Genomic DNA, 57,671 nt, shown 5'->3' with positions numbered 1-57,671 from the left:
CGGCAATAGAAACGGGTATTTCATGCAATCTTAGCTCAACACCGGCCTGCAAGCAGAACTCATCCAATACCGCAGCGTACACAAAACGGTTGACTCTAATTTGTTGATGCCAATGCTTCTCGGGTATGGTCGAGAAATCCGGCAATATGGCACCGCCCAAGCGAACAGTCTCCATAATTACCTCCCATCCAATTCCATCAATGATCTGTTGTCCCCATGCATGGAATAAGCCTGGGAAATTGACAGCTCCCACGGTTATCGTTCCTCCAAGAATACCGTTCTTCTCCACCAATGCAGTTTTTGCGCCTGCCCGTGCTGCTTGAATGGCAGCTATGCATCCTGCGGAACCACCGCCTACTACAATTACATCGTAAGCACCCATATATTACACCTCTTCCTACTCATTTTATGTTCGTGCTGAAGAAGGCAGAGCGTATAAGCGTCTCTGCCCCTTTTTTATTCTTTATTTTGCGCTTTTCCAACGATCATAAGCAGTTTGATTAATTTTGACAAGCTCATCAATGCCCATCTTATTCATTGTACTCACATATTCGTCCCATTTCTCTACTGGCTCTTGGCCGACGATAATTTTCGCCTCCATCTGCTCCACAAATGTGCGAACGTCTACACTGATTGCATTAACTCGCTGTGCCTCCTCACTCTTGAAATAAGTAAGTGGGAATGCTTTCTGGGCATAAGGAAGATAGGGCTTAACCTGGTCATTCAATACAAAACCTAACCAATCCGGCTTCAGAAATTTGCGTTCCAACGCTTCATTCGCGTAACCATACCCCAGATTTGAAACCTTATTGTTCTTGAAATCGTTCTCCAGCATCCCTTGAGGTACTATATATTCGATATATTTGGGGTCAGTATTTGACCACTTGTAGCTCTGCCCCTCTATTCCATACTGTGCCAGCTTGTAACCGTCCTCGCTATACAAATAATCCAACCAGCGTATTGTAGCTTCAGGATGCTTGTTGACATTGGTAATTGCAAAGTTACCCCGGCGAATTACATCTTTTTCAGGAACGATCGGCTTTGACAGCCCTTCACTTATCAATGGCGGCATCTGCGGATTGTCCAGAATATTTGCCGGTGCGATCTGCTTGTCCTTCCCTCCGAAAATAGGCAGACTGTTTCCCATCACTCCATACTTTCCGCTCTCACCTTTTGCTATCATTTGCGGATAACTTTGCGAGAAAATTTCATTATCGAGTAATTTCTCCCGATATAGCTTCTGCATAAAGGCCAGATAGTTTTTGTATCCCGGTTGTGTAGGTACGAATCGGGCTTTATCGCCGGATACCTCAACCATGTCAGATAAATGTCCAAAATAGGATAGCAGAATGGGACGCAAATAAGTAAGCTTATTGGATCCTGTTAAAGGTATTTCATCAGCCTGGCCGTTTCCGTTAGGGTCCTTTTCTTTGAAGTCCTTCAGCAGTTGATACAATTCCCCTGTAGTGGTCGGAAGCTTTGTAATATTGAGGTTTTTCAGCCATTCACCATTAATGAACAAGCGATAGAAACGATCTCTCGGATGATCTGCGACTTGCGGCAGTGCATAAATATGCCCGTCCGGTGTTGTAATTGACCTTTTGATTTCAGGATTGTTCTTTAATATCTCTCTAATAGTGGGCGCATATTTCTCGATTAATTCATCCAAAGGTATCAACAGGCCCTGAGTTCCATAATTCATTTCATCATTGGCATCCAATCCTCCCAAGAAAAATACATCAGGAAGCTCATTGCTGGCAAATGCCAGATTTTTACGTTCCTTATAAGAGGAGCTGGGAATCGTCGTAAATTCGAATTTCACATTCGTTTTTTCTTCCATACCTTTGAAAAAGTAAAGGTCCTTCCACGAACGCTGCATATCATCAGGCCCCATCATTTTGAGTGTAATAGGGGTAGGTACAACCGGAAGCCCTGTGGAATTAAAGTTAGCTGCAGCCCCCTTGTCAGACGGCTTGGGCTGCTTCTCCTCCGAGTTTGTACAACCTGCAAGGGACAAACCTGCAAGGATAACACTCATCGTACCGATTATGGTTTTATTGAACATTCTAAATACCTCCCATTTGTATTAACAAAATCTCCAACCGTCATTGCTTCAATGAGCCGATCATCACACCCTGCACGAAATGTTTTTGGACAAAAGGAAACACAATCAATAAAGGGAGTGCCGCAATAATCATGACTGCATATTTGATCAATTCGGATATTCGGGTCTGCTCCGACATATCCATTTCCAGATCGCTGCCAGTTGTCAGCATTTGAGCCGATATTTCCTGCTGAACCAATATTTCCCGCAGAAATAGCTGCAAGGGGTACAGTTCCCGATTGGACAAATAAATAAGTGCATTAAAATATTGGTTCCAATGGCCGACTCCATAGAATAAAGCCATTACCGCGATTAGCGCCTTGGATAAGGGGAGAATGATTTGCATGAACAAGCGAAAATCAGAACAACCATCCATTGCGGCTGCTTCCTCCATTTCCTGAGGAACATTCCCCTGGAAAAAAGTTCGCGACACTATGATATTAATCGCACTTGCTGCACTTGGCAGTATAAGCGCCCCATATGTATTCACAAGCCCTAAGGACTTTACCAGCAAATAAGTCGGGATCAAGCCTCCGCTAAAAAACATCGTGAATACAACAAACAATGTAAATGCCTGGCGTCCTGCCAGATTTCTTCGGGACAAGGCGTAGGCGCAGGGAAGTGTCACCGCTAAATTGAGTGCAACTCCGCCAACCGTATACACAATCGAATTCATATAGCCAGTCCAAATATCCGCATTACGGAACACGCGATTGTACCCCTCCAAGGTAAAGCCTTTGGGGAAAAGCCACATTTGTCCCGAGTTCACATAGGTAGGGTCACTTACCGAAGCGCTAACTATATACAGAAGTGGATACAAGATGAGAGCGACAAGTAGAAGGAGGAACGTGGTATTCGCTGCCTGAAATAACCGGTCGCCGCTAGATTGCCTTAACATAATTCCATGCCCTCCCTGTTCATTAATACAGACATCTTAATTTGAAAATGGCCCTTGTGGCTTCGTACTACCATAAGCTGTTTCCGCTCCTTCTAGCTAGTTGGTTGAATAGGAGCAAGACGCTAAAATTAATCACATTATTGAACAAACCGATCGCCGCAGTATAACTGTACTGGGCTTGCAGCAGGCCATTACGGTAGACATGGGTTTGAATAACATCTGAGGCATTCATATTTAGTGGATTTTGCAACAAATAAATTTTCTCAAAGCCTACGTTCATAAAGCTGCCCAAATTTAAAATGAACAAGATAATAATCGTTGGCATAATTCCGGGTATATTGATGGCAAAAATGCGTTGAACCCGAGTAGCACCATCGATCTGGGCGGCTTCATGCAGTTCGGGGTTAATGCCTGAAAGTGCAGCTAAGTAAATAATGGCTCCCCAGCCGAGATTCTGCCATTCCCCCGAAAGCACAAAAACACTTTTGAACCACCCCGGCTCCGTCAAAAATGCAATAGATTCACCACCAAAAGCACGAACAAACACATTGACGATTCCCGTTGTTGGACTTAAGAATGATAAAATCATACCAGATATCACAACAACCGAAATAAAATGCGGTGTATAGGTTACGAGCTGCACAAAGCGTTTAAAGGCAGCATGCTTCAGCTCATGGATCGATAAAGCGACAATAATGGAAACAGGAAACAGCACTAACTGATATAAATTGATCAATACCGTATTGCCAACAAGCTGCCAAAAATAGTAGGAGCGAAAAAAACGATCGAAATGGTCGAAGCCAATCCACGGACTTCCCCATATCCCTTTACTGGCTATATAGTTCTTGAAAGCAATTTGCACTCCATATATAGGAATGTAATGGAAAACCAAAAAATAAATAAAAGCAGGTAATAGAAAAAGATATAATTGCCAGTTTTTACTTATTTTTCTTCGAATGAAATTTGGACTGATTACGTTTCCGTTCAATCCGGTAACGAATTTGTTGCTTGTCATTAAGACTTCTCCCTTTCATATGGACTCTCGTTCTAAGCCCAACTATAGGAGGTCATCCGCTTCGGTGTAAATAAGCAGATTAAATCGGAATCGGCGAATTTCCTACAACAAAAATCGCCTACTCCGCAATTTTGGATTACGGGTTCCAATGCGAAGCAGGCGTTACAGCCTAATCATTAATAGAGGGTGTGTCCATCTTACTATAAGCTTTGCGATACTCGCCGGGGGTAATGCCCTCCATTTTTTTGAACTTCTTAATGAAGTTAGACATATCCTGGTAGCCGGTTTCCAGAATAATTTCTTTAATAGGCTTATCAGAGCTCACGATCGCCTGCTTGACTGCTTCCACACGAAGGCGCAAAACATATTCGGTAAAAGTGGTTCCGGTCTGCTCTCTCACAAATCGGCTTATATAAGAAGCAGAAAGCCCGAATTTCTGGGAAAGCATGTCCAGGCTTAACTGGCTGGATCTATAATTCAGAGTGATTTCTCCGACAATCCTCTCGCATAAATCGGCTTGCTTATGATCCTTCTGGACTTCTACATAGTCGCATATACGAATCACAACTGCTTTGATTCGCTTGCGCAAATCATCCAGCGTCTGAAACTCCATCATGAGTCGTGTTTCCGGCCAGTCAAAACCAATTTGCATCGTTCGCATCTGTTTAAGCACCGTATTAACCATGTCGAAGCAGACGCAGCGCAGCAGTAGAATGGATTGCTCCGTTGAAGCAATACTATCCAGCAGTCCTTCAAGGGTTTCCAGACAAACGGTGCGGTCCCCTAGCTTCAAACTCTGGTTAAATTTGACCTGCTCTCCCAGAGAGTAACTATTCGTCTGATCTTGAATCTGCGAAATATCTTCAAAAAACAAAATACGTCCATTGTGTGATTGCAAGCGATACTCCAGCATAGCCAAACCTTCGATCAATGAACGATTTAGCAGGGACAGTTCCCTGCAAGCCGTACCTACCCCGATGAGGGGGCTTAATTCAAATTGCTCTGAAAGCCATTGTTGTACAAGTTCAGCGGTTTGTTCACGGAATGCCCTTGTTTGTTGGGAGACATCCTCTACCGATACAACCAGGGCGACAACCTGTTCCTCCATAAGCTCAAGACCGAACCCCCTGCCCCCATCAAAGTGGACTCGATGCAGCATTTGTAAGACAGCTTCGCGGTTTTTCATATCGTCAAGCACGGAGTCCGAAATACCTTCCTTCAAGGAAATGGCGATTATAAAGTAATATTCCCCTTGAAGCTCCCGAAGGTGCCTATCATATAAGGGATCGCCATCAGCATTTAGCTCTAATCCACTGCCTTTCAGCAACCTAAAAAGAGCTTGCTCCTGTACTAAGGGTCTTTGGTGCTCTAGGTCGAATTCCAATCTTTTGGCATAATCGAATATGTCATCGACTGTACTGCGAATCCAATCCAATTCATTTGGTTTGCGTTCTACCGCATATTGGCTCTCCTCGTTGTTCCGCCTAAGACTCAAATGCTCAGCTAATGAACGAATGGGACCAAATTGCTTGAAAGAGAGAAACACGGCTATAGCAAGGCCAACAAGAAGGACCGTTAGCAGCAGAATCCTGACTACCATCTTGTATTGAATGACACGCTGCCAGAACTGGTCCGTTGGCATCACGATCACATAGCTCCAGCCGGTAATTTCCGACTTTTCACTCATGATCGAATAACGGGAGGAACCGATCTCATTAATGGTCGATACCTTGGAAGATGCTAACAAATTCCGGATTTCTATCATATCCAATGAATCCAGTGTTCGTTCAGCAGCCAATACATCGCCCTTTTCGTTTAAGAGATACACATCTCCCTGAAAGTTGCCCAGCATATCCTTCATCGTATTGGTCAGCACGGATTCGTCAATCAGGAATAATACGGTTGCATACGGGTTGCTGCTGTTGGGCAGAACCGGAAATAAGTAAGTTAATAACCGCTTCTCCCTATCTCCTTGCAATGCAACAGGAACCGCAGGTTTAAGCGTAATTTGCTTAACTGAGTTCAGCTCCTGCTGGAAGATGCGACTGTTCTGATCCGAAAAGCGATACGTCTTTTTAGTTAAGACATCCAAGGAAACGACGCCTTCAGTCGAATAAATATGGTCATCTCCGCGAAAAAACAAAAAAAGCTCTTCGAGAATTGCGCTGTTAGCCTTATACTTGGCGATCTCCTTAACCGTTTCGGAGGCATAATAGTCATTGACCTTGGCCATATAAGGAGAGAGCCGGTAATCGTTAGCCATTCTAGCCGCTAACTGGTTCATGCCGAGGATTTGTTGATCCAATAAAGCACGGACTTGATTCAGCTTATAATGATTAGACATCTCAACTTCATTCTGGACAGTCTTGACCGCATTTGTATATATAAAAAAACCAAGTATCACAAAAGGTGTCGCAAAAACCAGTAGGTAGGATAGCAAATACTTATGCCAAAGCGTTATACGGATACGTGATAAACGTTTCAAATCTGACACCTCTCATTTATGCATGTAAGCATCCACAGTATAAACGAAACAACCTACTTTGCAAATAAGCCATATTTGCAAAGTAGGTTGTTTATGATATAAGGGTTTACTATATAGGGAGAATAGGATACGGTTATAATCAACAATAAACCTATAGAATGTATTGTTACAAAATAATGGATTGGGTAATAATAGTATATTATTGTCTCTGAGGAGGAGTCTTATGGAGAGACATTTAGATTTACTGCTTTCTCAATATGGCTATATCGGCATATTTTTAGCGTTAGCGCTTGGGGTTGTCGGAATACCTATACCTGATGAATTATTACTGACCTTCATTGGAAACAAAGTATCACAAGGAACACTAATTTTAATATTTGCATTAGGCAGCGCCTTCTTAGGGTCTATAACAGGAATTACACTTAGCTATATAATTGGACAAAAACTAGGCCTTCCCTTGTTAATCAAATATGGACGCAGAGTACATATTACTGCTGATCGCATTGAACGAACCCAGCAAAAAATCAATAAGTACGGAAGTATATTATTAATATTTGGATATTTCGTGCCCGGTCTTCGTCATATTATAGCTATAACAGCAGGCACTTCGAACATGAATTTTCGGAAATTTGCACTTTTCTCCTATCTGGGTGCACTCATATGGTGTGCATTTTTTATTTTCATTGGACGAGGGTTCAGTGATAAATGGCACATCGTTAGAAATTATATTTTTGCGTATCGTACCTATCTTCCATCCGTTATTTTCATTATTATCGTTGTTATTTTAATATATTTTCTTTATATAAAAAAACCACGACAAAAGCCTGAGTAATTTATGTAGAAATCATGTAGAGCTTACCGATTTGCACAATGAAAAAAACCGCAATTTAGCGGCTTTAGAAGGTGAATATACTTTGCGGGCCTGCTATGCGCAAGCCCGTTTTTTGCTCCAGCTCGAATCTGGCTTGATCGTCTGCATATAGATCGTGATAATGCATCAGTACTAGCTTCTTCCGTATGTTCTCCGGCAATGAAAGCAGCTCCGCTAACGAAGTATGGGACTTCAACGTATCATTTTGCAAATGGCATTCATGAAAAATAGTTTGGATCCGATCCGGCAGCGAGGTGAGAAAACCACGGTCTAACGAGGTATCACCAGTAAAATAAAAATACGGGTCCGCTACAATTCCATGCGAAGACATTCCAGGAACATGATGAGTTTGTACGAGTTCAAATGTGGTATGGCCGATTGTGAAAGCCTTCCCTGCCATTCTTACATCAAAATAATCCTCCAAGGTCTTTGGCCCTGTCATCGAAGGTTCCATACCCGCTCGCAGAGTCTGCCATAATTCCTCGTAAAGCTCCTCTGCAAATATTAAAACAGGTTTGCGCTTTGCATATACTCTAAAGTAATTTCCTAATAGCTGTAGCCCATTGATATGATCCTCATGCAAATGAGTAATAAAGACATGCTCAATGTCCGTCAGCGCTTTGCCTAGCTTGAAAAGCTGCTGACAATTCGATTCTGGAAAATCGATGACAAGATTCGTATTATCAAATTCCAAGAGCACACTGTTATGGCCTTGCTTAAAGCTAAACATGTCTCCTGCTCCCAAAAACGTCAATTTCAAGAAAAATCCTCTCCTTTATTGTAATCAAGCGAGTGTTATCACACCGATAATTCCCTCAATTCATTCCTGTTATTATAGCATGAAATGGAAATTCATTGACTCGAAACACTTAAAATCCCATCTACGCTCGTGAATATTCATACTAATTATTCCGATATAGCAAGTGTGAATTATTAATCAAGGCATAGGAATCAATCCAACATGCTCAGCCCTCTTGTTATGTAAAACCGCACTAGTATAGGAAAAGACAAGCATAGAATAAGTGATTGACAACTTACTAGACTGATGATAAAGTACACTCAAGAAATATCGATAATTCATACCTGTTAACTTGGTATTATGTCGAATTATATAAAGGAAATTGCTGACCGTACAAACGGAGGTATCCTCGTTATGCTGCTTATTTCTATCCGGGCAGCTGCTGAAGGTACCTTTTTATTTTTCGGATACGACCTTGTAAATCTCTGGAAAGGATGTGTATCCTACGAGCACTCCACTATTAGACATTCAGCATTTGAACAAAGTTTTTACAACCTCAGGTCATTCCGTACATGCTTTGCAGAACATCAACCTCGGCATTAAAGAGGGAGAATTTATTACGGTAATCGGGCCGAGCGGCTGCGGCAAGAGTACATTGTTGCGCATTATTGCCGGACTCGACACCGATTATACAGGCAAGCTTAGCCTTGCGGGACAGCCTGTCCTCGGACCTGGCATTGATAAAGGCTTCATCTTTCAGGAGCCACGATTGTTTCCCTGGCTGACGGTGGAAAAAAACATCGCTTCCGACCTCTCGCTGCATGATCCAAATATTCGTCGTAAGGTCGATGAATTAATTGATCTGGTCAAGCTGAAGGGCTTTGAGAACGCGTATCCCCGTGAATTATCCGGCGGTATGGCACAGCGCGTATCGATTGCAAGGGCGCTGCTTCGTAATCCGAAGGTTCTCCTGCTTGATGAACCGTTTGGGGCACTCGACGCTTTTACCCGCTCGCATATGCAGGAGGCGCTTTTGGATATTTGGAATAAAAACCGCACTACGATGATATTCGTCACCCATGATATCGATGAAGCGGTCGTCCTGGCTAACCGGATCGTTATTCTGAAGCCCAGACCAGGAGAGGTTCGCAGCGTCGTCCATGTCGATCTGCCGTTCCCGCGCAAGAAATCAAGTACATCATTTCAGGAAATACGTTTTAAGGTGCTGAATGAATTCGAGAGAATCGAAGAGCTGTCCTGGGGTCAATCCGGAGCAGGCATCTAAATGCAGTGATTTCGAATGTGATTAGAGAACAGCCCATACTGAGAGGAGAACTACATAACCATGTCTTTACACAAGCCTAACAAAAGAGGGCGATCCGTCCTACGATTAACCCTATTCGTTACTCTCGCAGCCACGATGCTTGTCGTCCAGGCGTGCGGACAATCAGCTAACAAGGAGTCGTCCAGCTCTTCGGCAGCACCTGCAGCAACCGCTCCAGCCGCTTCGGCTGCTGCATCCGCTCCAACCGCTGCCGTCAAGGTTCCTGAGGTATTAAACTACAGCTTCGTAGGCACAACCGGCAAGCAAACCGGCGCCGAGGGCTGGGGCTTCTACACTGGCATCATTCCCAAGGTGCTAGCCGAATATGGAATCAAAACCGTCAATGCCGTAGGCGGCGGAACCGGCCCGGATATTAATGAAGCCGTCCTGGCCGGCCGAGTCGATGTCGGTTCTATGGGTGATACTCCCGCTCTGCTCAGCCGTGCAACCGGAAGCAAAACGAAGCTGATTGGCTTTGCTTCTACTAATACGGAGAGCTACCTGCTGGGCAAGAAAAATGGTCCCAAAACCATTAAAGACCTGGAAGGCAAAACCATTGCCGTTGTAAAAGGCTCTCTCATGCACCGTTATGCCGTCGGCTTGCTTAAGGAAAACAACGTAAATGCCAAAATCATCAATATGTCCTGGGCGGACTCCTATGCCGCATTGGCACGAGGGGATATCGATGCCTTTGCCAGCGCTACTTATGACTATACAACCTACAAATTGACTCAGGAGGGCTTTCCGGTGCTTGATCGTGCCAAGGACCACCCCCTGCTGCTGGCGACCTCCATCACGATTGCTTCAGAGGCTTACCTGAGCAAATATCCGGATTTCCCTAAAGCGTGGGCAGCAGCCCGAGACGCTGCTTTGAAGGACCTTAGAGCCAACCCGGATAAGTATTATGCTTATGTCTCGGAAACAACAAAGGCTCCCCTTGATGTCGTTCCGATTTTGTATTCCATTGATCTGATTTCCGATACGGCAATTTCTACAGATGGTGTGAAGCGTGTCGAAGAAGCCAAAAAGTTTCTTGTAGACGAAAAGCTCGCAGCAAAAGATTTCAACCTTAACGAATGGATACTTAAATAATAAAAAAACGGAGGTAATTAACCATGACACAATCCAAAGAAAGAAAACTACACTTAGGCGCTTTTCTGACAGGTGCCGGCTCCAACGTCGCATCCTGGAGACATAAGGATACACCATCTGACGGACCTGTTAACCTCAAGCTGAATATCGAATTGGCTCAAATTGCCGAGCAAGCCAAGTTTGACTTTGCCTTTATCGCAGACTCTGCCTACATTACGAAGAACTCAACCCCTTATTTTCTAAGCCGGTTCGAACCGCTTACCCTACTATCCGCCTTGGCGGCAGTGACCACGAAGCTGGGTCTGGTCGGTACATTTACCACTTCCTTTAGCGAGCCCTTTACCACAGCCCGTCAGCTGGCGTCACTGGATAAGCTGAGCGGAGGCCGTGCCGGCTGGAATGCGGTCACCTCCGCTTTGGAGGACGTTGCCAAAAACTACGGACAGGAGAAGCTGCATGAGCACGCTGTTCGCTATAAAATTGCCGCCGAGTATATTGAGCTGCTAAAGGGCCTTTGGGACTCATATGAGGATGATGCCTTTGTTCGCGATAAGGAAAAAGGTATTTATGTGGATTTGGACAAGCTGCACACGCTTGATCATAAAGGCGAGTTCTTTTCTGTAAAGGGACCTCTGAACATGGAGCCATCCGCTCAGGGACGGCCGATCGTATTCCAGGCTGGAGCATCGGATGAGGGACGGGAATTGGCAGCCAAAGAAGCTGATGCGATATTCTCCAACTCCAGCGACCCGGACATTGCCAGAGAATTCTACAAGGACGTGAAGCAGCGGGCGGCCGCTTACGGAAGAAAGCCCGAAGAAATTCTGATCTTCCCTGCAATTACACCGATCATCGGCGCAACCGAAGAAGAGGCACAACGGAAATACGAGCAAACGAGCGCTTATGTGGATATTGATCTTGCCATCAAATATTTAAGCCGTTTTTTCAGCTTTTATGACTTTACCCAATACCCATTAGACGAGCCACTTCCCGATTTGGGTGATATCGGCAAAGATAGCTTCAAGTCAACGGCGGAATATTTCAAACGTATCGCCAAAGAAGAAAATTTGACTCTTCGTCAGTTGGCACTGCGCGCTGCAAGCCCCAAGGGCGATTTTATCGGAACAGCTGAGCAGATTGCCGATAAGATCCAAAAGCTGTTTGAAGCTGAAGCCGTTGATGGATTTATTATATACGGCTACGTACAGCCGGAAGGATTGCGCGATTTTGCAGAGCAGGTTGTCCCTATTCTTCAACAGCGCGGATTGTTCCGTACCGAATACGAGGGGGACACGCTTCGTGAGCATTTGGAATTGCCTTATCCCGTTAACCGTTATACGAAAGCGCGGGTGAACCAGCATGAGCAGCAAAACGATCAAACTGTCCTCCACCCAGCCAATGGCTGAGATCCAAGCCAAGCGGACCGAGCCTGTATACAAGCAAAAGCTGTACAAGCTGCTCACCGGGCTCGCTCTTCCGGTGACATTAATAATCGTGTGGCAAATTCTTGGTGATCACGACTATATTTCCACCTTATTGTTTCCAACGCCGACAACCATATTGGATTCTTTAATTACCCTCTACCAGAGCGGCGAATTGATGGATAATTTAAAAGTCAGCCTGGTCCGCATCCTATCCGGCTTTGCGCTTGGCGCCGGCTTGGGGTTTGTAATCGGGATGGCAGTTGGACTCATCCGCTATGTTGAAAAAACACTCGACCCTACGATCCAGATGATTCGTATGGTTCCGCATTTGGCGCTTACCACCCTGTTCGTGCTCTGGTTTGGAATCGGGGAGACCGCCAAGGTGCTGCTGATTGCCAAAGGCGCGTTTTTCCCGCTCTATATTAACACCTACCTTGGTATTCGCGGTGTGGATAACAAATATTTTGAAGTCGCCAAGGTGCTGGGCTTCAGCCGTTTCAAGCAAATCATACGCCTGATTATTCCGGCATCGCTGCCCAATGTATTTCTCGGAATACGGCTGTCGGTAGCCGTTTCCTGGCTCGGCTTGGTCGTAGCCGAAATTATGGGGTCGACCTCAGGAATCGGATACCTGATGATGGATGCGCGTGCGATGAGCATGACCTCAACTGTTTTTGTAGGCATTCTCTTGTTCGCCATACTGGGCAAAATTTCCGATATCATCGTAGTCAGCCTTGAAAAGCATTGGCTGAGATGGCGCGACAGCTTTCAAGGACTATGAGGAGGAGGTTAACATGAGCACACCGACTGAGCAGCTATCTGCTTCACCTTCACGATCCGCAGGACATGCTGCCCATCCTTCACTCTGGAGAAGCAGATTGAATGATACGAGTATCTCCTTCGCTGTGCCGTTGCTTATTGTAATTGTATGGCAGGTGCTCGGCGCTACAGGCGTAGTCGACACGTTCTTTCTTCCTACGCCCTGGGAAATTATCAAAGGCTTCAAGGAGCTTTTCGTCACGGGAGAGCTGCTGCTCCACATTGGCGTCAGCGTGGGCAGAGCGGCCAGCGGCTTTTTGCTTGGAGGTTCCATTGCCTTCCTGTTCGCTGTATGGACTGGATTTTCCCGCAGATCGGAGAACCTGATCGATCCTTCTATACAGTGGTTCAGAATGATTCCGAATCTGGCCATTGCGCCATTGATCATTCTTTGGTTTGGATTTAGCGAAACCTCGAAGATTGTTATTATCGCTGTCGGCTCTTTTTTTCCGATTTACATCAACACCTTTATAGGTATCCGCAGTGTGGATAACAAGCTATTTGAAGTAGCTAAAGTACTACAATTCAATCGGTATAAACAAATCGTCCGGCTTATTCTTCCTTCCTCGCTGCCGAATGTACTGCTTGGTGTCCGACTCTCGCTGGCGATTTCGTGGCTCAGTCTTGTTGTCGCCGAATTAATCGGAGCGAGTGCAGGAGTAGGTCACATGATTCTGTTCTCGTCACAAAGCGCTCGTACCGATCTCGTGTTCGTTGGTGTTATTATTTTTGCAATTATCGGCAAGCTGATCGATTCCCTAGTCAAGTATCTGGATCGTAAATGGATCAGGTGGCGTGACAGCTACCGTGGATGAAGACCAGGAACATTTTACAACATTAGGAGGAGTTAGAAGTGGCCACTTATCCAAAAGGGACGAGACCTGTCCCCCCTGTATTCGATAATCTGGAGGATGAAAGACAGCACCGCAAGGAGCGTCTTGTTGCAGCCTTCCGCGTGTTTGCCAAATTCGGTTACGATGAAGGTGTGATGGGACATATCTCCGTGCGTGATCCAATCAAAACCGATCATTACTGGACCAACCCGCTTGCTTTAAGCTTTAAGCTGATCCGGGTAAGCGATCTCGTGCTGCAGAATCATGAGGGCGAGATTGTTCACGGACATGGCTATGTGCATGGCGGTGCCCTACAGCTGCATTTGCCCATCCAGAAGCTTAGACCCGATATTCAGGCAATCGCCCACACACATTCCATCTATGGAAAAACATGGTCATCGCTGAATCGAACGATTGATCCGATCACCTCCGAATCCGCGGTTTTCCATAAGGCGCATGATGTTTTTGACAGCTACAAGCATGGCGAGGGTGAAGCATTAGCCCATGCGATCGGAACCAATAAGGCTCTGATCCTTAAAAATCACGGTATCGTCACCTTCGGTAAAACCGTAGATGAGGCAGCTTACTGGTTTATATCTATGGAGCGCGCGTGCCAGGCGCAGCTGTTGGCTGAGGCTGTGGGTAAACCTGAGCATATTTATCAGGAACGCGCAGACAAAATATCACAGCTCTTCACGTCGGACATGGGTTGGCTCAATTTCCAGCCTTATTATGAAACCATTATCAAGGAGCAGCCCGACCTGCTGTTGTGATGAATAAGCGACAATTCTGGATAATCGCTGCAGTATCACTCGGGGTTCTGATGAATCCAATTAATACCACCATGATTTCAGTAGCATTTGCCAGAATTCAGGAGCAATTTGCAGTTGGCTTTACCGCCATATCCTGGTTGATAGCTTCCTATTACGTAATCAGCGCCATTGCTCAGCCTGTGATGGGCAGGTTAAGCGACGCATGGGGCAGCAGAAAGGTATTTATCGGAGGGCTGTTCATTGTAACACTCTCCTCCCTGCTTGCACCGTTGTCTCCCGGAATCGGCTGGTTGATGGTATTTCGCGGCTTGCAGGCTGTCGGAACGTCAGCCCTTCATCCAGCAGGCATGAGCATGCTGCGGCATTATGTGACAGAAAAGCAGGCAAAAGCACTCGGGACCGTCAGTGTATTCTCTGCAGCATCCGCTGCCCTCGGTCCGTCCTTGGGCGGCTTTCTCATTCATTATAGTGATTGGCAGGCTATTTTTCTTGTTAACTTTCCAATCATTCTGGTTACCTTTGTTCTGGTCTTATTTGCTATCCCTCATGACATCAGTCGTGCGGCGGACCCATCATTACTTGAAACCGGCATTCATAATCGTGTTCCTTCTTACAGTGCCATGCAGTTTTTGAAAACGAATGTAAATGTCAGTCTCGTGTATGTACAATACATTTTGGTCAACATCGTGCTTTATTCCGTATTGTTCAGCTTCCCGACTTATTTGCAAAACGTTCGTCAATTGAATGCCGAGCAGGTTGGGCTTGTCATGCTGGCCTTATCCGCTCCCAATCTGTTTATTATTCCTTTTGTTGCAAGATGGGTGGATTCCAGCCATGTGAGCAAACCGATGCTTCTCGGTGCATGTACTTTGATAGGAAGTGTGTTAGCTATTGGACTGCTGCATAAGGTATCACCTATCCTGATCGTTTGCTTGGTACTGGCTATTCTCGGCATATCGAATGGCATACAGAATTTGACGCTCCAGACCGTTTTGTTTCAAATCGTACCCAAGGAGCATACTGGAATCTCCACGGGGCTGTTTCAAACATCGCGTTTTATCGGCACGATTTTATCCACCTGCCTGCTCGCTTTCATATTTGGAAGCCAGGTTTCTACAGAGGGACTTCACTGGATTGCCGTATCCTGTACCTTGATGTGTATCGGAATTATCCTGCTGTCCCTTCAATTAAGACGTAACCGAACCTGAACTTATGCATTTACAAAAGGAGAGTACCAACAAATGGTATCTAAACGAGTCAACAGCATTACCGACCTGATTGGAGAAACCCCTGTTGTCCGGCTTAACCGATTATCCAATGACCAGGATGCAGAGGTGTTCGTTAAACTGGAATACTTTAATCCCGGTGGTAGTGTTAAGGACCGGGCGGCTTTCAATCTGATTACAAGAGCCGAAAAAGACGGACGGTTAAAGCCTGGTTCGACCATTATTGAGCCGACGAGTGGCAATACGGGAATCGGACTGGCTATGGCTGCCGCCGCCAAAGGCTATCAATTGATTATTACCATGCCGGCCAATATGACGAAAGAGCGGATTAATATTCTAAAAGCCTACGGAGCCGAGGTAGTTCTAACGCCTGCGTCCACAAGAATGCCCGGAGCCATCCGCAAGGCGCTGGAGCTGCAGCGGCATATTCCCGGAAGCTTCGTCCCCCAGCAATTCGAGAATCCGGCGAACCCAGATGCCCACCGCACCACTACTGCCCTGGAAATACTGGAGCAGATGGAAGGCAATCTGGATGCTTTTGTCGCGACCTCTGGAACCGGTGGGACAATTACGGGGACGGGCGAAGTGCTGCGTCAGGCGCTGCCGGACATCCGTATCGTAGTGATTGAGCCAAAAGGCTCCCCTGTACTTTCCGGCGGAGAAGCAGGTGCCCATAAGCTCATTGGTGCGGGACCCGGCTTTATTCCTGGTGTGCTCAATCAGAAGGTTTATGATGAAATCGTGCAGGTTTCAGACGAGAACGCGGTTCGAACGATGAAAGAGCTGGCTGCCTTTGAAGGCATTCTGGTAGGTCCCTCCTCTGGTGCTGCGGTCTGGGCTGCGCTGCAGGAAGCACATCGACTCGGCAAAGGCAAGCGGGTGCTGTGTATAGCACCGGATAACGGCGAGCGGTACCTGAGCTCTGATCTGTTTGAAGAAAAGAAGGAGGACTGACCTTTGAACTATGATTCGATGTATCATCCCTACCCTTCCTTCCGTGCACCCACCTATGCCCGCAAAGGTATGGTCGCTACCTCCCAACCACTGGCCGCACAGGCAGGTCTCGATATTCTGAAACAGGGCGGTAATGCTATTGATGCAGCAATTGCGACCGCAGCTGCACTGACAGTTGTCGAGCCCTGCTCGAATGGGATCGGCGGCGATGCCTTCGCTCTTGTATGGACTGGGGGCAAACTGCATGGACTCAATTCGAGCGGTCCTGCGCCACAGTCCATCTCCATTGATGGCGTTCGGGCTGCCGGTCACAACGTGATGCCCTCCTACGGGGCGATTCCGGTAACAGTTCCAGGCGCTCCAGCCGCATGGGCGGAGCTGTCGCGCAAATTCGGCAAGCTTTCCCTTGCCGAAGTACTCCAGCCTGCGATTCGCTATGCCAAGGAGGGTTATCCAGTTTCTCCAATAGTAGCTCATAATTGGGCCAAATCGTTTGCTCAATATGAGCAGGTATTGAAAGGTGATATTTTCAAACCGTGGTTTGACACCTTCGCTCCGGGTGGTCGGCCGCCTGCAGCTGGAGAGATTTGGCGCTCATCCACTCATGCCCACACGCTGGAGCTGATTGGCGCCAGTGAAGCCAGAGCTTTTTATGAGGGTGAATTGGCCGAACGCATGGATGCGTTCATCTCCGCTGCCGGAGGTTATCTAACAGCAGACGATTTGAGCACCTATCGCCCGGAATGGGTTAACCCGATCAGTACGTCCTATAGAGGCCATGAGGTTTGGGAAATTCCTCCCAATGGCCAAGGACTTGTTGCTCTACTTGCTCTACGTATGATGAGCGGTTTCGAGGACCTGCAGCCCAACACTGTGGACACCTACCACAAACAGATTGAAGCGATGAAGCTAGCTTTTGCCGATGGACACCACTACATAACCGATCCCGCAAGGATGAAGCTGGATACGAATAGCTTGCTCTCCACCGAGTATACGAATCTGCGAAGAGGACTTATCGGGGAGCGTGCAAGGCTTCCGGAGGTAGGCAAACCTGTCGGTGGTGGAACTGTTTATTTGGCCACAGCCGATGGTGAAGGCAATATGGTTTCCTTTATACAGAGCAATTATATGCAATTCGGGTCCGGGTTGGTTGTGCCGGGTACGGGGATTGCCCTGCAAAACAGAGGAAGGGATTTCTCACTTGATGAAAACCATGCCAATCGGCTGGAGCCGGGCAAGCGAACCTATCATACGATCATACCGGGATTTCTGACACGCGATGGCGAGGCGGTAGGCCCCTTTGGCGTGATGGGCGGCATTATGCAGCCCCAAGGTCATTTGCAAACGATAATGAATACGCTGGATTTCGGTTTGCATCCTCAAGCAGCGCTTGATGCTCCTAGATGGCAGTGGGTAAAAGACAACACGGTGTGGGTTGAATCGGGTTTCTCCACAGCGGTGGCGCAAGCCTTGTCCAGACGCGGACATGACATCCAAATTGCGCTGGACCCCTCCACATTCGGGCGCGGGCAGATCATCTGGAGAGATCCGCATACTGGTGTTTTGTGCGGAGGAACCGATTCACGCGCAGATGGTATTGCGGCAGCCTGGTAAGGCGGTTAGTGTTTCACTTGATTAATAAACTTAAAAGCTGCGGATATAGCTCAACAGTGAGCTGCACCCGCTTTTTTGCTATTGAATAACATTAGAGCTCAACGATCTTGGTAGCAATATTTTTGCAAAATTCACTGTCATGCTCCACAAAAAGAATCGTGGATGAGTAACTCAGCAGCAGCTCTTCAATTTGCATCCGAGATATAATATCAATAAAATTGAGCGGCTCATCCCAAATATGCAAATGAACTTTCTCGCAAAGACTTTTGGCGATCAACACTTTTTTCTTTTGGCCGCCACTAAAAGAAGCTATATCCTTTTCAAATTGAACTCTGGCAAAATCAAGCTTCCTTAAAATAGATTTAAAAAGACTTTCATCAATCCCGTTATCTCTGGCGTAGTCCGTTAAGTTGCCCTGTAAATGCGAGGTGTCCTGTGAAACATAGGAGATTTTCAGCTGACTTCCCTTTCTGAAAGTGCCCGTATAGTTCAAGTTCTCACCGCAAATCAGTTTGATAATACTGGATTTTCCGGAGCCGTTTTTCCCTGTAAGCGCAATTCGCTCACCTTGCCCAATAGTAAAGCTGATATCGCTGCAAACCATCTTCTCACCATAATAAATGGACACATTTTCAAGCTCAACAAGTTGGTTTTTATGATAAGCAAGCTGTGAGATCTTTAAGCTTTCCGCATTTTCAATATTTTTAAGGAGCTTAGATCTTTCATCAATAGCAGATTGCTGTCTTTGCTCAATCGCTTTCGAGCGTTTCATCATTTTGGCAGCCTTGTGCCCAACATACCCTTTATCCACCTTCGAACCGGAATTTCTTGTACCGTTTTTAGTTTTTTCCACTTCGTGGGACCAGTGGCTCGTTCGCTCAGCAGCATCGGATAAGCGTTTAATGTCTTTTCTTAGCTTTTCGTTCTCTGCAAGCTCAAAGTTATCCTGTCTCTTTTTATTTTCCCACCATTCAGAGAAATTACCTTTTTGAATATCTACGTTAGTTTTATTAATTGAAAGGATGTGATCTACACAGTTATCCAGAAATGAGCGATCGTGAGACACCAGGATAAAACCGCTTTTGCTATTGAGATAATCACTGACCAGTTGTCTTGCGTTCATGTCAAGATGATTGGTCGGCTCATCAATTAACAGAAAACTGTTTTCCTTAAGAAATAACGCTGCCAACAGCACTTTCGTCTGCTCTCCATTGGATAAGGTATCAAAGGACCGATATAACACATCTTCATCAACCTTTAGCAATGAAAGCTCACGCAATAATTCCCAATGAGGAAAGTCTGGAGCAATGTCGCCGATTACATCAATGGTATTTACTTCCTTATTTTCGACATGAAAAGGGAAATATTCAAAGCTGACATGAGCAGAAATATTTCCGCTGTATTCATATTTACCAAGCAGCAAGTTGAGAAATGTGGTCTTACCTCTGCCGTTTCTTCCCGTAAATCCTAATTTCCAATCGGTATCTAGTTGAAAGCTTACATTTTCAAATATGTTATCGTAGCTGCCATCATAGGCAAACGTGAGGTTTGTAACACTGATTAATGACATAGAATGATCCTCCAATATGATATAAATCCAATCCACTATCTATTATTGGCAAGAAAAATCGCTCTAAACCACAACCCGTGCTTGACGAATACATCTATACATCATAAACATGGGCACATCCTGTGTGGTTGTACGTCCAGCCAGGCAGCACAAAGGAAGTAATAGATTCACAATTGGTGCATCTATTTTACCATATTACTTTTGGTGAAGTACTTGTATAACTAAACTATCCTGTTCATGAATTTCCCGAGCAGCCTGCCTCATCCAATCCATCTGGTCATCATAGCTCTAATCATATTTGGATATGATTTCCGCGAACAGCCGTTTCATATCACTTATTAGCTCCGAAGGATGCTTGACTGTGGCCTCATTGCCCAGCCCGATAAAAAATCTGGTATAAAAAGCGAGATCCTTCTGAGGAATTGGACCTTCCAGCCACCCTGTTCCATCCTCCCGGATATGCAAATGGGAACCCAGCCATAACACAGCCTCGCACATTTGAACACCTTTTGGGCTCAGTTCCGCATAAAGCTGCGTCGACTCCTTATCCGCATGGATATGCAACTCCTTGTTTGCAAGATGGATATGCCTGAGATCCATAGGCTCTATGCCGTCAGTATCGTATACCGCCGAATGAATTCGATCACAACGAAATATGCGAAAATCTTGACGCAGAAAGCAATAAGCTGGACAAAACCACAAGCCGCTATTGGCATAAATCCCTATTGGTTGTATGTGTCGGTCCGCCGCATCTCCCTGGGACTCATATTCGATGTGTAACACCTGTTGATGAACAGCTGCTTCGAGTAGGATCGATAAATATGGGGATTCCTGCTGTCTAGTTGGCGTTACGAAGTCCATCCTATTTTTTATTTGATCAATGCGATCGCGAACGTCACCGGACATATGTAAATAAAATTTGTCCAATGCGGAAGCAGATTCCGCTTCAAAGGGCAAAGAAGAATAATGACGAAGTGCATTCACCGCAAAAAACATCGCAACAGCCTCTTCTTCGGAAAAGGCGATGGGCGGCAAAATTCTTTCCTTCAACACCTGATAACCACCGTGAGGACCTACCTCCGAATAAAGTGGAACCCCCAGCTCGCTTAATTCCTGCAGGTCTCTTAACATCGTTCTCGTAGATACGCCAAATTCTATGGCAAGCTCTTTAACCGTAAATTTCCTTTTTCGGTTGACCGTCATCATCAGTTCCAACAAACGTTTCGATTTGGACATAACACGCTCCATTTATTTCAAATTTTATGACAACTGTTGTCACTATTATCCTCTACAATAGGGTTAAGATCAAATTTAAAGGAAAATGGTGAAGCAAATGCGTAAAATTATCGTGTTATTTTTTCTTGTTATGTTCGTTATCGGAACAGATACATTCTTGATCTCTCCGCTAATTCCGACACTGCAAAGTATGTTCGGTGTCCCTACGGAAAAGGCGGGATGGATGATTGGAGCCTACACCTTGGGTTCGGCGGTGTTTGCGCTAATCGCAGGACCTTTATCCGATGGATGGGATCGAAAAAAGGTCCTGCTGTCCGGCCTTACTTGCTTCGCAATTTCAACATGCTTATGCGGCTTCGCTGTTGATTTTTGGACCATGTGCTTGTTCCGCTTTTTGGCGGGAGTCAGCGCGGCATTCACAGCTCCGCAAGTATGGGCAGCTATTCCGACCCTGTTTCCTCCGGCCAAAATCAGCAAAGTGCTAGGTGTCGCCTACGCAGGGCTCGCTGTCTCTCAAGCGCTCGGTGTACCGATCGGTAGCCTGCTGGCAGTTGGCAATTGGTCTCTCCCCTTTTGGTCCATAGGCATATTTTCGTTCATGCTTGTGGCTGCTGCCTATTTCGTAGTGCCCAGCATGAAGCCTCAACAACAGCAAGGAGTTAAGCCGTCTATTTTCACAAGATACGTCCCCCTGCTGACAAGCGGCAAAGCGAGAGGCACCTTCCTCGCCTACTTTTGTGTCCATCTTGGGAGCAGCGCCGCCTTTGCTTTTCTCGGGAAATGGATGACGGACCGCTTTGACCTTTCGATTAATGAAGTAGGCTATGTTATTATCTTTTTAGGGCTTGGCAATTTAATCGGCAGCTTATGCAGTCCTTATATCATAAAAGCGTTAAATCAGTTTCAAACTATGGCGGCGGGTATGCTGATTGTTATTGTGGCTTATATCGTGCTACCCCATGTGTCGTCGGTTTATACTGTAAAAGGGGTTTACTTTTTCATTTTCGCTATCCTCGGCATCTTGTTCCCGCTTATGGTAGGACTGCTGAACAGTTTAAATCCGACTATCCGCGGTACCATTTCTAGTCTGGCTACATCAACGATGAATGCGGCGACAACGCTCGGAGCTTGGATGGCCGGAATGCTTTATGTGGTGTTTAACGGTTATACGGCTGTAGGTATCTTTACGGGGATCTGCCTGGCGTGCTCACTATTCGTATTTATCTCAAGCGGGGTTTTATCGACTGCAGCGGCAAAAAGCGAACCAAAAAATGAGACTGCTGCTTAATGCCAATTTTATTGGTGCACTTCCTTCAACAAGTCTTAGCCGCCTTAAACTCGTGTTTCACCCTCTGTACAGCCCAGAACTCAACCTTGCTGCAGGTTTTTGAAATGACGGAAAACGTCTTTTATCATACAACAGCAATGTTGAGCATTCATGGGCGTGAGTATTATTGCTTTTTCTTTTAGTGACGACTACTTCCTTGAACGCTTTTATTTTTCTCCGAGCTGGAATGTGTAATATTGAGGTCAATATGTATATCATGAATGGCATCGTCGGTTAGTAATCTATCTTCCGCCGGGGACATAGCCTTCCATTTGCCATAATGATACCGGAACAAGTCATACTCAAGATTCAAGACATCCGTTTTTTTATCGATCCCTGTTCGGAACAAACTTCGGATTTCAACTTCGATCGCTTTCTCCGTCTCGCTGGTTAATTGTCCGAAATTCAGCAGGTCATCTTTGGTCCGGTTGACTATATATCCTGTCGCTTTCATATTGACGTCATATTGCGGCCGATCTCCGCGACTCATATATTTCAGGCTCGCTTTCGGATTGTCGACGACGACTTGAACCGATGGATCTTTATGATCCGGTACGGGGATGCCTACGCGTATTATACCTGGCTGAACCCAACGAAGTCCGGATAATTCTTTCAAGGGGATATAGCTTCTATACGTATCGCTTTTGAGAAATATCGCCCCGTCAATCGTCAGTTTGGGATCAGGCTTATTTTTTACGGACCACTGAATTTTGTTAACGGCCAACGTCGGGATGCACGAAGTAAATCCCGGCTCATTGATCTGTCTGATCAATTGTTGAAGCCTTATCGAAGTCACGTAGGAATTCTGGGAGTGTGTCCCTTTCGGTTCGTGAAGAATGGTGCTGAGCGGAGACCGTTGGTAAAATCCGGGCACTGAAAAAATATCCTTTACCGATTCTCTCGTGGCATACACCCATGGAGTCAGACGATATTCATGATACCGGCTAAAACAGTCATAAATTTCTTTAATTCCTTCTTTTAATGCGCTTTCGCTAATCAAAAGAACTGTCACGTGCCCCCAAATGATTCTTTCCTGAGCCGTTTCATAGGGTTGAAATAGCGCCTCTTCGAAGGTATATCCGACCCCTTCGCCTATCCATATTCTCGCTGGCCCTTTTTTATCGTCGGAAGTTTTCGCAACGTTCTGGAAATCGATGAATTGGATATAGGCGTAATACTTTCCATCCTTGTAATCGACGCCTATGGCGTTCGCGTAATTCAATTTTTCAATATTTTTCATATCAGTGGCGCACCCCGAACCGAATAACAATTCAACGATCAAGACAAGTGTACATATCGATTTGCGCATCAGTCTTCTCACTTTTTTTGTTTTTTTAACATTGGAGCCGAGAAACGGGATCTTTTGAACGGATCGACCAAAAAAGCAGCCAACCACTCTTTAAAACGTAAGGAGGCTATGGGCTCAAGAAACGCCAATCCGAAGCTTTCGAGCCTGCACAGGTAAATCAGAATGACAAACATAGCCATCATGAATCCGTATACGCCGAGGAAAGCGGATACCAAAGTGATGAATATTCTGAGGATACTGACTGTGCCGGACAAGGATTGATTGACCAATGAAAATGTAGCCACTGCCGAAATGGCGATAACGACGAGCAACGTGGGAGAAGCAAGGCCTGCCCGGATGAGGGATTCTCCGATGATCAGGCCACCGACAATGCCGACCGTCTGCCCGACTGCCTTAGGAAGCCTGACGCCGGCTTCCCGAAGCAATTCGAACAAAAAAAGCAGCAACAGGGATTCAAGGATCATAGGAAACGGAACTCCATCGCGTGAAAGGACGACCGTCGATAACAAAGCCAATGGAATCTGATCCAGATTCACGGTCGCAATCGCCATCCAGAATCCCGGCAAATAAATGCTCAGCATCAAGCCGATGAGTCGAAGAGCCCGCTGGAACATAACGTAATAATAAGGAAAATGAACGTCTTCAGGCGTTTTCAGCAGCTCCAGAAAATTGCTCGGTCCGATAAGCACCATAGGAGATCCGTCTACAAGAATGGCGAATCTTCCACGCAACAAAGTTTCAATAACAAAATCGGGCCGACCGATATAATCAATCAAAGGAAACAGCGAGAAAGTCCGATTCGACAGCCACTGTTCGAGCTGCCCGCTGCTCAGCACGCTTTCCGTTTGAATAGTTTCCAATCGTTGGCGCGCCTCGGCAATCATATCCGGATTTGCTTTGTGGCTCAGATAGATCAGGGATACGCGAGTTTTGCTCAAGCTCCCGATGACGAACATTTCGCTAAATAACATTCCCGTTTGCAGACGCTTCCGAATCAGAGCCATATTCGTAAACAATTCTTCCGTGAAAGCATCCTTCGGCCCTTTAATCGAAATTTCCGTACTGGATTCTTGCAATGCACGTTTTGGAACATCGGAAATATCGACCACCCAAAAGTCGGTATTTCCAACGTAATAAAGGATCAATTGGCCGCTGAACAGCCCTGCAACCATTTCTTCGATCGTCTTTTTTATAACGAACAGAGGTAATGTTTCCGTTTGGTCCGAAGCTGTGTCCAGATGGAAAGCTGCATGGCTTGCATACAGGCACACGCTGGCGAAATACTCGTTTAGCTGATTTTTATCAATCATACCTTCGCAGTAGAGAACCGTCAGTTTATCCGACAACTCCTGTTGCGGCACCGGAGGGAAATAGATGTCGGAATATTGAGAGAAGACTTGTATCATTGCATCCTTCTGCAAGGTTCCATTGCGCAGATTATCGTCCAACTCCGCAAAGAGCGTAACTTCCTCGGGTGTTTGATTCATTCAATATCCTCCTTTCCTTTTCGGTATAAAGGAAAATACATATAGAGCCGCCAACATCGTGATTCCAAAAATGAACGATAACGTATAGAAGTAGCGGTGGACCACTTCCTGCATCGTGATGTCGCTGATTTGCATTAGAGAAGGTATAGAAACAAGAGCCGTAAAAAAACCGAGTACGGTTTGGCGAAACTTCGGGAATCGTCCTATAACCAGTTCGGACAGCAAATGCAAAAGAAGGGCTGATCTTGTAACACTGCCGGCCATCAATTGAAATACAGCCAAAAAATCGACGTGGGAGATGTAGTCGCCAATCATAACCAACCGCCATTGTTCGAAGGCGGGAAACCGCATATTACCAGCTTCTGAAGGACCGAAAGCGGACAAGGACCCTAAGGTAGGCCCGGCAATAAGACCTATCAGCAAGGTTAGCAGCACAAACATCGCTCCGTAACTTATAGGTTTGCTTATTTTATGCTGCAGCAGGAGCAGTACCAGCAGCTCTACACTTCCTCCGAACACAATCACCCCTCCGTGCAGATTCGGCCCTATTCCTTCCACAAAGAAGGGATGAATGATGCCATAATCTTTGCTTTTCATGGTAAGTATGGAAATGCTGATTCCCAGCAACCACACGATCGGCAATAACACGGTAGACATATAGACAATCGTTTTGAGTCCAGATCTTGCCGCGCTGTAAGAAACAAGCACAAAACTGAGAACGACTACGGCGTTCGGCGTTCTGGGAAGCAAGTAAATATTTATGTTTCTTGTCGTATCGAAAATGATCAACATCCCTAAGATCAGGAGGTATAAGACCAATACGCCGCAAACGAGCGAACATCCGAATTTTCCGATCCTCTCCTTAAGCCAGTCGTTAAATGTTGTAGCATGCATGGACTTTAATACCAGGTACAAAATCAAACTCCAACCTAACAAAACCACATACCCAAGCAGGATGCTGAACCAGGAGTCACGTCCTGCCGCTTGGATAAGATGAGGAATAATAAACACATGATTCGAGATACCAAGCGACAACAGCAGCATGAATAGGATCTGCCGTCTTGAAAAGGTTGCCTCCATCGCTTACCCCCGGAAACAGGATCACTGTATGCATTGGTATAATATCCAAAAATGGAATTCATATGCATGAAATACTCGTACGATAATTCGACACATGTGTGAATGGCACGATTTTCTATTGTCGACCTCAGCCTGAAGAAATAAAAAAAAGTCAGGATACGTGAGAAAACACGTTCATCTTGACTTTTTTTGTGAATGAATGGATGAATCTCCCTACAAAGGTTTTAATGGGCATCATATGTGCTTTCCATAAAATACCTGATATTCCCTTATCATTGTTAGCCACCGCATCGATCACACCCGCAACTATATTCGGATTTTTTTAATTATAAATAATGTCTGCGACGATTTCCTCATTCAATTGCAAATGAATTTGCTCGCTGATTACTTCAACGTTGTGCTGTGTTAGCATATAACGTGCAATGGCTTCCTTGATAGTGGACGCAATGATAATATAGCTGCGACCTTCGGAATGAACTTCTGCCGAAAAGCCATAGTCCTCATCCCACATCATCTCAACCTCAATCTGTGTCGGCTGAAGCTGTTTCCGTTCGGCCAAATGCATGCAAATGGCATTGATGATTTCTTGCTCAGATAGTCTCATGTTTAAAGGGCCTCGTCCATCCATAAGGATTAATTTTAAATATTTTATAACTTATTTTTATAGTACGACAATACGGCTTCATGGTTTCATTTTATTACTTCTTTTCATACCACGGATTCAAATGCACCAATACTTCCCCAACAGCTTGAACTTCATTTTTGATTGCATTCTTGATCAGAAGGCTGACATCATGACCCTCTTGAATCGTTAATTCATTGGGTACACTAACCCTAATATCCACAATCATGTAGTGACCGTGATCTCTTGCTCGAATGCGATCCACCCTCTTGACCTGAGGAATCGATCGAACAATGTTTTCCAATTGGCCCAATTGCTCCGCGGTTACGTTGGCTTCCATTAAAATGCCAATGGATTCCTTTCCCATTTTAAAAGCTAATCTCATAACAAAATAGGATACAAGGATTCCCGCAACCGGATCTCCATAATGGCCAAATGACATGTTATAATAGCCGCCAATCAAAGCTACGCCAATACCTGCCACAGCGGCAAGAGAAGCATACACATCCGCAAGGTGGTCGTTTGCCGTGGCAATCAAACTTTTGCTATTCATCTCTCTTCCAAGCCGAATGCAGTAGGTATAGAGCCCTTGTTTCCATAGTAATGAAATGAACGCTGCAATTAATGTAATAATACTCGCTTCTGCTATAGGCATGAGTATCGCTTCGATTGATTTATAGACCATAAAAATAGCAGCAAAAGCCAGAATAATGGCAACAAACGCAGAAGAAATGACCTCCGCTTTACCGTGCCCATAGGGATGATCATCATCAGCTGGTTTCTTCGAAACCATCGACGACGTAAGGGCAGCAATGGTTGCTACAACGTCACCCGCATTGTGGATTCCGTCTGCTATGAGCACCTGACTGTTGAATACATATCCGACAACAATCTTTAATGCAGTTAGTATCAAATTACTAATGAGACTGATCCATAAGGCTAGTATTGCAGATGACTTATGCGTTGACATTTCTTCGTAACCCCTTCCCATCTATTTTAGCATGGTATGACCTGCCAAGTGTTCCAACGGTTATCGTTCCCCTCTTTGACATATTCTGATACATCAAGAAGTGCTGCCGACAAACGATAATGAAGGGAATATAAGGAGCGTGTGAAAGGTGAAAAAATAGTGTAAACGATTAGGGAAGTTGGTTATTGAGGCCTTGGCCAAACGGTAGAAAAAAGTCCACAGCAACCCTGTTGTTAGTGGACTTTTTGCGTTATGAGGATGTTAAGCGTTTGTTATTGAGTTGTTAATACAAACGTGGTAGAATAATTTAAACAATGTTTAAAACATTGTTTAAAACTAATTTTATTCATTTAATATTATCACCTACAATAAAGTTGGGAGGTCAAAAATGACAGCATCTGAAAAGCAAAATATGACAAGAGAGAAAATTTTAAATACGACCCTGGAGCTCATAAAAAAGGAAGGGTTTGAGGCCATTACGATTCGAAAAATCGCCAACCATTCTGAAACCAATATCGCTTTGGTCAACTACTATTTCGGGTCCAAAGACAAGCTGATTAGCGAAGCCATTCACTCCTTATTAAGTGGTTTTCAAGTAAGTTTTGCAATATTAGACAACACAACCATGTCTCACAAAGCACGGCTCAAACAGTTTTTAACCGATTACGTCGGAGTAATTAGCCAAAATCGGGAGCTGGTATGCAAAATTATTACCCTAGGAAGCACCCCTTTCGCATCTCAGAATGAATACGGTCAGTTTCTCCGCTTGACGGGTTTTGAGAAGATCTCCAGCACGTTATCGGAAATAACACTGGAAACAAATCCCGACATACTGAAGATGATGATGATGCAAATATTCGGGGCGATATTTCTTCCGGAGCTAATGAAACCCTTGATCTTGTCGGGGACTGGGATGCACATCTCCACCATAGATCAGCAAATTGATCTGCTGTTCGAACGCTATTTTGTCCAAGAATAGTAATAATAAGGAGCGATTACTATGAATATGGTGAGAAAACATTGGCAGGACTTCGGTCTTCTCTTAGGTGTGGGCGTATCCTTATATGTACTGTTGAATTGGGGAATGATATGGGAATTGCGTGGTATTGTAGGGTTCAGCTTTGTTTCCATTTTGATACATCAATTCGAGGAATACCGTTGGCCTGGGACCTTCGGCGGCTTATTTAATATCGCTATATTTAAGAGTGCCCGCCCGGATCATTATCCGCTCAATCCGCATTCAGCTATGATTATTAATCTGCTCATTGCTTACATTTTTTATTTACTGCCTGTCCTTTTTCCCACTGTTATTTGGCTTGGTCTTGCTCCGGTCTTCATGGGTTTCTTTCAAATTGTGTGGCATGGCGTATTTGCTAACCTGAAAATCAGATCCTTCTACAATCCGGGGTTATTCACAGCGATTTTTCTCCATTTACCGGTCGGGATTTGGTATATCACATACATCACTACTCACCATCTTGTATCCTTGTCGGACTGGATCACGGGAACTGTATATTTCGTCATCGCAGTCTATTTATTTATTATTCAAGGGAATATCTGGTTGAAAAACGTACAATCACCCTACAGTTTTACCAAGAAGCAGCTTGGAAATTACAAAGATTTACACTGAAAAAAGGTATTTAGATAAATAAAAACCCGTAAGAAGGTCAATCCATTAAGATGCCTCTTACGGGTTATACAATTTGTGGAAATAATAAATAATGCTCTAATCATTATTTATAATCTGCAGCCTCCTCCATCAACCATTAGAGTTTGACCCGTTATATAATCGGAATCCTGGCTTGCAAAAAACACAACCGCCCGACCGATATCTTCTTCAACATCCCCTACTCTACGAAGTGGGATTTTCGATAAGGTTTCTGCAAATGCATCGGGCATATGTTCAGCCCACTGCTTAACGCCCGGTGAATTAGCAAATGGACAAATAACGTTTACTTTGACTCCATATGGACCAAATTCATTGGCCACAACGCGTGATAGACCTCGGACCGCCTCTTTGGCAGCTGCATAGGCAGCCTGATTCGCTTCTCCAGTAATTCCCGCCCCGGATGCAAAGTTAATGATATGCCCCTTTGCTTCTTTTAAATAAGGTAACGCATATTGCATAAGATAAAACGTTGGAAAAAAACCTGTTTTGAAAGGCAATTCCAAGTCCTCCTGAGTCGTTTCCTGAAAAGGTTTAACTCTTGAGCTCTGAGCATTGTTTACGAGTATATCAATCTGTCCAAAAGTATCTACGGTTTTACTAATAATGTGGGAATGCGTACTGAAATCTGCTAAATCGGCATGGATAAAAATGGAATCAGGTTGTATCAATTGCAGTTCTTCAATTGCTTGTTTGCCGGCTTCATCATTATAATCAACGATTACCACTCTTGCACCTTCTTTTACAAAGGCCTTTGCAATTCCATTCCCGACACCTGAAGCTCCTCCCGTAATGATGGCTACCTTATTTTCTAATTTTGTCATGATACTAATCACCTCAGACCAAGTATAACGGATGGTGATTTACTGAATAAAGCACCAAATAATTGTTAATTAACAATTCAAATAGTATAATACGTGTGCGAAAGAAGAATTTAATTATAGAAGGAGATCCCATTATGGAGCTTCAGCAGCTTAAATACTTTGCGGAAGTAGCCAATCAGCTGCATTTTGGTCGCGCTGCCGAGCACATGCATGCTTCACAGCAAACGGTCAGCCATCAGATCGGGCTGCTGGAGGGCGAGCTTGGTGTTCAATTATTCAAACGAACGACACGCAAGGTTGAATTGACTTTGGCAGGTGAAGCGCTGCTGGAGGAGGTTCTGCTTGTATTCAAGCATTTGCAGCGAGGCGTAGACGAAGCGATACGGGCTGAGAACGGCAAGAGAGGCAAGCTTACCATCGGTTATTTCGGAATTATGCTGTACAGTGTTCTTCCAAGCGCCGTACGTCTGTATCGGGAGCGTTATCCTGAAGTTGAGATCGTGATGCTCGAGTTAGCCGCTCATCAATTGGAGCAAAAGCTGCTGCAGGGCGAAATCGATATCGGCTTTTCCGTCTATTTAGACGATAAGCATAGTGAGTTAAGCATGAAATGGCTTACTTACTCTACAGAATATATCGTCGTAGCGCTGCCCAAAGAGCATCATTTGTCCGGAAATAAGGAAATCTGCTTGTCTGATTTGGCAAACGAGTCTTTTGTCGTTCTGAACCGAAACTATTCGCCAATTTTGTTCGATTACTTTGTGCTCTCTTGCCGTCAAGCAGGCTTTAGTCCAAATATCGTACAGGAGGCAGCCAGTGACCAGGCAGTAATCGGTCTTGTAGCCGCTGGCGTTGGCACCGCCCTCGTGCTTAGCTGCATGAGCAAGCTGTTCGATAATGACATCACATATCTTCCACTGGTGAAACCATTGTTTGAAATCAAACTCGCTATTTGCTGGCTTCGCGGCAACGAGACTGCTCAGGTGGAGAAGTTTGCTGAAATCGTGAAAAGCTTTGCCGTACAGCCCGACTTAAAAAACTAATAAGTATCTAAAATACCCCATGAAATTTTCTTCATGGGGTATAACTGTGACCATTAGCCATGGTTTTTTGATAAAAGAGTCTCTGAAGGTCATCAAATCACTATTCACTCCAACACAATTACTTTTTCCATGATATTATCGTCCATTACAAAACCATTTCCTATATCCGCTACCTGAGTACGTACAGTTTTAAACCCTTTTTTCTCATAAATTGCAATTGTGGCATCATTATAGCGATTTACCGTAAGCCATATTGTATCTAATTTCCGATTTTTGCATAGATTCACCAATAGCTCCATAGCCTGACTTGCATAACCTTTGCCGCGATGGTCTTTATGTATGTAAAACTTGCTCAGAAATAGCTTGCCTTCTTCTTGCTTTATACCCAGATACCCGATGCTGCTGCCATTAACATTCATAAAATAGTATTCATATCCCTGTTTTGTAATTTGCTCAGTGATTGCTTGAACGGATTGAAATTTGTCTAGCATATAGTCGATTTGTTCATTGGATATGACGAGTACAAAATAATCTTTCCAAATTTCAGATGCCAATCGAGCTAAAACCGCGATTTCTTCTTCAGTCTCTACTCTTGTAAAAACGATTTCCATGAAATTTACCACCCTTCTTACATCTGCCCAATAAGATTAGACCATGTCTGTTTATTTTACTCTTTCCAAGACCAAAGTCTAGTACAAAACTAAACCTTAGCCAGTTATGGGTATTGTATATTTAAGTTAAGCTAGGTAATGTAATTAAAGTCGCTTGGTGGCCAGTGAGGAGCATAAGAAATGGAATGGTTGGGCAATCTTTTTGGACAATACGGGTACTTTGTTTTATTTTTTGGATTATTTGCTGAATCCTTGGCCTTACCTTTTCCTGGAGAACTAGCAATGGCTATTTCTGGTCACATGAATAATCTCGGGAGTTTTAGTATCCCGTTAATCATCCTCTGCTCTTATTTGGGGGCCATAGTCGGTACAACTTTTACATATTATTTAGGTTATAAGCTGGGTACCCCCTTCTTTGAAAAGTACGGAAAGTATTTCTTTCTGAATCAGGAACGGTTAACCAAGGTAACCAAATGGTTCGACAAATATGGTGACAAGATCATACTTGTTAGCTACTTTATTCCCGGATTGCGACACTTCACAGGCTATGTATCTGGAATTCTTAGGGTTCGGTTGCGCACTTTTTTCCTCTATAACTATATGGGTGGATTTGTCTGGGTGTTGACTTATGTCATGATCGGGAAAATTTTTGGTCAACAAATAGAACAATGGCTTCACATCATTTCTCAATATTCCGTAATAGCCATTAGTGTAGTGGCAATTGGATTGGTGACAGTCTTTCTCGTCAAACATAATAAAATGGCCATTATGAATTGGATACGAACCAAATCTGTTAAATAAGCTTGGGCTGGAGCTCGAAGCATGGATCAAAGGAAGGAGCTTGAGATGATGGCTAAAAGAGAGAGAATACTCATTCTTACAGGCTCACTGGGGGATGGTCATAATAAAGCGGCACAGGCGATACTTGAAGCAGCGAGGTTTTATAATCCTGAGGCCGAGGTGAAGGTAGTTGATTTTTTGGAGTGGACCCATCCATATCTGCATTCGGTTGGCAAGTATTGCTACATCCAGTGGATGAAAAATCTGCCATCGGTATACGGCTATCTATACAGCAAAACTCGTGATGTGAATACATTTTCAAATTGGTTCAAACGGATGAAATCGTTCAGTACGGACAGAATGGTAGAACTTCTTGACGAGATAAAACCAACAAAGGTCGTCAGCACATTCCCTGGAGCTGCTGCGGCCATGTCGTACCTGAAATCGAACGGTTTGACAGCTGTCCCAACAGTTACAGTCTTGACGGATTATACCGACCACAGCTACTGGATTCATCCAGGTACAGACCTATATTTGGTTGGTGCCGAGCATGTGAAGCAAAAGCTGCTGCGGCACCGCATTCCCGAGCATCGGATTGTGGTGACCGGCATTCCGATCGGGCTGCCGTTTACACTAACGTATGACCGCCTCATGCTTCGCGATAAACACCATCTGGATCGTATGATGCCAACCATACTTGTGATGGGAGGCGGGCATGGTCTGATTGGTAAGCAGCTGATGTCCGTTCTGCAAGACAATGAGCTTACTGCTCCAGTGCAATTTATTTTTGTATGCGGACGCAATGAGAAACTAAAGCAGTGGCTTGAAGACGAACTAATAGGAGCACTAATTCCACACAGCGTAATCATCACTGGTTTTGTGGATCATGTGCATGAGCTTATGGCCTTGTCTGATTTGATCGTAACTAAGCCGGGAGGCCTTACCGTATCAGAGGCGTTAGCGCTAGAACTGCCAATGATGTTATATAAACCGATTCGCGGTCAAGAGCAGGATAATGCGGCATACCTTGTCGGTCTTGGAGCTGCAATGGAAGCCAAGAACGCTGCAGAGTTGAAAAGGCAGCTGCTTCAAGTCATTCATGATCAGTCTCTTCTGTTGAATTTGAAAAGAAATGCACGCCTAAGCCATTTGAAAGAAGGCGCTCTTCATACGCTCACTGCGATACTGGAGACGAAGAGTCCTTACAAGATGGCAAGGGAAAAGGTTCAGCGAACGTATGCCATTAATATTTGATAAGTATAAAAGAGAATACCATCGAAACTGGCATCGCCCGCTGAATGGATGTAATGGAATAGCAAGTTTATTGGTACCCATTATATTGCGGGATATGCGAGAGCGTCCGTCATGTAACCGTGCAAGTTTGGAGGTTACGAGGCCGCAGCGTAAGCTGCAAATGAAGCTTCCAAGAAGGTTGACTAACAGCTATATGGACCCTTACTCGAAAAATTGGTACATAGACATATCCTTTTCCATAGATTGAGTCAGATGGAAAGCTTCTTACACGTTCTTTTTATTTTTTGAATTATCCCATAAAATAGTCGAATGGCAAACATCAGCGCAACACTTCCATCTGGATAATCGTTTGGTCCAATATATGCCTAGCACCCTGCATCCAAAAATGCTCTAGCTGTCTCTAGCTCTCCTAGCGTACATCCGTTTGCAATAACTTCCCCATGAAATACCCTTGCGAGGCATGCCGACCATTACTGCAATCATACCCCAGTCCTAGTGGAGCAGAACCGTACTGTTCGGCATACTTGCATTCCAACACATAGGCATAATCTGCTACTCTTACATAGGTTTTCAACCCCCTAATGATTAGCGCCTACTGAAGTATATAGAGAGGACCCAACTAGTCATTGAAAGAAGCTAACGCATAATTCAATTCCACGTCCTGCCCTTCGATAACTTTCATCTTAAACGTTTGCTCGTTCATGGGAACCGTAATGTCAGGAGTCACTCCTCCTTGTCCGCGTTCATCGCTATCGCCTTGAATCTTTTTGTCTTTATTAAGTGACCTGCCATCTGGGAACCGCACGACATATCCTCCCGGCATTTTAATTTCTATAGGGGCGGACACGACGCCGAACGAACCATTCGTAGACATAAAGCCGATAATCTTAACATTGGGCATTCCTTTTAATAATAAAGGTAAGCCTTCCCCCGAGCTCGCGGTGTTATGATTAATAAGGACGGCTATTTCCCCTGGAAAGTAAATCTGCGAAGGTTGAACGGTTCTGGTTTCGGAACGGTTGATTTCGAATCGACCCGTATTCCGATTGTAGTAACTGACGTATTCAAAGATCTTTTTCTCGTTCACGAAATGTCCTGCCATTTGGGCAACAAGGTCATCATCTCCGCCCGGATTATCCCGTAGATCGATGATTATTCCCTTTACGCGTTTCTCCTGAAACTCTTTTAATTTATCTTCCAGCGCTTTCGCGGGATCGGATTGTGTTGTTCCAGGAAGGAAATATTTGAATTTCAAGTACCCATATTCATTCCTAAGAATCTCCCCTTCCACTGGAGGATCTTCTTTCTTCAGTTTTAACTTCGTTTTCTTCAAGGTCTCGTACTGATCGTCATAGGCTGTAAGCGTCTCAGTCATGATCGCTTGGTCGTCTCGATTCCGAAATTTGACTTGGATTTCTTTGCCGATCGGAGCTCTTGCCAAGAACCGTCCTTGATTTTGAATCCGATCTCCTTCGGTTGCCGACGGGTTCTCGCTCCAGGACGTTTGGTCCAAGGCTTTCTGAACGTCTTTCCCATCCCACGAAATGATTTCGGCTCCGAGCTTGATTCCGCATTTGTCGGCCGGGCTTCCCGCTAACAGCAAGCTAACCAACACCTTGCCATTATCCAATCGAATCGCACTAATTCCGACTCCGCCGCCGACTTCATTCTTAAATACGTTATTATCGTCGTACAGATGTTCGTTCGCGATTTTGATATGACCGTCACGGAAAGAAAAGAGGTAATCCCTTAAAGTTTTATAGTAGAGGTTCGGATCTTGGTTGATTTCCGCTTGGAGGAATAAAAGCTCGAATTTATTCCTCTTTGCTTCCCAATCGATTTTTTTCCAGTCTCCGAAAGGATATTCGGCGGACAACCTTTCGTTCATCGCGATGAAAGCTTTGGAATAGCTCTTATGGCTTAAATCGCTCACTGGATTGTATCGAACTTCACCCGCAATGGTTAATGCCAGTAACGTAGGCAGGGAGCCGAGGACGCAAACGAAAACCATAACGATCCGAAATTTCGGGGACATCGGCTTAATGGCCGGTTTAAAGATTCCTCTAACGGTGCATAAGAAAAGTATGGCCGTTGAGGAGTAAATCAGCAGAGCAAGCATTGAGGCATCGCCATTGATAAGGCTTATACTCGCAATGATTACACCCAAGCTCGGAATAAAATAAAACCACCGGTTATTTTTGAGAATGGGCATAGCATACTGCAGTAAGACGAACAAGTATAGCGCGCATAAAATCATTTCCCAGGCAGTCAACCATTTCAATGAATCGATAATATCTTGAATAAGGCTCATCGTTCATATTCCTCCAATCGGTTCAATGTGTTTCGTAATGAGCTTATTGGAGTAATATGAACGGAGCGTGAACTCACTTTTTAAAGGACAGAAACGGAAGGAGGAACAGCGGGGAGCGTCACTGTGAACGTTGTGCCCAGACCGACCGTACTCTTCACCTCTATGCTTCCAAGATGGAGAGTAACGATTTTTTGAGAGATGGCAAGACCAAGACCATTACCGCTCTGGTCTTCAGCCCGCGACTTGTCCGCTTTGTAGAAGCGCTCGAAAATACGGCTTAAGTCCTCCTGCGCAATACCGATCCCAGAATCGCTTATCGCAACGGCAATCTCATGAGGATGGGGTCGGCTGATCGCGATGAAGACTTGTCCGGCGCAAGGCGTGAACTTTATGGCATTCCCGAGCAAATTCATCCAAACTTGATTGAGTTGATCCTGGTCGGCCGTTATTCTAACGCCAGCACTTGAAGGGGATTCTATATCGACGCGAATGCTTTTTGCCGACCACTGGGGCTCGCACGCGACGATAACTCGCCGAATTTGCTCATCTAAGTTAAATGACTCCGTCTCGAACGGATGATGATCCGATTCGAGGGAAGCGAGCTTCAGCAGATTATTGCTGAGTCTGGACAACCTGTCGCTCTCGATAACGATAATATCCAAGCATTGGACGCGATCATCCTCTGCAATAACAAGATTGCCGTCCTTCAACGCCTTCGCGAATCCGGAGATGGAAGTTAACGGCGATTGGATTTCATGAGACACGTTCGATACGAAATCCTGTCGCATCCGCTCCATTTGCTTGATTTCCCGAGCCATGTCGTTAATGCTCCGCGAGAGAGTTCCCAGTTCGTCTCCCCGATTGATTTTCAACTCAACCTCGAAGTCGCCTTTGGCCAGCCGCTTAGTCGCATGCGTCATCGCTTGAAGGGGTTTCACCAGGTATCTGCCAGCAACGAGAATACACAAGCTTCCGATCGCGAGCATGAGGAACAGAATGGTGAACAATAAACGGATGATCGTGATTTCGTTCTTGGAAGAGCTCTGCAAAAATAAGGCATAACGTTTTCCTTCGGATGAAAACGGAAGGCCGATGAACGTTCCGTTATCTTTCCCTTGCGAACGGTACAACTCTCCGCGCAGCACCTTGTGAACGGATTCCGGGTTAATCCTTTCGGCCTTCTTGCCATTGGACGGTACATAGGAGTTCATCCCGCCATTGCCGTCGTAAAGCTGCAAGGTATAGGAAACCAATTCGGCCATATTATCCATGAAAGCATCCAAATCCGGAGAATTCGTTTGTTCGTACACGCGTATGATACGATCGCCGGCCGCTATCATATCGTTTTTCCCCGTAGCGTTTAGATCATTCTGGAATAGAGCAAGGGCGAGGAGAAGGGATGAGATCAAGCTGATGACGATGACGGCCAGAAAAGTCAGCACGACGCGAACGTATAACGTTCTCATTCCGGATTAACCGCCAGACGATAGCCGATGCTTCGTGCCGTTTCAATGCGAAAATGGCGGACGTCCTCGGCAAAGCGTTCCCGTAGTCGCTTGATATGAACGTCGACGGTCCGGTCGTCTCCTTCGTAATCCATGCCCCAAATCTGGGTGATCAGCTGCTCTCTCGTAAAAATCTGCCCCGGGTGGCCGGCAAGCACGAACAACAGTTCAAATTCTTTCAGAGGCAAAGCCAATTCCTCGTCTCCTCGCATGACCTTATACGTTTTCCGGTTCAGTACGATTTCACCCAACGGGATGACCTGGGACGAGGCAATACGGTATCGCTTCAGTAACGCTTTAACCCTCATCACAAGCTCAACCGGATCGAAAGGCTTCGTCATATAATCATCGGTCCCGAGTTGGAAGCCTTTTATCTTTTGACCCGATTCGTCCTTGGCCGTTACCATCAGGAGCGGAATGTCGGGATCGCTTTTCCGAATCTCTTTACACAAATCCCATCCGTCCATATGCGGCATCATAATGTCGAGGATAACCAGACTGATTCCCGAACCTTTGACAATGGCATGCGCATCGATCCCGTTGTCCGCCTCCGTCAGATCGAACCCTTCATTCTTCAAGTACAGGCGCATCAGGGCGCGGATGTGCGGATCGTCGTCCACGATAAGAATTTTGACCATATAAACAATCCTCCAATGAGAACTTATAGCATAACTTATCATAAAAAAGCGAAATTTTATTAGCGTATCTCGGCGTGCGTGGAATGGATTCTAAAGTATTTCAGAAGTCTCCTGATCTACGGATCATCCATATCCCAGGCGCTGCCCCTTTTTAAATAATGAATGAGCCGCGTCTTCTTTAGTATTGTCTTATTGCCGAGTTACCGAAGTAAATTTTCATGGTAGCGTAATTTCTTCCTTCTCAATATCCGCCCTGCATAATATACAACTATTCCAAGTAGCATTATTGCGAGGATTTCTATCATTCTCCACAGTAGGTTTGATTTATATCCAAATGTAACTTTATTTTGTAGATGATCCACTGACTCGTATGCCTCGACAATATTTGGAACATATTTCATTGTGAGATACATCCCTTGAATAATCTGAAAAGCATAATATACAAATACAAATAGTATTCCTACTATGAGAGCTCGAAAAAATGATTTTTTCATCGATACCTCCCCATTTTACAAAGCGTCAATTTACCATATTATAACATAGTATAAGCATAACTACCCGTCCCTCAAAGAGCTGGATTGGGCCCATCGCGGTGCTTTTCGATGAACGCCTGAAGTGCCTGGCGGTATTCCGAAATGAATTTCGGATTGGTAGGGCTTGTTGCAAGCTAGGCTTCGGTTTTATTAACCGGTTTTAGGTCCTTGTTGAATAGCCATTTTTGCCCAAACACCGATGTGTCGCTCATGATGAGGATATTACGTCTTTGGCGATGAATTCGATAATGAACTCAATGTTTTTAGGAAAATCTGCCGGGACACCCACTTGAATCGGATCGATGGCGTTTCCATCTCGGTCCGATAAGTATTGGTTGAATTCAAGCCGCTGCATCGGCACAATTTTCTTATACACACCGGCCGAGTATGACTCCGTGCCGCCATGTGTTTCGGCAGCACGCATGCCAAATACATATTTGCCGCCTTCGCGAAAATCAATTACACATCGAGGTGAGGTATAGTGTGCAGGCCCCCACCATTTCATGACTAGCGTCGGGTCTGTCCACGCCTTCCAAACTAACTCCACCGGATAGTCATACTCCCGCGTTATGACAATGTCTTGCATGTTGGGACTTTTACTCATTTGACATTCTCCTATTCTGTTTGGTTTTTTTTCGATTTTTCCATTTCTGCTTTTAAAACAACATCCAGCGTATCTAGACGACTGCTCCAGCGCAGCCTCATTCGACAAGACCACTCTTCAAATTCAACCATAGCTTCAGTGTTTATACGATATATGCGTTGCTGCGCTTTCTTCTCCATGTGAACCAAATTGGCTTCACGAAGAATTTTTAGATGCTGGGAAATTGCCTGTGGGCTGACTTGGAATTGATTGTGAATTTCCGATGCCGGGAACCCATCATGGTCTGCCAATATCTCCAAGATCCTTCGCCGCGTTGGATCAGCCAGTGCTGAGAATATATCTATCGCCATATATCGGTCCGCCCCTCCTTTCCCTACAAGATTTGTACTGTAACGGTCTTACCTTGGTGTATATATTTGATTGTAAATTTATAATACATGATGTCCTTTATAAAGTAAATACTTAATTAATGATTTGATTGATAAAGGAACGAACGAAAAAAACCGGAACCATCGCTCGCGCCAGGTCCGGTTTCAATATGAACTATTTCAAGGGTGCATCAAAACCTATTTCGTTACACACTTGTTACACAAAGCTGCTAAAAAGTGGTTGACAATCATGATGGGGCTCCTGCCCTACAAGCTTTTTACCAAACCGCCATCGATCAGCAGGGTACTGCCGGTCATATAGGATGCCGCCTCTGATGCAAGGAAAGCAACCACTTTACCGAATTCCTCCGGGTCGCCATAACGTCCAAGGGGTATCGCTTTGCGGGATTCCATCTCTACCTGCTCTACAGAAATGCCTGCCTGCTTCGCCTTGATTTCATCTAAGGTTCTTACCCGTTCAGTCGCAATTCGTCCAGGAGCCACGGTATGCACCAATATGTTATAAGCCGCCAGTTCCATGGCTAACGTCTTGGACAGCCCGACGACACCGAGACGGAACGTATTGGACATTAACAGCCCCGGAATCGGTTGCTTGATCGAGGAGGAGGTCAAATTAATAATTTTACCACTGGTTTGCTTTTTCATATACGGCAACACCTCACGAATCAGACGAACATAGCTCAGCAGACTGAGTTCAAATGCCCGCACCCAATCTTCATCCGTAAATTGCTCAAACTTGCCTACAGGCGGGCCTCCCGCATTATTGATTAAAATATCGATCGTTCCGAATACGTCCACCGTTTGCTTCACGGCCATAGACAGCAGCTGCGGGTTCGTCACATCACATACCACATACTCCACCTTCCCCGTCGAGTGTAAAAGCAATTCGGCCCGGGTACGCTGCAAATCCTCCTCGTTACGCCCGGTGAGCATGACATGAGCACCTTCTTTCGCCAGCTCTAGAGCACATGCTTTACCCAGTCCTTTACTCGAGGCAGCTACCAATGCTGTTTTTCCAGATAACCCCAAATCCATGCTAATCCTCCACTTCCAGTCATGTTTCACCCTACTGTTTGGTTGACCCTATCGATATGGCATTTATGTAGATTATGACAGCCCCAGAAAGGCAATCATATCCTGCAGCTCCTGCATCGTTCGCTTGTCTACGGGTGTCCCGGGAAAACGAACATGTGAAGATGCTATGGTATGGCGCAATTTGAACGTTTCTTTACGGATCGTCACCCCGCCAATACCGAGCTGTGCTTCAAAACGGATCAATGGCAGGAATCGGTAGAAATACGCACGCGCCTCATCTTGGTTACCGGCTGTAAACAGATCGTACGTTTTTACCAAAATTTCCGGGTATGCGAAACCGGTCATGATGCCCACAGCGCCACGATCCAGCTCTTCGTACAGATACATCCCTCCAAGTCCGCCGAAAATACGCAAATCGGTAAGCTCAAGAATACTGGAGATTTTGATTGTGGTTGGTGCTTCTTCAAGCTTTACATACTGAATCAGAGGTACCTTCTCCACAAGCCTGGCTATAAAGGCGGGGCTTAGCCGTACCCCGGTGGTCACCGGCTCATCCTGTAATACGATCGGAATCGAGATATGGTCAGCAATCATCGCAAAATACCTGATCAGCATATCTTCGTTTCGGAGGTTAACGGGAGGCGCAATCATCACAGCTGCCGCTCCGGCTTGCTCCGCCTTTAGGGCCCATTCAGCAGCCAAATTGCTGCCAGGAGCCGAACAACCGACAACGACAGGTACTCTCGCTTTAGTCTGGTGAAGAACAATGTCTATCACCTGCATTCTTTCGACTTCAGACAGCTTATGCGCTTCTCCCATGATCCCGAGTATGGTCATACCGTGAACACCACAGTCGATATAAAAATCTGTCAGTTTCCGCAGGCTTTCTTCATCCAGACTCCCGTCTTCATGAAAAGGAGTTACTGTAATGACACAAAGTCCTTTTAATTCACTCATCTGTAGACCTCCCAATGCTGATGCTTACATAAAACCATTTATCAGGAAACAAAATCAGTTCTTGTCTTTCCCTTCACAGCTGAGCCTGCTACAAATTTCCCAAAACCCGGCTGCTGGACGATCTGCTTACCGTCATACACGGTACATCCGCGAATTATCGTGTGAATTACCTTCCCTTGCACTTTTTGCCCATGGAAGGGGGTGATCCTGGCTTTGGTTTGAAACTGCCGTTCATCAATTTCCCATTCAGCATAAGGATCAATAACGGTAAGATCCGCATCATAACCAGGGGCAATCTTTCCTTTAGCGGCTATCTGGAATAATTGTGCCGGATGATGTGAGAACAGATTCGCGAATTGAACCGGGGTTAGATGTCCTCTCGCCACGCCATAATCAAAAATCAGCGAAGCCATAATTTCCAAACCTGGCAGTCCCGGAGCGGCGCTAAATATATTGTCCTTGCCCGCTTCCTTCCTGCTTAGATCCCAAGGAACATGATCGGAAGAAATCAGGTTGAATGCGCCTGCTTTTACATAATTCCACATGCGATCAACGTCGCTTCGCTCACGAAGAGGAGGATTCATCTTGGCCTTGGGACCCAATCGCTCCAAGTCATTCACATCCATCAACACGTAGGGGTAGCAGGTTTCCGCCGTTACCTGTACGCCCTGCTTTTGAAACCATTGAATAAGCTCCAGGGTACGAGGATGGCTGACATGGACAATATGCAGCTTGGCGCCTGTCCAATAAGCAAATTCCATCAATTTCAGCACCTCCACCGATTCGCTGACCGGAGGCCGTGTTTCCATGTGGGCCCGAGGTGCAACAAGCCCCTGGTTTGTATACTCCGCAATGAGGCTTTCGATCAATTCCCCATTCTCGGCATGAAAAGCAATCACCATTCCTACTTCACGCGTGAAGGTCATCGCCTTGATCACTTCGTCATCGGGGATACGCGGGAACCGGTAAGGGTCTGCCTCAAAGGTCGATAATTTAAATGCTATGGCCCCAGCTTCAGCCAACGGCTTGATCTGCTCAGCACCGCCTTTGGCAATGCTTGCCCATAATGCGACATCGACAAGCGATTCCTTTTCAAGCAATTGAACTTTTGCTTCGAACCGTTCGACATTGGTGATGGGATCAGGCGAGTCGTATGGCATGTCCATAATGGTCGTAATCCCCCCGACTGCGGCAGCAGCCGTGTTGCTGCGAAACCCTTCCTCCGGGTTCGTATAACAATGCACGTGTGCATCAATCAATCCAGGGAAAACATAAGACCTGCCAAAATCAAGCACCTGTACTCCCTTTAATAAGTGTTGAGTTGGACTGATCGTTTGAATCACTCCGTCATTAATGCCAAGCTCGCCTTCCATCACTCCGGTTTCGAGCACAATTCTCCCTCTCACGACAAGATGATAAGCGTTCATCCTCTTCTTCTCCCTCAATTCAATCTTGGTTTAATATAATAGACAAGCGACGCCCCGGCCTGGAGAAACCTCTTTCCACTGCGGGGTTACGGTTCGGCACTCCGCTTTGGCTGCGGGGCAGCGTGTATGAAAGGCACAGCCGTCAGGCGGATGCTGCGGGTTCGGTACATCGCCGCTCAGGATGATCCGCTCCCTTTTGGCATCCGGGTCTGGGACCGGCAGCGCCGAGATCAACGACTGCGTGTAGGGGTGAAGCGGCTGGTCGTACAATTCCTTTGTAGGCGCCAGCTCTACCAGTTTGCCCAAGTACATCACGCCGACCCGATCACTAATAAACCGGACCACAGACAGATCATGGGAAATAAACAGGTATGTTAACGAATACTGATCCTGCAGGTCCTCCATCAGATTCAACACCTGAGCTCGTATGGACACGTCAAGCGCAGATACGGGCTCATCACAAACGATGAATTTGGGTTTAAGTGCCAAGGCGCGTGCAATCCCGATCCGTTGGCGCTGACCTCCTGAAAATTCATGGGGAAACCGATCCGCATGATAGGGAGACAGGCCCACCACTTCCATCAACTCCGCCACCTGCTGGCGAAGCTCCGTATCAGACAGCCTTCCATAAGTACGGAAAGGCTCCTCCAGCGTCCTTTGAACGGTCCACCTCGGATCAAGAGAAGCATAGGGGTCCTGAAAGACGATTTGCATTTTCGTCCGAAAATTGCGCATCTGCTCCGGAGATAACTTGCGAATGTCCACACCCTCAAATACAATCTCTCCATCGGTCGGCTCGATAAGCCGCAGGATGGAGCGACCAGTTGTTGATTTACCACAGCCGGACTCCCCAACAATTGCCAGCGTCTCTCCGGTCTGTATACTCAAAGATATACCGTCAACCGCTTTAACTACCCCTGCCTGTTTTCCGAAGAACCCCTTGCGAACCGGATAATGTTTTTTCAAATTGCGTATTTCGAGTAAGGTGCTCATGGTTTTCCCCCCTGATACAGAATGCAGCGGCATTTATGACCTTGTTCGAACTGAATCAAGTCCGGCTCTATTTGAACACACGCTTCCGTTCGGTAGCTGCAGCGCGGAGCAAAGCGGCAGCCTTCGGGCATTTCCCCCAGGTTGGGCACACTGCCCACTATAGGGTCCAGCCTTTTTCGCTCACCGGCGAGCTGCGGCAGGGAAGCCAGCAGCCCTTTCGTATAAGGGTGGCGTGGATGCTTGAACAGCGTTCGCACCTCCGCTTCCTCCACCACTTGTCCGGCATACATGACGACAACACGCTGACAGGATTCGGCCACCACACCCAAGTCATGGGTAATCAGCATAATCGCCGTCCCCTGCTCCTTCTGAAGATCACGCATCAAATCCAAAATTTGCGCCTGGATGGTCACGTCAAGCGCTGTTGTTGGCTCATCGGCAATTAGTACCTCGGGATTACAGGCCATCGCTATCGCAATCATCACCCGCTGGCGCATCCCTCCCGACAACTGATGGGGATATTCCTGCGCAATACGCTCAGGACGGGGGATACCCACCTTGGTCAGCATGTCAACGGCTTGGCTCCATGCTTCTTTCCTGCTGATGCTCAGATGAAAGCGGAGAGCCTCCGCAATTTGCGAGCCGATTTTAAATACGGGATTTAACGACGTCATGGGATCCTGAAAAATCATTGCAATTCGATTACCACGGACCTGCCGCATCTCTCGGGATGACAGTGAGAGCAGGCTTTTACCATGAAAGCGGACGTCCCCTCCCGCTATGCGGCCTTGTCCTTTGGGAAGCAGGCCCATAATCGACATGGAAGTGACGCTTTTGCCGCACCCTGATTCGCCAACCACACCCAGGGTTTCACCCTTGCGCAAAACGAAATCCACTCCGTCAACCACCCGTACCGAACCGTTACGGGTTAGAAATTCCGTCTTAAGACCCTCTACTTCAAGCAGAACGCTCATTTCATTACCTCCTCATACCGTCTTCTCAGTTGAAATGAACAAACAGCTACTGGGCTTTGCTCAGGTCGAAAAAGCGGATGAATTCATCTGGATAGAACATGTAGCCTTGTACTTTATTGCTGACGCCTACGATACGGTTGTATTGATACATGTACAGCCATGGCGCATCGGTCGTAATGATTTTTTGCGCCTCTTGGTACAACGCCGTGCGTTTGGCTTGATCCCTTTCGTCATTTGCCTGATCCAGCAGCGCATCGACCTTCGGATTATTGTAATTGTTAAAGTTCCCGGTACCCTTGCTGCCCATAAGCAATCCCAAGTGCCAGCTTGGATCGTAGACCATGGAGGTCCATTTGGACAGGTATGCTGACATACTGCGTTCTTTTTGCATTTCCAGGAACTGTGGACGAGCCACATTTTGAATGTTCATTTTCACGCCTATTTTGGCATATTCCGCCTGTAGAATAACCGCGTCATCATTCCAATCGGGATACCCGGAGCCCACAGTGAGATCAAAACTGAATCCATCGGGGTAACCCGCCTCGGTTAATAGCTGCTTGGCTTTTCCCAAATCATAATCATAGATATAACCCGCTTCCGTATGTCCAGGGGTGTTGCTCGGCAAAGCACTCTTCATAGGACGCGCCTCATCGTACATCACATCGTGAATCAATTGGCTGCTGGGAACCGCATAGGAGAGCGCCTGCCGAACCTTGAGGTTATCAAACGGTTTTTTGTTGACATTGAGAGCAAGGAACAATATCCGGTTGCTGCTGTTCGAATGAACGCTCAGACCTTGCTCCTTTTTCAAATTCGGCATATCCTTCGGTGGAAGCTCTACAGACACATCCACATCGCCTTTTTGCAACAGCATGACGCGATTGGAAGCTTCCTGCACATATTTAAGCGTTACTTTATCGACCTTCGGTGCTCCCTGCCAGTAGTCCTTGTTGGCTGTAAAAATAACTTCATTCGAAGGGTCCCACTTTTCGATCCGGTAAGGTCCGGAACCGACGGCATGGTCGTTGACATACTTGTCGCCCTTTTCTTTGACCAGTTTGTCATCAAGAATGGAGAACCAGTACATGGCGAGCATTTGCAAAAACATTGGATTCGGTTTTTTCAGCTGGACTACAACCGTTTTTTCATTTTTGGCTGCGAGTTCTTTGATTTGTGCCAAACTGTAAGTGAATCCGCCCGTTGCCGAATCCCTCATCCGCTCCAGTGAAAATATGACCGATTCAGCCGTGACCGGATTTCCGCTTTGAAATTTGGCATTGTCCTGCAGTTCGAACGTATACGTCAAACCATCGTCGGATATGGACCATTTTTTGGCGAGCATGGGTTTAAGATCAAAAGTCTTTGCAGCATCTCCATCCCCGGGCTTGACGGCGTAAGTGAGCAGCCGGTCATAAGCGTTGACGGCGAGCACGTCGGAAGTAGCATTGACCGGGTCCAGCGTGCTGGCTACGGCTTGCCAGGCTACCGTAAGGGACTGTTCCTTGGCAGCAGCGCCTGACGCTGAAGCATTGTTTTGATTTGCATTTGTGGAACAGCCAACATTCGCCACCAACAGTAAACCTGCCAATCCAACCAACCATTTTTTCATGTGTGTTCCCTCCACCTTTTATTGTTTATGTGATAAAGCCCGTACTACCTTCTTGTTCGAAGACGAGGATCAAGCACATCCCGCAAGCCATCTCCAAGCAGATTAAACCCCATGATCGATGTAGCAATGGCGAGCCCTGGAAAAGATACGATCCACCACTCTCCAGAAGTGATGTAACGCCGCCCTTCCGCGATCATTGCGCCCCATTCTGCTGTTGGCGCCTTGACACCAAGCCCGAGAAAGTTGAGGCTCGACGATATCAGAATGGCAAACCCTATTCCGAGCGTAGCCCGCACGATCAAGGGCGCCAACGCATTGGGAAGGATATGACGGTACAATATAATCGAGTCTTTCAGGCCAATGGCCCGGCCCGCCTCCACAAATTCTTTTTCTCTCAGCAGCATGGTTTGACCGTACATCAGACGCACATACTCAGGTATACCAACGACGCTTACCGCGATCATCGCACTGAGCAGTCCCGGCCCTATAGAAGCAGCTATCGCCATCGCCAGCACCAGAGCGGGAAAAGCGAGGAACATGTCCATAACTCTCATAATCACATTGCCAATCCATCCTCCGTAATAGGCCGCTATACCTCCGAGGGGTACGCCTATGCAAAATGAAATGCCTACTGCCACCATTCCCGACCAGATCGTGTACTGAGCCCCGTATAAAATGCGGCTAAAAATATCCCTTCCAAAATTATCCGTACCGAACCAGTGCTCCGCACTCGGTGGTTTCAGCTTGGCCAGCAGATTCGGCTCGTTCGGAGCATAAGGAGCAATGAACGGCGCCAGCAAAGCCAGAACAATCCAGCCTGCAATAAATAGAAGTCCAACCATGGCGAGCCGGTTGTGCATCATCAGACTTAGCGATACAGCTGCCTTTCGTTGGGGGGCTGTCGGCGATTGTGTTATGAAAACGGAAGATATCGTTTTACTCATGGGTGTCCCCTCCTTATCTAAGCCCATTTATTCATAACGAATTCTGGGATCGAGCAATCCGTAAAGCACATCGACCGTCAAATTAGTCAGGCTGATTAATACGGCGCTCATGAGAGTAAACGCCTGGATCGGAGCATAATCGGTCGCCAATATCGATTCCGTAATATAACCTCCGACACCCGGCCAGGAAAAGATCGTTTCGGTGACAACAGCGCCTCCCAATAACAGGCCGAATTGCACTCCGATAACCGTCAGTGTCGGTAGCAAAGCGTTGACGAACGCATGTTTCAGGATAACGGTACGTTCATAAATCCCCTTGGCTCTTGCAGTTCGTATGAATTCCTGGCTAATGACCTCCAGCATGCTCGACCGTATCATTCTGGAGATGATTGCCATGGTACCCGTACTGAGACAGAAAGCGGGAAGAAGCAGATGCGTTAACGTTTGAGTTAATGCAATAAAGTCTCCTGACAGCAAGCTGTCTATCACATACAATCCAGTTACATGGCTGGGCGGATTGATATCTCTGCCGATTCTCCCGAGCGGTGCAGGCACCCAATTCAGTTTGGAATAAAATACGTATATCAGAATAAGACCCAGCCAGAATGATGGTACACAGGAGCCAATCAGCGAAAAGACACGGGAAACGTGGTCTATGATCGATTCCTTTTTTGTAGCGGCTATGATGCCAACGGGCAGTGCAATAAGCAGCGCAATTATAAAGCTGGCAATAGTCAGTTCCAAGGTAGCTGGAAACTTGCTGCTAAAATCATCCCATACCGTGTGACCCGTATGCCAGGCAAAACCAAAATCTCCATGCAGCAATTGCATAACGTAATGAATAAACTGTTTGTACAGTGGATCGTTCAGCCCCATATCCTGGCGAATTTTTTCAATAACGCTGATCGGGGCTTCCATTCCCGCCATCATCATTGCAGGATCGCCCGGCAATATTCTGGTGAGAAAGAACGTGATGAACACAATCCCCATTAATCCTGGAATCATCAACAATAATCTACGCAGAATATAGTGAACCATCTATTCACCCCCTCTTATATACATGGTTTCAAGCCCAGCGAGACCGTCGGTATCGTCTATTGATCGTAACGTTCCACCAGCTTGTTCAGGTAAGGCAGCCATGGATGAGCCTCTTCGAAAGCATTGGAAGCTCGCAATACGACATCATCTGCCAAATGCCCGCCGATCAGCTGCACACCTACAGGCAGTCCATCAGTTGTCCAGCCTGCTGGCATGGAGGCTGCCGGGAATCCAGTCATATTGGCCAAACAGTTGAACGAAGACCAATGGTTGTCAGGTACTTGTTGACCGTTGATTTCATCAGGTCCGTAAATGCCGACTTTGAACGCTGGCGCGAATAATGTCGGAACAATAAGCAGATCATAATTTTCCATAAACCTTCTCATTGTAATGTTGATCGCCTGTCTGTGCATCGCAGCATCGGTTAATTGCTCATCGGTCCATACCTTATTCACTACATTCAAGAAATTAGGATCCATATACCCACCGAATTCCTTTGCCAGCTGCCGCAGCCCTTTAAAATCAGTATCCCGGGCAATCATGCCTGCAAAGAACTGGCTCGGATTGGATATCCCCGGGTGAACCTCTTCCACATGACAACCAAGCTGTTCAAATACCTTTACGGCTTCTATCGTAATACGTCTTACTTCGGGATCGACAACCCCGTAGCCCATATCCACACTCCAGGCGATTCTCAAACCTTTGATATTTTTGTTTTGTATAGCGGCTGAATAATCGACTGTGCCGGGAAGGCTGTGTCGGTCCATATGACTCGGGCCACTCATGACCGAAAGCATCAAAGCACTATCTTCGACGGTACGCGTCAGTGGACCGATACTTTCCAGCGTTTCCCAGCTGCTTCCCCCCGGAAATTTGGGATCGCGGCAGCCCGGGTAGAGCGGCACTCTTCCGAAGGAAGGCTTGAAGCCGTAGACCCCCGTCAAGCTTGCCGGATTGCGAATGGATCCACCGCCATCGCTGCCCACAGTCAACGATCCCATACCGGTAACCACAGCAACAGCTGAACCGCCACTTGAGCCTCCAGGCGTCAAATCCGTATTCCATGGATTACGGATAATACCAAACACTTTATTTATACCGCGATAACCGAATTCGGGCACATTCGTTTTACCGATAATGATCGCCCCGGCTTGCCGTAAACGTTCTACGCTAATGTCATCCTCTTCGGGAATGTAGTTTTCAAACGCTTTGGAACCAAACGCGGTACGAATCCCTTTGGTTAACACCAGATCCTTGACGGAAACGGGAACTCCGTGCAGTGGACCTACTTCTTCTCCATTCATGATCTGCTGCTCGGCCAGAGCTGCTGTCTTTTTGGCGTTATCCTCATCCAATAAACAAAAAGCGTTAAATACGGGATTTAACTTATGAATGCGTTCAAATACCTGATTGACCAGCTCAACCGGTGAAACCTCGCGACTACGGATAAGACGAGCTTGTTCGGAACCTGTTAGTGCATATAATTTTTCCATATACGTGTGCATCTCCTCTTCTCCAACCAGACTATCTCTTAATATAAAGCATTGTTTGGGGAGATAATTGTTATGTTTTCTAACACAATGTATCACAATTATTTGTGAGGCAGGTAATAGAAAAATTAAATATAACATTAGGAATTTAAACCATTCTACCCGCAGCCCGATGTGAAACTGTCTATTTTAGCTCCGTAAACGACTTATAAAACAAAAAAAATACCCCTGATCATTGATTTATCCTTAGATAAACCATGAAAATTAGGGATAATTCTTCGTAACAGTCATTTTGGATGTTGGTGTTGCTATTCGATCAGATCAGCCGCATGGGATCACTATGCTTCCTGTTTCTGTTTTATTGCAGAACAGATACATGTGATGTATAATGACATGACAAACCCTTTATCGATACATCGACAAAGTAACTTTTGGAAAAGAGGATGATCCCTATGGATTTAATGGATTTGCATTCTTTGGTTACTGTTGTCAGAGAAAAAAGTATTTCCAAAGCCTCTCGGGTTCTGCACCTTTCACAGCCCGCATTAACGATACGGCTTCAAAAATTGGAGCAGGAGCTTGGTTTTGTTATATTGGAAAGGACGCGCAGCGGGGTGTATCTTACCAAAAATGGCGCATCGATTATGCACCATGCCGCGAAAGCCATCCAGCAAATGAACGCTATGCGGGATTTCGAAGATAACTCAACACTGATCAATCGAATCAAGCTGCTCCATCCTGAACAAAACGATACCGAGGGATTGTCAAGCAATGATGATAATTTAAAAATAGGTATTGCCAACCCACTTGGTTCGACGATGTTCAAGCCGATTTTTCATAAACTATACAGCTTTGATCCGGAGCTGAGGTACCACATGCTGTCGGATTCCAACGAAGTGATATTGGATCTGCTTTCATTGGGTGATATTGACTTAGGGATTGTGCCGTATTTCGAAAAAAGAGAGGGTTTGGAATCCATTCCGATCCTATGTGATGAGATGCTGCTGCTGGGGCCCAAGGACGATAACGTTCCGGATAGTGGACAGCTGGATTACATGAACACTTTGTTGCAAAAAACATTTTTTGCTTTTTATTCCAATCAACCGCTGCGCACTATTATTAATGAAGTGATGCTGAAGCTGTTGGGCAACATTCCGAAGGATCTGCGTAAAATCAATGATACCGGCATTATTCTACAAATGATATCCAAAGGACTTGGCTACACTATCTTTCCCAGCTCCTTCATCTATGATACGATGGATTTTTTCAAATCGCTTTACCCATCGGGAGTGCTGCCAAGCATATTACGACATGAATCGGTTCCCTTTCAAATTCAACGTCTGGGTAAAGAATTTCCATCCAGAACCATTCAGCTGATTTATCCTGTTTCCTCTCCTTACCGCAAGACCATCCAATTCGCTATAGAAGCATTGTAATCCACGCTCTTCACAAATGCTTTATCACGTTCACTCATCATTCATATTTGACAAGTACACTTCACACGGTAAAAGGGCAGTAAAGCCCCTTTTATCGTGTTGTCTTATCTACTTGCCTGATAGCAATCGCCCCCAACCCTCCAATTGAATCGGAGGCGATCCAGCCAGACGCAAGGACTGCCATATGGTTGCCGCCGCCGTATCCAATACAGGAACGCCATATTGCGCCTCCAGCGATTCCACCAGCTGTGCGGCACGCATGTTGGTCCCCGATAATACGATTGCCTCCGTTCCAGGAACAAACGTATCCTGAACGGCGGAGATGATCTGCTCCTCCGAAATAGAACTGCTCAGCTTGTTCAGTCTCACATTGAAATTGCGATATCCTGTACATTCCAAACCGTGCCTGGCATATTGGCCAATTACTTTCTCCGTAACCTCATTCATTAATGGGGTCACCAAACAAAACGTGCGAATGCCATATAAACGCAAAGCTTCATGAAGAGCAAGGATCGATGTCGTAGCGGGTATGGTAGTCAAATTGGTTATTTGTTCACATAATTCCTGATCAGATTCAACACCCAGCCATCCTCCCGACGTAGCATTATAAGCAATGACATCGACACTTGCATCCGCCAACAGAGAGGCCGCATTCAGCAATGATTCCGTATCGGATTCCCCGCGCAGCTCCTGATCCAACAAAATTTGTGTTAATTTGAAACGGGTAAAATGCACCGAAACCTCTTTTAATGCAGCAGCCATCGACACAGTTAATGGTTCAACGACTGTGTTCGAGGATGGTGTCAGCATGCCTAGTTTTTTCATAGTATCCCTCCCTTTCGACGACACTAATATAGCACATAGAAAGAGATATACGGTCATAGAAAATATAAATACATCCACTAAAATCGGTGTAAGATAGAATCGTGTTCATGCTTCGATACGACTGCGCTGCCTGTAACGGCAACAAAAAGATTGCTTGACAAAAACGACCAGTCCTTCGAGACTGGTCGCTTTTGCTTGTATCTATGAAACAAGGTAACTACGACATTTGGGCAAATGCCCATTTGCCGGCCTTTGAACCAAGGTACTTCCTTCATTCTTCCTGCCCATGGGGTTAAATTACTATGCCCCCATACAAGGGATGATGTTAGAATGTTCAAGAGCTATCCTGAACAGTTTCATCCGCCAGTTAACCAGTAGGAGTTTCTCTCACAAGTTGTTAGGCAATACCATTCCAGAATGTTACATCTTCAATCGGCAAACGTACGGTAGGATGACCTGCCTGCGCTGCCTTTCCGATGGCAATCAGCATGACCGGAACATAACGATCGGAAATGTTAAAAACTTCTATAAATTTACCTGCATCAAATCCTGCCATCGGAACGGTATCATAGCCATGTGCCTTGGCAACAAGCATAAGCTGCATCGAGACCAATCCGCAGTCAATGAGCACACTGTTTTTGAGACGATCCGGGGCCATTTTTGATAAGAAACCCGTAATATTGTTTACCAGATTTTCTTTAATTTCATTACTCATGTAACCTGCTTCAACGGCAGAAGCATAGATTTTCTCCGCCTGCTTATAGCCTTCCAAATCGCCCAAAACCGCAATTACAGCCGAGGACTCCACCACCTGGATCTGATTGTTTGCAATCGGAAGCAATTTTTCTTTTACAGCCTGATCATTGAATACAATAAACTTCCAAGGCTGAAGATTAGCGCCCGATGGTGCAAGGGTCGCTTCCGTTAAGATATCTGTCAGTTCCTGCTCTGAAATCTTAAATGTGGGGTCATAATGACGCACAGAACGCCTTTCTTTGAGGACTTGATAAAACTCCTGCACTTGCTGAACATTGGTTTCCATTCCACTCTGCCTCCGATTCTCTTTATAAATAATTCATGCAATCTATTCTGAGCTAAAATATGCACAGTTTCAGTCAAAAAAATAGGCAAGCAATTTAACTGTGTGATATTAAACACAGTATAGGTTACATTATCATTCGTGTCAATCCCTTTTAATAAGTCCGTTGGCCAATTCCGCAATCGTGTACTGTTTCATTACATCCAGCATACTCTGTTTCATTTCTGTAACCATATCGGAAAAAACATCATTCATTTGTAGTCCCCACGGATGGTCTCCTGTAGAATCCAGCATCCCCTCACCTAAAGAATCTTCTACCTGAAGTGCTAAATAAATATCGGCAAAGGTAATGGATTCGGGCGGCAGCTTGAGTCGGTACCCTCCATCACGTCCTTCTCGGACCTCCAATATATTTTCTTGCGCCAGCTTAGCCATAATACGACGAATTAGCGTTGCCTCAGAGCACAAGTAATCGGCGATATCACTGCTAGGACAACGACTCGTATTCTTGGATAATACAACCAAAGCCTGCAATGCCAATCCGAACGCTTTGTTATTAGAAGAGCAGGTATGCTTTATCTTTTTCAATGGTATGCTGCTCCTTTCATAAAGCGATTGTGAGTGCATTATAGCAAACCCCCTCGTCTCATTCAAGGTAAACTGTTCAAACGGGCTCTGCAGAAAATATTTATTATATAAAAACTCACATGCGACCGACTGCTACAAATACAGTTAATGCCAAGAAAACGATATTCACGCCAATTTCTTGATATTCTTTACGCTTAACATGAAATACGGCTCCGAAAAGAACAATTGCGGCAAGCCCGATTGCGGCAAGCGGCGTCAAAGCAGGTGCGATATTCGTCGCTTGAGGCAAAATTAACCCAACTACCCCAAGCAATTCTGCTATCCCAATAGAGGAAACCAACCCTCTCGAAACTTCTTTCACCCAAGGCCAGGACGCTTTTGCTTTTTCATACTGAAACGCCTTCATCCAACCGGAAAAAATAAATCCTAATGCTAGAATCCCTTGCACAATCCATAATGCGATATTCATGATTCGTTAGCTCCCCCTGTTTGTACATCTTCAACGCCTAGGTATATAATATTTTGTAGGATCACTATTTGGAAGTAGGCACTTGAAATAAACATAGTATATAAAAATAAACCTTAGGAAGATAAAGGATCGGAGGGATTTCAATGACTACTTATTGTAAATTTGAAACGGCGTTAGATATCCTTATTGGGAAGTGGAAGCCTGTTATCCTACTTCGCCTTTTTTCAAATGGGACAATGAGATTTAGCGAACTTCAAAAATCGATCCCGGACATCACAAAAAAAATGCTCACACAACAATTAAGGGAATTAGAGTATAACGACATCATACATCGCGAGGTTTATCACCAAATCCCTCCCAAGGTTGAATATTCCATTACGGCATACGGTCAACGAATGACCCCTTTATTGCAGGCCATGAATGACTGGGGAATGGCTCATATCGCTCATTTGGACGAGTTATATGGGGAAGACCAGTCAGCGGAACCATTAGAAAGTAAATGAAGAAAATCGAGGTGAACGGCTGCCACGTGCATAAAGACCCCTTTTGGGGTCTTTAACGTAAATAATTCTAAAATTTTATTAGTCTCCGCGTATCATTGCTGTCGTACCCGTTCGAGATAACTCCAGGATACCGTATGGTTGTAAAAGCTCGACCATAGCATCGATTTTACTAAGTTCCCCAACCACCTGAATGATCAGATTATTCGGTCCAATATCAATCACAGAAGCACGAAAGGTGTCGACAACGCCAAGGATTTCTGGACGTATGGATGGCTCCGTCTTCACTTTGATAAAGGCAAGTTCCCTAGCCACCATCGGATTGGAACTTACATGGAGCACCTGAATAACATCGATCAGTTTGCAAAGCTGGTTTTCAACCTGAACAATCGTTCGTTCATCACCCGAAGTAACAATAATCATCCGTGATATTCCAGCTTCTTCGCTGCCCCCAACCGTGATACTGTCGATATTAAAACCGCGGCGACTGAACAAACTGGATACTCTTTGCAGGACCCCGGGTTGATCGTTAACCTGAACAGAAATGGTATGTTGATTAATCATTCGAATTCCCCCATTATCATTTGGTCTAAAGTCGTTCCAGGGAGTACCATGGGATACACATTCTCTCCTTTTGGCACTACAAACTCAACTAGTACAGGTCCAAGCGTCTCCAGAGCCTCCTGCCAAATACGTAAAGCATCTTCTTTATTGCTCGCGCTCAACCCCTTAATTCCATAAGCTTCAGCCAGCTTTACGAAATTGGGACTACCTGCAAGATCAATATGACTAAAGCGCTCATCGTACATGATTTGCTGCTGCTGTTTGACCATACCTAACACTTGATTGTTAATCACGACGATTTTGACAGGAATATGTTGAATGGCGCAAATGGCCATCTCTTGTGCACACATCTGCATGCCACCGTCACCGTTTATAGAAACCACAAGACGGTCTGGATTTCCGATCTGAGCACCTATAGCAGACGGGAACCCGAATCCCATAGTTCCAAGCCCCCCAGAAGTAATAAGTGAGCGGGGATGTTGAAATTTATAAAATTGGGCGACCCACATTTGGTGCTGACCTACATCAGTCGTAATAATCGCATTCCCTTGCGTTGTCTCATGGATCATTTCAAGAACAAATTGCGGTTTAAGCTCCGTATCGGAATCTTTGTATCGCAATGGATACATGATTTTGTTTTGCTGGACTTTCTTGATCCAACTACTGGACTCAGCGGGCATTGCTTTCGTATTTGCATATTCCAGTACAGCTTTTATATCGCCGACACAGGCAAGATGTGTATGGATGTTCTTACCGATCTCCGCCGGATCGATATCGATGTGGGCAATCCGTTGGGCAAGTGGCGCAAAACCATCCAGCTTCATCGTAACCCGGTCATCAAATCGCGAGCCAATGGAAATGATCAAATCGGCGTTTTGGATAGCCGTGTTCGCCGCATACGTACCATGATGGCCAGGCATGCCCAGACACATTTCGTGAGCACTTGGGAAACCGCCCAACCCAAGCAATGTGGTTGTCACAGGAATTTTCGTTATATTCACGAACTCCAGCAGTTCTTGGGAAGCATTGGAATAAACGACCCCACCGCCCGCTATAATGATCGGTCTTTGGGATTCTGCAATAGCCTGAATTAATTGATCTATTTCGTTGTGATCAGGACTCGGCACCTCACTGTAGCCACGTATATTAATGTTATTAGATGGATCAAAAATCATTTTTTGATTGGATACGTCTTTAGGGATGTCGATCAATACCGGACCTTTCCTTCCCGTGTTTGCAATATGAAAGGCTTCAAGGATAATGCGGGGTAGATCATGTACATCGCGAACCAAATAACTATGTTTGGTTATGGACATTGTAATACTCATGATATCCGCTTCCTGAAAGGCATCCGTCCCCATGACTGCGGTTGGGACATTGCCCGTAATGATCACGAGAGGTACAGAATCAAAATAGGCTGTCGCAATTCCAGTCACCAGGTTCGTCGCTCCTGGACCTGAGGTGGCGATGCACACCCCTACTTTCCCTGTCGACCGGGCATAACCGTCCGCCGCGTGGATTGCTCCTTGCTCATGTCGAGTCAAAATGTGTTTAAAGTCTGGGTTACCGACCATAGCATCATAGATGTAAAGGACATTCCCACCTGGGTAGCCAAATACACATTCAACCTCTTCCAATAGCAGGCTGCGTAAAAGAACCTCCGATCCCGTTATCAAATCCTGTTCTTGTTGATGCGAGTGGTACGTAGAATTGGATACTTTTTCCATTTGACAGCCTCCTTAAATATAAATAACCCCTCTCATCCTAAGACGACAGATTACAACTGCCGATCCTATAGGGACGAAAGGGGAACTTTTCGTGGTACCACCCTGATTTGCCAAGAATCTTGCGAT

53 protein-coding genes and 1 pseudogene (1 of these 54 running past the window's edge) are annotated in these 57,671 nt (G+C 45.6%); 18 read left to right on the top strand and 36 right to left on the bottom strand.

The genetic code is table 11. From position 1 onward, the window contains the following. From BK127_RS34265 to BK127_RS34245, 5 genes are all read right to left on the bottom strand, one after another. A protein-coding gene (locus tag BK127_RS34265) for an FAD-dependent oxidoreductase (RefSeq protein ID WP_076236731.1) crosses the window boundary here: on the bottom strand, positions 1-382 show its start. The gene continues 872 nt to the left of window position 1, outside the view; only the first 382 of its 1,254 coding nucleotides appear in the window; it begins with the start codon at positions 380-382; its stop codon lies off the left edge, out of view. A gap of 81 nt (positions 383-463) precedes the next feature. Continuing rightward, positions 464-2,065, bottom strand: a complete 1,602-nt coding sequence (locus BK127_RS34260) for an extracellular solute-binding protein (RefSeq protein WP_076236729.1) — start codon at positions 2,063-2,065, stop codon at positions 464-466. Positions 2,066-2,105: 40 nt separating this feature from the next. Further along, a complete protein-coding gene (locus BK127_RS34255; protein WP_076236727.1) occupies positions 2,106-3,002 on the bottom strand; it encodes a carbohydrate ABC transporter permease in 897 nt (298 codons plus the stop codon). Between the two features lie 67 nt (positions 3,003-3,069). Continuing rightward, complete coding sequence (locus tag BK127_RS34250; protein WP_076236725.1) at positions 3,070-4,017, bottom strand: ABC transporter permease; 948 nt, start codon at positions 4,015-4,017, stop codon at positions 3,070-3,072. A gap of 169 nt (positions 4,018-4,186) precedes the next feature. Then, positions 4,187-6,502 (bottom strand): AraC family transcriptional regulator, encoded by a 2,316-nt coding sequence (locus BK127_RS34245; protein WP_076236723.1) that lies wholly within the window; start codon positions 6,500-6,502, stop codon positions 4,187-4,189. 223 nt (positions 6,503-6,725) lie between these two features. On the opposite strand from BK127_RS34245, the gene BK127_RS34240 reads away from it, so the two are divergent. Beyond that, complete coding sequence (locus tag BK127_RS34240; RefSeq protein WP_076236721.1) at positions 6,726-7,334, top strand: DedA family protein; 609 nt, start codon at positions 6,726-6,728, stop codon at positions 7,332-7,334. Between the two features lie 64 nt (positions 7,335-7,398). Here BK127_RS34240 and BK127_RS34235 read toward each other — a convergent pair whose 3' ends face one another. Further along, positions 7,399-8,133 carry an MBL fold metallo-hydrolase gene (locus tag BK127_RS34235; protein WP_076236719.1) on the bottom strand — a complete coding sequence of 245 codons (735 nt, stop codon included), beginning with the start codon at positions 8,131-8,133 and terminating at the stop codon, positions 7,399-7,401. A 514-nt stretch (positions 8,134-8,647) separates the two neighbouring features. Here BK127_RS34235 and BK127_RS34230 point away from each other — a divergent pair. Genes BK127_RS34230 through BK127_RS34190 form a run of 9 tightly spaced genes read left to right on the top strand, consistent with a single transcriptional unit; the run spans position 8,648 to position 18,171 of the window. Continuing rightward, entirely contained in the window at positions 8,648-9,397 is a 750-nt protein-coding gene (locus BK127_RS34230) for an ABC transporter ATP-binding protein (protein WP_256711577.1), read from the top strand. Between the two features lie 60 nt (positions 9,398-9,457). Beyond that, complete coding sequence (locus BK127_RS34225; protein ID WP_076236715.1) at positions 9,458-10,528, top strand: ABC transporter substrate-binding protein; 1,071 nt, start codon at positions 9,458-9,460, stop codon at positions 10,526-10,528. 23 nt (positions 10,529-10,551) lie between these two features. After that, on the top strand, positions 10,552-11,934 hold the full coding sequence (locus tag BK127_RS34220; RefSeq protein WP_076236713.1) for an LLM class flavin-dependent oxidoreductase: 1,383 nt from the start codon (positions 10,552-10,554) through the stop codon (positions 11,932-11,934). Beyond that, on the top strand, positions 11,888-12,733 hold the full coding sequence (locus BK127_RS34215; protein ID WP_076236710.1) for an ABC transporter permease: 846 nt from the start codon (positions 11,888-11,890) through the stop codon (positions 12,731-12,733). Before BK127_RS34220 ends, BK127_RS34215 begins: the two co-directional genes overlap by 47 nt. 13 nt (positions 12,734-12,746) lie before the next feature. After that, on the top strand, positions 12,747-13,586 hold the full coding sequence (locus BK127_RS34210) for an ABC transporter permease (protein WP_076236708.1): 840 nt from the start codon (positions 12,747-12,749) through the stop codon (positions 13,584-13,586). Between the two features lie 38 nt (positions 13,587-13,624). Further along, positions 13,625-14,377, top strand: a complete 753-nt coding sequence (locus BK127_RS34205) for a class II aldolase/adducin family protein (protein ID WP_076236706.1) — start codon at positions 13,625-13,627, stop codon at positions 14,375-14,377. Next, complete coding sequence (locus tag BK127_RS34200; protein ID WP_076236704.1) at positions 14,377-15,585, top strand: MFS transporter; 1,209 nt, start codon at positions 14,377-14,379, stop codon at positions 15,583-15,585. Before BK127_RS34205 ends, BK127_RS34200 begins: the two co-directional genes overlap by 1 nt. A gap of 33 nt (positions 15,586-15,618) precedes the next feature. Further along, positions 15,619-16,557 (top strand): cysteine synthase A, encoded by a 939-nt coding sequence (cysK, locus tag BK127_RS34195; RefSeq protein WP_076236702.1) that lies wholly within the window; start codon positions 15,619-15,621, stop codon positions 16,555-16,557. Between the two features lie 3 nt (positions 16,558-16,560). Continuing rightward, positions 16,561-18,171, top strand: coding sequence for a gamma-glutamyltransferase family protein (locus BK127_RS34190; RefSeq protein ID WP_076236700.1), 1,611 nt, complete (start codon positions 16,561-16,563; stop codon positions 18,169-18,171). Positions 18,172-18,262: 91 nt separating this feature from the next. Here BK127_RS34190 and BK127_RS34185 read toward each other — a convergent pair whose 3' ends face one another. Further along, positions 18,263-19,741 (bottom strand): Lsa family ABC-F type ribosomal protection protein, encoded by a 1,479-nt coding sequence (locus BK127_RS34185; RefSeq protein ID WP_076236698.1) that lies wholly within the window; start codon positions 19,739-19,741, stop codon positions 18,263-18,265. Between the two features lie 288 nt (positions 19,742-20,029). Next, positions 20,030-20,977, bottom strand: coding sequence for a helix-turn-helix transcriptional regulator (locus BK127_RS34180; protein ID WP_076236696.1), 948 nt, complete (start codon positions 20,975-20,977; stop codon positions 20,030-20,032). A 97-nt stretch (positions 20,978-21,074) separates the two neighbouring features. On the opposite strand from BK127_RS34180, the gene BK127_RS34175 reads away from it, so the two are divergent. Next, positions 21,075-22,265, top strand: coding sequence for an MFS transporter (locus BK127_RS34175; RefSeq protein WP_076236694.1), 1,191 nt, complete (start codon positions 21,075-21,077; stop codon positions 22,263-22,265). Between the two features lie 178 nt (positions 22,266-22,443). On the opposite strand, the gene BK127_RS34170 is transcribed toward BK127_RS34175, so the two are convergent. The 5 genes from BK127_RS34170 to BK127_RS34150 form a co-directional block, all read right to left on the bottom strand. After that, positions 22,444-23,613: a Ger(x)C family spore germination protein gene (locus BK127_RS34170; protein ID WP_076236692.1), complete on the bottom strand. Its 1,170-nt coding sequence runs from the start codon at positions 23,611-23,613 to the stop codon at positions 22,444-22,446. A gap of 8 nt (positions 23,614-23,621) precedes the next feature. Continuing rightward, positions 23,622-25,100 (bottom strand): spore germination protein, encoded by a 1,479-nt coding sequence (locus BK127_RS34165; protein WP_076236690.1) that lies wholly within the window; start codon positions 25,098-25,100, stop codon positions 23,622-23,624. After that, entirely contained in the window at positions 25,101-26,180 is a 1,080-nt protein-coding gene (locus tag BK127_RS34160) for an endospore germination permease (protein ID WP_076236689.1), read from the bottom strand. A 322-nt stretch (positions 26,181-26,502) separates the two neighbouring features. Then, positions 26,503-26,784 carry a DUF2653 family protein gene (locus BK127_RS34155; protein ID WP_076236687.1) on the bottom strand — a complete coding sequence of 94 codons (282 nt, stop codon included), beginning with the start codon at positions 26,782-26,784 and terminating at the stop codon, positions 26,503-26,505. Positions 26,785-26,878: 94 nt separating this feature from the next. After that, on the bottom strand, positions 26,879-27,772 hold the full coding sequence (locus BK127_RS34150) for a cation diffusion facilitator family transporter (RefSeq protein WP_076236685.1): 894 nt from the start codon (positions 27,770-27,772) through the stop codon (positions 26,879-26,881). Positions 27,773-28,160: 388 nt separating this feature from the next. Between BK127_RS34150 and BK127_RS34145 the strand changes: the two genes are divergently transcribed. Together BK127_RS34145 and BK127_RS34140 are read left to right on the top strand one after the other, a co-directional pair. Then, positions 28,161-28,751, top strand: a complete 591-nt coding sequence (locus tag BK127_RS34145) for a TetR/AcrR family transcriptional regulator (RefSeq protein WP_076236683.1) — start codon at positions 28,161-28,163, stop codon at positions 28,749-28,751. 21 nt (positions 28,752-28,772) lie between these two features. Then, positions 28,773-29,402 carry an HXXEE domain-containing protein gene (locus BK127_RS34140; RefSeq protein ID WP_076236681.1) on the top strand — a complete coding sequence of 210 codons (630 nt, stop codon included), beginning with the start codon at positions 28,773-28,775 and terminating at the stop codon, positions 29,400-29,402. 107 nt (positions 29,403-29,509) lie between these two features. Here the strand turns inward: BK127_RS34140 and BK127_RS34135 are convergent, their stop codons facing one another. Further along, on the bottom strand, positions 29,510-30,262 hold the full coding sequence (locus BK127_RS34135) for an SDR family NAD(P)-dependent oxidoreductase (RefSeq protein WP_076236679.1): 753 nt from the start codon (positions 30,260-30,262) through the stop codon (positions 29,510-29,512). Between the two features lie 134 nt (positions 30,263-30,396). Here BK127_RS34135 and BK127_RS34130 point away from each other — a divergent pair, with 134 nt between their 5' ends. Continuing rightward, entirely contained in the window at positions 30,397-31,305 is a 909-nt protein-coding gene (locus BK127_RS34130; RefSeq protein ID WP_076236678.1) for a LysR family transcriptional regulator, read from the top strand. Positions 31,306-31,409: 104 nt separating this feature from the next. On the opposite strand, the gene BK127_RS34125 is transcribed toward BK127_RS34130, so the two are convergent. Further along, complete coding sequence (locus BK127_RS34125; RefSeq protein WP_076236676.1) at positions 31,410-31,916, bottom strand: GNAT family N-acetyltransferase; 507 nt, start codon at positions 31,914-31,916, stop codon at positions 31,410-31,412. 180 nt (positions 31,917-32,096) lie between these two features. On the opposite strand from BK127_RS34125, the gene BK127_RS34120 reads away from it, so the two are divergent. Next, positions 32,097-32,717: a DedA family protein gene (locus BK127_RS34120; RefSeq protein WP_076236674.1), complete on the top strand. Its 621-nt coding sequence runs from the start codon at positions 32,097-32,099 to the stop codon at positions 32,715-32,717. A gap of 21 nt (positions 32,718-32,738) precedes the next feature. Beyond that, on the top strand, positions 32,739-33,950 hold the full coding sequence (locus BK127_RS34115) for an MGDG synthase family glycosyltransferase (RefSeq protein WP_256711576.1): 1,212 nt from the start codon (positions 32,739-32,741) through the stop codon (positions 33,948-33,950). Between the two features lie 619 nt (positions 33,951-34,569). Here the strand turns inward: BK127_RS34115 and BK127_RS34110 are convergent. The 15 genes and pseudogenes from BK127_RS34110 to BK127_RS34040 form a co-directional block, all read right to left on the bottom strand. Beyond that, positions 34,570-36,261: a S41 family peptidase gene (locus BK127_RS34110; protein WP_076236672.1), complete on the bottom strand. Its 1,692-nt coding sequence runs from the start codon at positions 36,259-36,261 to the stop codon at positions 34,570-34,572. Between the two features lie 80 nt (positions 36,262-36,341). Then, positions 36,342-37,727 carry a sensor histidine kinase gene (locus BK127_RS34105; protein WP_076236670.1) on the bottom strand — a complete coding sequence of 462 codons (1,386 nt, stop codon included), beginning with the start codon at positions 37,725-37,727 and terminating at the stop codon, positions 36,342-36,344. Beyond that, complete coding sequence (locus tag BK127_RS34100) at positions 37,724-38,404, bottom strand: response regulator transcription factor (RefSeq protein WP_076236662.1); 681 nt, start codon at positions 38,402-38,404, stop codon at positions 37,724-37,726. Before BK127_RS34100 ends, BK127_RS34105 begins: the two co-directional genes overlap by 4 nt. A gap of 200 nt (positions 38,405-38,604) precedes the next feature. Further along, positions 38,605-38,832 (bottom strand): annotated as a pseudogene (locus BK127_RS34095) (hypothetical protein); the annotation flags it as partial. 313 nt (positions 38,833-39,145) lie between these two features. Beyond that, positions 39,146-39,541 (bottom strand): SRPBCC family protein, encoded by a 396-nt coding sequence (locus tag BK127_RS34090; RefSeq protein ID WP_076236659.1) that lies wholly within the window; start codon positions 39,539-39,541, stop codon positions 39,146-39,148. An 11-nt stretch (positions 39,542-39,552) separates the two neighbouring features. After that, entirely contained in the window at positions 39,553-39,891 is a 339-nt protein-coding gene (locus BK127_RS34085) for an ArsR/SmtB family transcription factor (protein ID WP_083689813.1), read from the bottom strand. A gap of 285 nt (positions 39,892-40,176) precedes the next feature. Then, the gene (locus tag BK127_RS34080) at positions 40,177-40,965 is read right to left on the bottom strand and encodes an SDR family oxidoreductase (RefSeq protein WP_076236657.1); all 789 of its coding nucleotides are present in this window, start codon (positions 40,963-40,965) and stop codon (positions 40,177-40,179) included. 72 nt (positions 40,966-41,037) lie between these two features. Continuing rightward, positions 41,038-41,922, bottom strand: coding sequence for a dihydrodipicolinate synthase family protein (locus tag BK127_RS34075; RefSeq protein ID WP_076236655.1), 885 nt, complete (start codon positions 41,920-41,922; stop codon positions 41,038-41,040). 41 nt (positions 41,923-41,963) lie between these two features. Next, entirely contained in the window at positions 41,964-43,349 is a 1,386-nt protein-coding gene (locus BK127_RS34070; protein ID WP_076236653.1) for a dihydroorotase, read from the bottom strand. Between the two features lie 30 nt (positions 43,350-43,379). After that, positions 43,380-44,342 (bottom strand): ABC transporter ATP-binding protein, encoded by a 963-nt coding sequence (locus BK127_RS34065; protein ID WP_076236651.1) that lies wholly within the window; start codon positions 44,340-44,342, stop codon positions 43,380-43,382. Then, positions 44,339-45,316 carry an ABC transporter ATP-binding protein gene (locus BK127_RS34060; RefSeq protein ID WP_076236649.1) on the bottom strand — a complete coding sequence of 326 codons (978 nt, stop codon included), beginning with the start codon at positions 45,314-45,316 and terminating at the stop codon, positions 44,339-44,341. Before BK127_RS34060 ends, BK127_RS34065 begins: the two co-directional genes overlap by 4 nt. Before the next feature lie 46 nt (positions 45,317-45,362). Next, complete coding sequence (locus BK127_RS34055; RefSeq protein ID WP_076236647.1) at positions 45,363-46,925, bottom strand: ABC transporter substrate-binding protein; 1,563 nt, start codon at positions 46,923-46,925, stop codon at positions 45,363-45,365. A 44-nt stretch (positions 46,926-46,969) separates the two neighbouring features. Continuing rightward, complete coding sequence (locus BK127_RS34050) at positions 46,970-47,788, bottom strand: ABC transporter permease (protein ID WP_256711578.1); 819 nt, start codon at positions 47,786-47,788, stop codon at positions 46,970-46,972. A gap of 108 nt (positions 47,789-47,896) precedes the next feature. Beyond that, positions 47,897-48,907 carry an ABC transporter permease gene (locus BK127_RS34045; protein WP_076236645.1) on the bottom strand — a complete coding sequence of 337 codons (1,011 nt, stop codon included), beginning with the start codon at positions 48,905-48,907 and terminating at the stop codon, positions 47,897-47,899. Positions 48,908-48,963: 56 nt separating this feature from the next. Then, positions 48,964-50,400: an amidase gene (locus BK127_RS34040; RefSeq protein WP_076236643.1), complete on the bottom strand. Its 1,437-nt coding sequence runs from the start codon at positions 50,398-50,400 to the stop codon at positions 48,964-48,966. A gap of 449 nt (positions 50,401-50,849) precedes the next feature. Here BK127_RS34040 and BK127_RS34035 point away from each other — a divergent pair, with 449 nt between their 5' ends. Continuing rightward, positions 50,850-51,833 carry a LysR family transcriptional regulator gene (locus tag BK127_RS34035; RefSeq protein ID WP_076236641.1) on the top strand — a complete coding sequence of 328 codons (984 nt, stop codon included), beginning with the start codon at positions 50,850-50,852 and terminating at the stop codon, positions 51,831-51,833. 108 nt (positions 51,834-51,941) lie between these two features. Here BK127_RS34035 and BK127_RS34030 read toward each other — a convergent pair whose 3' ends face one another. The 4 genes from BK127_RS34030 to BK127_RS34015 all read right to left on the bottom strand — a co-directional run bounded on the left by BK127_RS34030 (position 51,942) and on the right by BK127_RS34015 (position 54,754). After that, positions 51,942-52,658, bottom strand: a complete 717-nt coding sequence (locus tag BK127_RS34030) for a maleate cis-trans isomerase family protein (protein ID WP_076236638.1) — start codon at positions 52,656-52,658, stop codon at positions 51,942-51,944. Between the two features lie 397 nt (positions 52,659-53,055). Continuing rightward, on the bottom strand, positions 53,056-53,700 hold the full coding sequence (locus BK127_RS34025; protein ID WP_076236636.1) for a nitroreductase family protein: 645 nt from the start codon (positions 53,698-53,700) through the stop codon (positions 53,056-53,058). Between the two features lie 141 nt (positions 53,701-53,841). Further along, complete coding sequence (locus tag BK127_RS34020; protein ID WP_076236755.1) at positions 53,842-54,285, bottom strand: RrF2 family transcriptional regulator; 444 nt, start codon at positions 54,283-54,285, stop codon at positions 53,842-53,844. Positions 54,286-54,400: 115 nt separating this feature from the next. Continuing rightward, the gene (locus BK127_RS34015) at positions 54,401-54,754 is read right to left on the bottom strand and encodes a DoxX family protein (RefSeq protein ID WP_076236634.1); all 354 of its coding nucleotides are present in this window, start codon (positions 54,752-54,754) and stop codon (positions 54,401-54,403) included. Positions 54,755-54,897: 143 nt separating this feature from the next. Between BK127_RS34015 and BK127_RS34010 the strand changes: the two genes are divergently transcribed. Beyond that, positions 54,898-55,257: a winged helix-turn-helix transcriptional regulator gene (locus BK127_RS34010; protein WP_076236632.1), complete on the top strand. Its 360-nt coding sequence runs from the start codon at positions 54,898-54,900 to the stop codon at positions 55,255-55,257. 78 nt (positions 55,258-55,335) lie between these two features. Here BK127_RS34010 and ilvN read toward each other — a convergent pair whose 3' ends face one another. Together ilvN and ilvB are read right to left on the bottom strand one after the other, a co-directional pair. Next, positions 55,336-55,818 (bottom strand): acetolactate synthase small subunit, encoded by a 483-nt coding sequence (ilvN, locus tag BK127_RS34005; protein WP_076236631.1) that lies wholly within the window; start codon positions 55,816-55,818, stop codon positions 55,336-55,338. Next, positions 55,815-57,545, bottom strand: a complete 1,731-nt coding sequence (ilvB, locus tag BK127_RS34000) for a biosynthetic-type acetolactate synthase large subunit (protein WP_076236630.1) — start codon at positions 57,543-57,545, stop codon at positions 55,815-55,817. The genes ilvN and ilvB overlap by 4 nt, the downstream gene beginning before the upstream one ends. Positions 57,546-57,671 lie beyond the last annotated feature (126 nt).

Source organism: Paenibacillus sp. FSL H7-0331 (genome assembly GCF_001956045.1).
Note: the sequence above shows the minus strand (reverse complement) of the source record. Positions and strands in the feature narration are given on the sequence as shown.

Excerpts from the sequence above, each read along its gene's own strand:
- BK127_RS34260 (WP_076236729.1), bottom strand. The coding sequence starts at position 2,065 with ATGTTCAATAAAACCATAATCGGTACGATGAGTGTTATCCTTGCAGGT.
- BK127_RS34255 (WP_076236727.1), bottom strand. The coding sequence starts at position 3,002 with ATGTTAAGGCAATCTAGCGGCGACCGGTTATTTCAGGCAGCGAATACC.
- BK127_RS34250 (WP_076236725.1), bottom strand. The coding sequence starts at position 4,017 with ATGACAAGCAACAAATTCGTTACCGGATTGAACGGAAACGTAATCAGT.
- BK127_RS34240 (WP_076236721.1), top strand. The coding sequence starts at position 6,726 with ATGGAGAGACATTTAGATTTACTGCTTTCTCAATATGGCTATATCGGC.
- BK127_RS34225 (WP_076236715.1), top strand. The coding sequence starts at position 9,458 with ATGTCTTTACACAAGCCTAACAAAAGAGGGCGATCCGTCCTACGATTA.
- BK127_RS34220 (WP_076236713.1), top strand. The coding sequence starts at position 10,552 with ATGACACAATCCAAAGAAAGAAAACTACACTTAGGCGCTTTTCTGACA.
- BK127_RS34215 (WP_076236710.1), top strand. The coding sequence starts at position 11,888 with ATGAGCAGCAAAACGATCAAACTGTCCTCCACCCAGCCAATGGCTGAG.
- BK127_RS34210 (WP_076236708.1), top strand. The coding sequence starts at position 12,747 with ATGAGCACACCGACTGAGCAGCTATCTGCTTCACCTTCACGATCCGCA.
- BK127_RS34200 (WP_076236704.1), top strand. The coding sequence starts at position 14,377 with ATGAATAAGCGACAATTCTGGATAATCGCTGCAGTATCACTCGGGGTT.
- cysK (WP_076236702.1), top strand. The coding sequence starts at position 15,619 with ATGGTATCTAAACGAGTCAACAGCATTACCGACCTGATTGGAGAAACC.
- BK127_RS34185 (WP_076236698.1), bottom strand. The coding sequence starts at position 19,741 with ATGTCATTAATCAGTGTTACAAACCTCACGTTTGCCTATGATGGCAGC.
- BK127_RS34180 (WP_076236696.1), bottom strand. The coding sequence starts at position 20,977 with ATGTCCAAATCGAAACGTTTGTTGGAACTGATGATGACGGTCAACCGA.
- BK127_RS34175 (WP_076236694.1), top strand. The coding sequence starts at position 21,075 with ATGCGTAAAATTATCGTGTTATTTTTTCTTGTTATGTTCGTTATCGGA.
- BK127_RS34170 (WP_076236692.1), bottom strand. The coding sequence starts at position 23,613 with ATGCGCAAATCGATATGTACACTTGTCTTGATCGTTGAATTGTTATTC.
- BK127_RS34165 (WP_076236690.1), bottom strand. The coding sequence starts at position 25,100 with ATGAATCAAACACCCGAGGAAGTTACGCTCTTTGCGGAGTTGGACGAT.
- BK127_RS34160 (WP_076236689.1), bottom strand. The coding sequence starts at position 26,180 with ATGGAGGCAACCTTTTCAAGACGGCAGATCCTATTCATGCTGCTGTTG.
- BK127_RS34155 (WP_076236687.1), bottom strand. The coding sequence starts at position 26,784 with ATGAGACTATCTGAGCAAGAAATCATCAATGCCATTTGCATGCATTTG.
- BK127_RS34150 (WP_076236685.1), bottom strand. The coding sequence starts at position 27,772 with ATGTCAACGCATAAGTCATCTGCAATACTAGCCTTATGGATCAGTCTC.
- BK127_RS34145 (WP_076236683.1), top strand. The coding sequence starts at position 28,161 with ATGACAGCATCTGAAAAGCAAAATATGACAAGAGAGAAAATTTTAAAT.
- BK127_RS34140 (WP_076236681.1), top strand. The coding sequence starts at position 28,773 with ATGAATATGGTGAGAAAACATTGGCAGGACTTCGGTCTTCTCTTAGGT.
- BK127_RS34135 (WP_076236679.1), bottom strand. The coding sequence starts at position 30,262 with ATGACAAAATTAGAAAATAAGGTAGCCATCATTACGGGAGGAGCTTCA.
- BK127_RS34130 (WP_076236678.1), top strand. The coding sequence starts at position 30,397 with ATGGAGCTTCAGCAGCTTAAATACTTTGCGGAAGTAGCCAATCAGCTG.
- BK127_RS34125 (WP_076236676.1), bottom strand. The coding sequence starts at position 31,916 with ATGGAAATCGTTTTTACAAGAGTAGAGACTGAAGAAGAAATCGCGGTT.
- BK127_RS34120 (WP_076236674.1), top strand. The coding sequence starts at position 32,097 with ATGGAATGGTTGGGCAATCTTTTTGGACAATACGGGTACTTTGTTTTA.
- BK127_RS34115 (WP_256711576.1), top strand. The coding sequence starts at position 32,739 with ATGGATCAAAGGAAGGAGCTTGAGATGATGGCTAAAAGAGAGAGAATA.
- BK127_RS34110 (WP_076236672.1), bottom strand. The coding sequence starts at position 36,261 with ATGAGCCTTATTCAAGATATTATCGATTCATTGAAATGGTTGACTGCC.
- BK127_RS34105 (WP_076236670.1), bottom strand. The coding sequence starts at position 37,727 with ATGAGAACGTTATACGTTCGCGTCGTGCTGACTTTTCTGGCCGTCATC.
- BK127_RS34100 (WP_076236662.1), bottom strand. The coding sequence starts at position 38,404 with ATGGTCAAAATTCTTATCGTGGACGACGATCCGCACATCCGCGCCCTG.
- BK127_RS34090 (WP_076236659.1), bottom strand. The coding sequence starts at position 39,541 with ATGAGTAAAAGTCCCAACATGCAAGACATTGTCATAACGCGGGAGTAT.
- BK127_RS34085 (WP_083689813.1), bottom strand. The coding sequence starts at position 39,891 with ATGGCGATAGATATATTCTCAGCACTGGCTGATCCAACGCGGCGAAGG.
- BK127_RS34080 (WP_076236657.1), bottom strand. The coding sequence starts at position 40,965 with ATGGATTTGGGGTTATCTGGAAAAACAGCATTGGTAGCTGCCTCGAGT.
- BK127_RS34075 (WP_076236655.1), bottom strand. The coding sequence starts at position 41,922 with ATGAGTGAATTAAAAGGACTTTGTGTCATTACAGTAACTCCTTTTCAT.
- BK127_RS34070 (WP_076236653.1), bottom strand. The coding sequence starts at position 43,349 with ATGAACGCTTATCATCTTGTCGTGAGAGGGAGAATTGTGCTCGAAACC.
- BK127_RS34065 (WP_076236651.1), bottom strand. The coding sequence starts at position 44,342 with ATGAGCACCTTACTCGAAATACGCAATTTGAAAAAACATTATCCGGTT.
- BK127_RS34060 (WP_076236649.1), bottom strand. The coding sequence starts at position 45,316 with ATGAGCGTTCTGCTTGAAGTAGAGGGTCTTAAGACGGAATTTCTAACC.
- BK127_RS34055 (WP_076236647.1), bottom strand. The coding sequence starts at position 46,925 with ATGAAAAAATGGTTGGTTGGATTGGCAGGTTTACTGTTGGTGGCGAAT.
- BK127_RS34050 (WP_256711578.1), bottom strand. The coding sequence starts at position 47,788 with ATGATGCACAACCGGCTCGCCATGGTTGGACTTCTATTTATTGCAGGC.
- BK127_RS34045 (WP_076236645.1), bottom strand. The coding sequence starts at position 48,907 with ATGGTTCACTATATTCTGCGTAGATTATTGTTGATGATTCCAGGATTA.
- BK127_RS34040 (WP_076236643.1), bottom strand. The coding sequence starts at position 50,400 with ATGGAAAAATTATATGCACTAACAGGTTCCGAACAAGCTCGTCTTATC.
- BK127_RS34035 (WP_076236641.1), top strand. The coding sequence starts at position 50,850 with ATGGATTTAATGGATTTGCATTCTTTGGTTACTGTTGTCAGAGAAAAA.
- BK127_RS34030 (WP_076236638.1), bottom strand. The coding sequence starts at position 52,658 with ATGAAAAAACTAGGCATGCTGACACCATCCTCGAACACAGTCGTTGAA.
- BK127_RS34025 (WP_076236636.1), bottom strand. The coding sequence starts at position 53,700 with ATGGAAACCAATGTTCAGCAAGTGCAGGAGTTTTATCAAGTCCTCAAA.
- BK127_RS34015 (WP_076236634.1), bottom strand. The coding sequence starts at position 54,754 with ATGAATATCGCATTATGGATTGTGCAAGGGATTCTAGCATTAGGATTT.
- BK127_RS34010 (WP_076236632.1), top strand. The coding sequence starts at position 54,898 with ATGACTACTTATTGTAAATTTGAAACGGCGTTAGATATCCTTATTGGG.
- ilvN (WP_076236631.1), bottom strand. The coding sequence starts at position 55,818 with ATGATTAATCAACATACCATTTCTGTTCAGGTTAACGATCAACCCGGG.
- ilvB (WP_076236630.1), bottom strand. The coding sequence starts at position 57,545 with ATGGAAAAAGTATCCAATTCTACGTACCACTCGCATCAACAAGAACAG.